The sequence below is a fragment of the Streptococcus mitis genome (genome assembly GCA_001560895.1).
GTDB classification, from domain to species: domain Bacteria; phylum Bacillota; class Bacilli; order Lactobacillales; family Streptococcaceae; genus Streptococcus; species Streptococcus mitis_Q.
The window spans coordinates 663,701-721,371 of the sequence record CP014326.1; the positions used below are offsets into that span (position 1 = coordinate 663,701).

Below are 57,671 nucleotides of genomic sequence, written 5' to 3' on the forward strand. Positions count from 1 at the left end.
TCAACCAACAGTTGAAGTTCCTGATGTAACAACACCAGGTAAAGTCACACCGTCAACACCAACAGATACAAATCCAGTTGCACCAGTGACACCTGATATGCCAGTCAAACCTGATACTAATGGAGATTCTGGTCAAGATAAACCAGCACCAGCTACTCCAACTCCAAATGCAGTTACTCCGAATGCAGATCAGGTAGATACTAAGACTACTGTTGATAATGGAGCTAAGTCAAATGATTCTCAAAATGTATTGCCAAATACAGGAACAGAATCAAATGCTGCTCTTGCATCTCTAGGACTTCTTGGACTATTGAGTGGATTTGGACTTGTAGCTCGCAAGAAAAAAGAAGACTAAACATTTAGTCAAAATATGAACTGTTCACTGTTAAGTAGACAATGAATAGAAAAGATTAAACAACGGCTTTGTTCCTCGTTTTAAGAGGTACAAGGCCGTTGTTGTGTTTTTGGAAAGTAGATGCTAATCTTTGTACTAAGAAGCTCTCAATTGGGTACGCTATTAATTGGGATATGGAGTGAGTCATTTGTTACCATTAAATTTTTTAGGTGATTATTTTTTACTATTAAAAATGACGATGAATTATCTGATACGATAAGTGGTTACAGATTTATTTTAAAGCTAGAGAGTTTGTCTATTCAAAACATAACATAATAACATTTTATGTATAGTTAAACAATTTATCCTTTATTCTATGGAATAAAACAGTTTTGTCTTGTGTAAATATATTAAAAATGGTATAATCGAGCTGTGATAGCTGTGATGTGTAAACATGCTCATCATAGTAGGCTTCATGGGTGCGTTACTATAAGAAGTGTAGCCATGAAGAATACTTTTAATTTGATTTTGTGTTTTAACATAAGGAGGAACAATGGAAAATAAATCAAATTCGCTCAATAGAATCAAGCGCCAGCAACGTGAAAAAGTTTTGCGCTTTTCTATTCGTAAGTATAGTTTCGGTGCCGCTTCAGTAGCTGTTGCAGCGCTGATGTTTTTGGGTGCCCGCGCTGCGAGTGCGGATAGTCTAGTTGACAAGACTTCACAACTTAATACAGGTGTAGTGAACCCTAAAGATAAGGTCGATTCGCCTGTGGATGTTGCAGCATCTACTGACAATAAAGTAGACGCAGAAAATCAAGCGCTTACAACTGCTGCACCTAGCGCGTCTACAGTTGATAAAGCCAAGTTGAAAAAAGTAGTTGAAGAATTAAATGCTCTTCTTTCAACTAAATTAAATCTTGACGAGTCAGTAGTATCGCCTGTTAAAGACAGACTTCAAAAAGGGAAAGAAGCCCTAGAAAGTTCTGAGCTAGCTCAAAAGGATATCGATGAACTTGTAGAACTCTTGTCTAAAGATGTGACAGTTGTATCAGCTGCTAAGGAAGTAACTGAGGTTCAAGTTGATAAACAAGCAGATAAAACTGAGAAGCCAGCCGACAATCTAGCAAGTCAAACTTCTCCTGAAGTAAGCGCAAGCGAAGAGAACCAAACTGTATCAACTAAAAAAGATTCTTTGAAAGTATCTGTAGATCAATTGCAGGCAGCTGTTTTGGAATTGCCTGAGCAGGAGACCAGCAAAGAAGTTCTTGAAAAAGCCAATGAACTATTGGGCTTGGCACAAGGTGTTCTTGAAAATACAACAGTTTCTTTGACCGATGTTGAAGATATGACAAAACGTGTGAAGAGAATGTTTAACTCTGTTAAAAACGCTACAACACGTTTGACTTCAGGTGCTCGTGACTCACGTAATGGCAAGAGCATGGCTCAAGGTACAAACTTTAGAGCAAATGGTGAAATTAATCAAGGTGCTTTAACTAATGTTAAATATTTTGCTTCTGTCGATCCGAGAGAGAACGGTGGACGAAGAACAATAAATGATAATCCTGAGTTTACTAGAAATAAGACTGATATTAAGGCAACTTATGTACAAGATAGTGAAGGTAAATGGATCGTCTATGATGTCTTTTTCAATAACGATGGGAAAAAGATGACGGAAAGTTCATACCAACAACAGTATTATTTCCAAGCACCATTTAATATCATGGATCCTTCTAATACAGTAAGAGATTTAAGGTTCACACGTTATAGTCCTAAGAATCCAAATGCTGGTAAAAAACTTTCTGATGGATTTGAAGCGTTTAATCAATATGGGAACACAGCTTATATCTCAAATCCATGGGGACAACAATACAAAATTTTTAATAATGATGGATACTCATTTTACGATCCAAGTTCAGGGGTAACTCGTAATGATCAAAGAAAGGATGTATTTAAGAACAACGAAAATGATCCTACATTAAACACACTTACGAAAGATAAAAATGGAAAATATCCTAAATTATCATATTATTTAGGTGTCAAATTAGGAAGAGAGAGTACAAACTATGCTATGCATATGCATGCTAAGATTAAAATAAGAGATAATGTGACTCCTCAAGAAGCAGCTCAATACGGTCGTGTCTATGCAGCCTCAACAACATCAGGATGGACTACTAATCAGTCTTATATTATGGGGGCAACAGGTTCTCGTTTACAAAATGATCCAGATGCACCAAAAGATCCAATTAAAGGTTTAACCGTTACAAAAACAGTTGGAGATGACGCAGGAGACCCAATAAACCCTGTATCTTCAGGTTATGTTAAACATGGAAAAAACGGAACTTTCCCTCCAGGTATGAACTGGACTTGGAAAGATAATAAGTCACCAAGTACAGCAGAAGCCGGAGTATTCAAGTATAAATCTATTGCAACTTATAAAGATGGTTCAAGTTCAGAAGATAAAAATTCTGGTTCAGATGGAACAGTTACATTAAACGTTAAACCAAAACAACCGACGATTACATCAAGTGTTGCCAATAAAAAAGGCTTACCAGGTCAACAAATTACTGTAAATGTCGGAACCGGCGTGCCAAACGGTTCGACAGTGAAACTTTATGATGGTAATAGAGTTATTGGAACTGGAACAACTAATGGACAGACTGCTACAGTTACAGTTACAGAAGCTTTACCAGGAAATCCTATTAAGGCTGAAACAGTAGTTACTAATGCTAATGGAACAGTAACTTCTGATAAAAGTAACCCTGTTACTCCAACAGAAGCACCAGATAACCAACCACCTACATTAACAATCTCACCAGCTAGCCAAAACGTAGTAGAAGGTAAAACAGTAACCTTCACAGTAACAGCAAGAGACGATAAACATGTTAATTTTGATCCTAGTGATTTAACAACGAAATATGGTAAGAGACTTATTACAGGGAATGTATCTGCAACTCCATTAACAAACACGGATACTGAACAATCAAGACGAATTACAATTACAACAACTGCAGAAGATGTTGGTAAAACGAATACGATTACATTTAAGGCTACTGATAATGCAGGTCACGCAGCTAAACCAGTAACATTTACTTTCACTGTAACATCTCGTGACAAGATAGCTCCAACAATTACAGCAGGTGATGCTACAGTAACTAAAAACGAACCAATCACGCCAATCCCTGTAACAGCTGTAGATAATCCAGGTGGAGTTGGAATGCGTGATAATAATCCAATTGAGGTAAGCAATTTACCACAAGGATTAAAATATGAAAATGGCAAAATTACAGGAACTACGAATGCCAAAACAGGATTCTATACTGTAAAAATTAAAGCATATGATAAAAATAATAATTCTTCAGAAAAAACAATAAGAATTACTGTTCAAGAGCAAGCTAGCAAATATAATCCGACAGGAGACACGTTAACTGTAAACCAAGGTCAGCCAATCACAGATGATGCAGTAAAAGCAAAAGTGAAGAACTATGCACCAGGAACATTAACGGTACAAAGTAAACCAACTTCAACTGCAACAGCAGGAAATGCAGGAAATGCGGTAGTAAAAGTAACCTATTCAGATGGATCAAGTGATACTGTAAATGTACCAGTTACAGTAAAAGACGTAACAGGACCAACAATCACAGCCAATGATACAACTGTAACTAAAAACGAGCCAATTACACCAATCCCTGTAACAGCTGTAGATAATACAGGTGGTGTTGGAATGCGTGATAATAATCCAATTCAGGTAAGCAATTTACCACAAGGATTAAAATACGAAAATGGTCAAATTACAGGAACTACGAATGCTAAAACAGGATTCTATACAGTACGAATCACAGCATACGATAAAAACAATACGCCATCAACCAAAGCAATCAGAATCACTGTTCAAGAGCAAGCTAGCAAATATAATCCGACAGGAGACACGTTAACAGTTAACCAAGGTCAGCCAATCACAGATGAAGCAGTAAAAGCAAAAGTAACAAATTATGGCCCTGGAACATTGACAGTAGAAAGCAAACCAACTTCAACTGCAACAGCAGGAAATGCAGGAAATGCGGTAGTTAAAGTTACATATCCAGATGGATCAAGTGATACTGTAGATGTACCAGTTACAGTAAAAGACGTAACAGGCCCAACAATTACAGCAGAAAGCGCAATAGTAACTAAAAACACACCAATCACACCAATTCCTGTAACAGCTGTAGATAATACAGGTGGAGTTGGAATGCGTGATAATAATCCAATTCAGGTAAGCAATTTACCACAAGGATTAAAATACGAAAATGGTCAAATTACAGGAACTACGAACGCTAAGACAGGTTACTATACTGTAAAAATCACAGCGTATGATAAGAACAATACGCCATCAACCAAATCAATCAGAATCACTGTTCAAGATCAGTTAGCAGGAACAGTAACAGGAAAAACTGTCCCAGAAAAAACACCAGTACCAGCAAATACTAAGGTAGTAACACCAAATAGACCAGGTACAACGATTACAACAGATAAACCAGTAAATGGTTTAACAGTTGATAACGGCGGAAATCTAGTAGGAACACCAACAGTAGACAATTGGGAACCAAAAGAAGAAGAACGCACAGTCGAAATTCCAGTTAAAGTTAAAAATGGTGACGAAGAAGTTGTAGTGGATGTTCCTATAACAATCCAACGCGATACAGATGGAGACGGCATTCCAGATGTGACTGATCCAGACGATGACAACGATGGAATTCCAGATACAGAAGATGCAAATCCAAAAGTAGCTGATAAATTAACAGGAACAGTAACAGGAAAAACTGTACCAGAGAAAACACCTGTCCCAGCGAATACTAAGGTAGTAACACCAAACAAACCAGGTACAACGATTACAACAGATAAACCAGTAAATGGTTTAACAGTTGATAACGGCGGAAATCTAGTTGGAACACCAACAGTAGACAATTGGGAACCAAAAGAAGAAGAACGTACAGTTGAAATTCCAGTTAAACTGAAAAAAGGTACAGAAGAAGTTGTAGTTAAAGTTCCAGTTAAAATTCAACGCGATACAGATGGAGACGGTATTCCAGATGTGACTGATCCAGACGATGACAACGATGGAATTCCAGATACAGAAGATGCAAATCCAAAAGTAGCTGATAAATTAACAGGAACAGTAACAGGAAAAACTGTACCAGAGAAAACACCTGTCCCAGCGAATACTAAGGTAGTAACACCAAACAAACCAGGTACAACGATTACAACAGATAAACCAGTAAATGGTTTAACAGTTGATAACGGCGGAAATCTAGTTGGAACACCAACAGTAGACAATTGGGAACCAAAAGAAGAAGAACGTACAGTAGAGATTCCAGTTAAACTGAAAAAAGGCACAGAAGAAGTTGTAGTTAAAGTTCCAGTTAAAATTCAACGCGATACAGATGGAGACGGTATTCCAGATGTGACTGATCCAGACGATGACAACGATGGAATTCCAGATACAGAAGATGCAAATCCAAAAGTAGCGGATAAATTAACAGGAACAGTAACAGAAAAAACTGTCCCAGAAAAAACACCGGTACCAGCAAATACTAAGGTAATCACACCAAACAAACCAGGTACAACGATTACAACAGATAAACCAGTAAATGGTTTAACAGTGGATAATGACGGAAATCTAGTAGGAACACCAACAGTAGATAATTGGGAACCAAAAGAAGAAGAACGCACAGTCGAAATTCCAGTTAAACTGAAAAAAGGCACAGAAGAAGTTGTAGTCAAAGTTCCAGTTAAAATTCAACGTGATACAGATGGAGACGGTATTCCAGATGTGACTGATCCAGACGATGACAACGATGGAATTCCAGATGAGGAAGAAATCACAAATGGAACAGATCCTAAGACACCAACAACTCAAACTCCTACAATCGAAATTACTCAACAACCAAATGGAAATGCGATTGTAACACCTAAGAAACCAGATGGAAAACCATATCCACCAGGAACTAAGGTAGAAATCCCAGGTAAAGATAAGGATCACCCAATCACAGTAACAATCGGTGACAATGGATCAGGTGAAGTACCAAATGACAAACTTCCTAAGAAAGCTGTTCCAGGAAAAGGAACAGTAACAGAACCTAATAAGAACCCATCAAAACCAGTAGATGTAACAACACCAGCTCATAAGACACCAAAACTAGAGTTGGATCAAGATCCTGAGACAGGTGACGTAACAGTAACACCTAAGAAACCAGATGGTTCAACATTCCCACCAGGAACTAAGGTAGAAATCCCAGGTGAAAATGGTCCAATCACAGTAACAATCGGTGAAGACGGAAAAGGTAAAGTACCAAACAGTGAATTACCAGAAGGAAAAGTCCCAGGAACAGGTAAGATTACAGAGCCAGGTAAACCAACGGAAGAAGTTCCAGTTGAAACACCAGGTAAGATAACGCCAGGTGCTCCAACAACAGAACAACCAGTTGCGATTGAAATTAATCAAAAACCAAATGGTGATGCAGTAGTAACGCCTAAGAAAGAAGATGGAAAACCATACCCACCAGGAACTAAGGTAGAAATCCCAGGTGAAGATAAAGATGGTAACCCAATTACAATCACCGTTACGATTGGCGATAATGGTTCAGGTGAAGTACCAAATGACAATCTTCCTAAGAAAGCTATCCCAGGAAAAGGAAAAGTAACAGAACCTAATAAGAACCCATCACAACCAGTTCCAGTTGAAACACCGGCTCATAAGACACCAACACTAGATGTTGAACAAGATCCTAAGACAGGTGATGTAACAGTAACACCTAAGAAACCAGATGGCTCACCATTCCCATCAGGAACTAAGGTAGAAATTCCAGGTAAAGATAAAGACCACCCAATCACAGTCACAATCGGTGAAGACGGTAAAGGTAAAGTACCAAACAGTGAATTACCAGAAGGAAAAGTACCAGGAACAGGTAAGGTTACAGAACCAGGTAAACCAACGGAAGAAGTTCCAGTTGAAACACCAGCTCGTAAGATACCAACACTAGATGTTGAACAAGATCCTAAGACAGGTGACGTTACAGTAACACCGAAGAGACCAGATGGGTCAACATACCCACCAGGAACTACGGTAGAAATTCCAGGTAAAGATAAAGACCACCCAATCACTGTTACAATCGATGAAGAAGGTAAAGGTAAAGTACCAAATGCTGAATTACCAGAAGGAAAAGTACCAGGAACAGGTAAGATTACAGAACCAGGTAGACCAACAGAAGAAGTTCCTAATGTAACAACACCGGCTCATAAGACGCCAACACTAGATGTTGAACAAGATCCTAAGACAGGTGATGTAACAGTAACACCGAAGAGACCAGATGGTTCAACATTCCCACCAGGAACTAAGGTAGAAATTCCAGGTAAAGATAAGGATCACCCAATCACAGTAACAATCGGTGAAGACGGTAAAGGTAAAGTACCAAACAGTGAATTACCAGAAGGTAAAGTTCCAGGAACAGGTAAGATTACAGAACCAGGTAGACCAGCGGAAGAAGTTCCAAATGTAACAACACCGGCTCATAAGACACCAACACTAGATGTTGAACAAGATCCTAAGACAGGTGATGTAACAGTAACACCGAAGAGACCAGATGGTTCAACATACCCACCAGGAACTAAGGTAGAAATCCCAGGTAAAGATGGTAACCCAATCACAGTAACAATCGGTGAAGACGGTAAAGGTAAAGTACCAAACAGTGAATTACCAGAAGGTAAAGTTCCAGGAACAGGTAAGATTACAGAACCAGGTAGACCAACGGAAGAAGTTCCTAATGTAACCACACCGGCTCATAAGACACCAACACTAGATGTTGAACAAGATCCTAAGACAGGTGATGTAACAGTAACACCGAAGAGACCAGATGGTTCAACATTCCCACCAGGAACTAAGGTAGAAATTCCAGGTAAAGATAAGGATCACCCAATCACAGTAACAATCGGTGAAGACGGTAAAGGTAAAGTACCAAACAGTGAATTACCAGAAGGTAGAGTTCCAGGAACAGGTAAGATTACAGAACCAGGTAGACCAACGGAAGAAGTTCCAAATGTAACAACACCGGCTCATAAGACACCAACACTAGATGTTGAACAAGATCCTAAGACAGGTGATGTAACAGTAACACCGAAGAGACCAGATGGTTCAACATTCCCACCAGGAACTAAGGTAGAAATCCCAGGTAAAGATGGTAACCCAATCACAGTAACAATCGGTGAAGACGGTAAAGGTAAAGTACCAAACAGTGAACTACCAGAAGGTAAAGTTCCAGGAACAGGTAAGATTACAGAACCAGGAAAACCAACAGTGGAAGTTCCAGTAGAAACTCCAGCTAAGGTAACACCAGAAACACCAGTAACTGAAAAACCAGGTAAGATTGAAATTACTCAACAACCAAATGGAAATGCGATTGTAACGCCTAAGAAACCAGACGGTTCAACATACCCACCAGGAACTACGGTAGAAATTCCAGGTGAAAATGGCACACCAATCACAGTTACAATTGGCGACAATGGTTCAGGTGAAGTACCAAATGACAACCTTCCTAAGAAAGATGTCCCAGGTACAGGAACAGTAACCGAACCTAACAAGAAACCATCACAACCAGTAGATGTAACAACACCAGCTCGTAAGACACCAACACTAGATGTTGAACAAGATCCTAAGACAGGTGACGTTACAGTAACACCGAAGAGACCAGATGGGTCAACATACCCACCAGGAACTAAGGTAGAAATCCCAGGTAAAGATGGTAACCCAATCACAGTAACAATCGGTGAAGACGGTAAAGGTAAAGTACCAAACAGTGAACTACCAGAAGGTAAAGTTCCAGGAACAGGTAAGATTACAGAACCAGGAAAACCAACAGTGGAAGTTCCAGTAGAAACTCCAGCTAAGGTAACACCAGAAACACCAGTAACTGAAAAACCAGGTAAGATTGAAATTACTCAACAACCAAATGGAAATGCGATTGTAACGCCTAAGAAACCAGACGGTTCAACATACCCACCAGGAACTACGGTAGAAATTCCAGGTGAAAATGGCACACCAATCACAGTTACAATTGGCGACAATGGTTCAGGTGAAGTACCAAATGACAACCTTCCTAAGAAAGATGTCCCAGGTACAGGAACAGTAACCGAACCTAACAAGAAACCATCACAACCAGTAGATGTAACAACACCAGCTCGTAAGACACCAACACTAGATGTTGAACAAGATCCTAAGACAGGTGACGTTACAGTAACACCTAAGAAACCAGATGGCTCAACATTCCCACCAGGAACTAAGGTAGAAATCCCAGGTAAAGATGGTAACCCAATCACAGTAACAATCGGTGAAGACGGTAAAGGTAAAGTACCAAACAGTGAATTACCAGAAGGTAAAGTTCCAGGAACAGGTAAGATTACAGAACCAGGAAAACCAACAGTGGAAGTTCCAGTAGAAACTCCAGCTAAGGTAACACCAGAAACACCAGTAACTGAAAAACCAGGTAAGATTGAAATTACTCAACAACCAAATGGAAATGCGATTGTAACGCCTAAGAAACCAGACGGTTCAACATACCCACCAGGAACTACGGTAGAAATTCCAGGTGAAAATGGCACACCAATCACAGTTACAATTGGCGACAATGGTTCAGGTGAAGTACCAAATGACAACCTTCCTAAGAAAGATGTCCCAGGTACAGGAACAGTAACCGAACCTAACAAGAAACCATCACAACCAGTAGATGTAACAACACCAGCTCGTAAGACACCAACACTAGATGTTGAACAAGATCCTAAGACAGGTGACGTTACAGTAACACCTAAGAAACCAGATGGCTCAACATACCCACCAGGAACTAAGGTAGAAATCCCAGGTAAAGATGGTAACCCAATCACAGTCACAATCGGTGAAGACGGTAAAGGTAAAGTACCAAACAGTGAACTACCAGAAGGTAAAGTTCCAGGAACAGGTAAGATTACAGAACCAGGTCAACCAGCAGTTGAAGTTCCAGTAGAAACTCCAGCTAAGGTAACACCAGAAACACCAGTAACTGAAAAACCAGGTAAGATTGAAATTACTCAACAACCAAATGGAAATGCGATTGTAACGCCTAAGAAACCAGACGGTTCAACATACCCACCAGGAACTACGGTAGAAATTCCAGGTGAAAATGGCACACCAATCACAGTTACAATTGGCGACAATGGTTCAGGTGAAGTACCAAATGACAACCTTCCTAAGAAAGATGTCCCAGGTACAGGAACAGTAACCGAACCTAACAAGAAACCATCACAACCAGTAGATGTAACAACACCAGCTCGTAAGACACCAACACTAGATGTTGAACAAGATCCTAAGACAGGTGACGTTACAGTAACACCTAAGAAACCAGATGGCTCAACATTCCCACCAGGAACTAAGGTAGAAATCCCAGGTAAAGATGGTAACCCAATCACAGTAACAATCGGTGAAGACGGTAAAGGTAAAGTACCAAACAGTGAATTACCAGAAGGTAAAGTTCCAGGAACAGGTAAGATTACAGAACCAGGAAAACCAACAGTGGAAGTTCCAGTAGAAACTCCAGCTAAGGTAACACCAGAAACACCAGTAACTGAAAAACCAGGTAAGATTGAAATTACTCAACAACCAAATGGAAATGCGATTGTAACGCCTAAGAAACCAGACGGTTCAACATACCCACCAGGAACTACGGTAGAAATTCCAGGTGAAAATGGCACACCAATCACAGTTACAATTGGCGACAATGGTTCAGGTGAAGTACCAAATGACAACCTTCCTAAGAAAGATGTCCCAGGTACAGGAACAGTAACCGAACCTAACAAGAAACCATCACAACCAGTAGATGTAACAACACCAGCTCGTAAGACACCAACACTAGATGTTGAACAAGATCCTAAGACAGGTGACGTTACAGTAACACCTAAGAAACCAGATGGCTCAACATACCCACCAGGAACTAAGGTAGAAATCCCAGGTAAAGATGGTAACCCAATCACAGTCACAATCGGTGAAGACGGTAAAGGTAAAGTACCAAACAGTGAATTACCAGAAGGTAAAGTTCCAGGAACAGGTAAGATTACAGAACCAGGAAAACCAACAGTGGAAGTTCCAGTAGAAACTCCAGCTAAGGTAACACCAGAAACACCAGTAACTGAAAAACCAGGTAAGATTGAAATTACTCAACAACCAAATGGAAATGCGATTGTAACGCCTAAGAAACCAGACGGTTCAACATACCCACCAGGAACTACGGTAGAAATTCCAGGTGAAAATGGCACACCAATCACAGTTACAATTGGCGACAATGGTTCAGGTGAAGTACCAAATGACAACCTTCCTAAGAAAGATGTCCCAGGTACAGGAACAGTAACCGAACCTAACAAGAAACCATCACAACCAGTAGATGTAACAACACCAGCTCGTAAGACACCAACACTAGATGTTGAACAAGATCCTAAGACAGGTGACGTTACAGTAACACCTAAGAAACCAGATGGCTCAACATACCCACCAGGAACTAAGGTAGAAATCCCAGGTAAAGATGGTAACCCAATCACAGTCACAATCGGTGAAGACGGTAAAGGTAAAGTACCAAACAGTGAACTACCAGAAGGTAAAGTTCCAGGAACAGGTAAGATTACAGAACCAGGTCAACCAGCAGTTGAAGTTCCAGTAGAAACTCCAGCTAAGGTAACACCAGAAACACCAGTAACTGAAAAACCAGGTAAGATTGAAATTACTCAACAACCAAATGGAAATGCGATTGTAACGCCTAAGAAACCAGACGGTTCAACATACCCACCAGGAACTACGGTAGAAATTCCAGGTGAAAATGGCACACCAATCACAGTTACAATTGGCGACAATGGTTCAGGTGAAGTACCAAATGACAACCTTCCTAAGAAAGATGTCCCAGGTACAGGAACAGTAACCGAACCTAACAAGAAACCATCACAACCAGTAGATGTAACAACACCAGCTCGTAAGACACCAACACTAGATGTTGAACAAGATCCTAAGACAGGTGACGTTACAGTAACACCTAAGAAACCAGATGGCTCAACATACCCACCAGGAACTAAGGTAGAAATCCCAGGTAAAGATGGTAACCCAATCACAGTCACAATCGGTGAAGACGGTAAAGGTAAAGTACCAAACAGTGAATTACCAGAAGGTAAAGTTCCAGGAACAGCTAAGATTACTGAACCAGGTCAACCAGCAGTTGAAGTTCCAGTAGAAACTCCAGCTAAGGTAACACCAGAAACACCAGTAACTGAAAAACCAGTTGCACCAGTGACACCTGATACGCCAGTCAAACCTGACACTAATGGAGGTTCTGGTCAAGATACACCTGCACCAGCTACTCCAACTCCAAATGCAGTTACTCCGAATGCAGATCAGGTAGATACTAAGACTACTGTTGATAATGGAGCTAAGTCAAATGATTCTCAAAATGTATTGCCAAATACAGGAACAGAATCAAATGCTGCTCTTGCATCTCTAGGACTTCTTGGACTATTGAGTGGATTTGGACTTGTAGCTCGCAAGAAAAAAGAAGACTAAAAATTTAGTCAATTAAACATTCATTCTTTTGTATTGTAAAGACAAACTAGATTGGTTCTGGGAATCGTGTTAGTCATAAAATAAAAAGAATGTTTAGATAAAAAAAGCGAACAATACTAGGATTTTGTTAAACGGAATTCTAAGTATTGTTCGCTTTTTGTGGTATAATAATTACTATGCAGAAAAAACCAACGTCAGCCTATGTGCACATCCCATTTTGTACCCAGATTTGTTATTATTGCGACTTTTCAAAGGTCTTCATCAAGAATCAGCCAGTTGATAGCTATTTGGAGCATCTGCTGGAAGAGTTTCGTTCTTATGATATTCAAAAGTTGCGAACTCTTTATATCGGTGGTGGTACACCGACAGCCCTGTCGGCTCCGCAACTGGAGGTATTGCTGGATGGCTTGACTAAAAACTTGGACTTGTCAGTCTTGGAAGAGTTGACCATTGAAGCCAATCCTGGAGACTTGGATGCGGATAAGATTGCTGTTTTGAAAAATTCGGCTGTCAATCGTGTTTCACTAGGTGTCCAGACCTTTGATGACAAGATGCTGAAAAAGATTGGGCGCAGTCATTTGGAGAAGGATATTTATGAAAATATCGACCGTCTGAAACTGGCTGGCTTTGACAACATCTCTATTGACTTGATTTATGCGCTACCTGGCCAGACTATGGACCAGGTCAAGGAAAACGTGGCTAAAGCCATTGGACTGGATATTCCCCACATGAGTCTCTATAGCTTGATTTTGGAAAACCATACGGTCTTTATGAATCGGATGCGACGTGGGAAATTGCCTCTGCCTAAAGAGGAACTGGAAGCGGAGATGTTTGAGTACATCATTGCAGAGCTAGAGCGAGCAGGTTTTGAGCATTATGAGATTTCCAATTTTTCCAAACCTGGTTTTGAAAGTCGCCACAATCTCATGTACTGGGACAATGCCGAATACTATGGCATCGGTGCTGGGGCATCTGGTTATGTCAATGGTGTTCGTTATAAAAATCATGGTCCCATTCGTCATTATCTCAGTGCGGTTGAGGAAGGGAATGCTCGTATCACAGAAGAGCACCTGAGTCAAAAAGAGCAAATGGAAGAAGAAATGTTCCTGGGGCTTCGCAAGAAATCAGGGGTTTCTATGGCGCGATTTGAGGAGAAATTTGGTCGGCCGTTTGAGGGACTTTATGGAGAAATTGTCAGAGACTTGGTGCAACAAGGTCTCATGCAAATAGAGGGTGACCGCGTGCGCATGACAAAGAGAGGTCTCTTTTTGGGAGACACCGTAGCAGAACGATTTATTTTGGAGTAGGATCATGGGCTTAACTTATCAGATGAAAATGAAAATTCCTTTTGATATGGCTGATATGAACGGTCATATTAAACTTCCAGATGTGATTTTACTATCCCTACAAGTTTCAGGGATGCAGTCGATTGAGTTAGGAGTTAGTGATAAGGCCATTTTAGAAGACTATAATCTGGTCTGGATTATCACAGACTATGATATTGAGGTAGTTCGTTTGCCTCGTTTTGCGGAAGAAATTACCATCGAAACGGAAGCTTTGAGCTACAATCGACTCTTTTGCTACCGTCGCTTTACCATTTATGATGAAACGGGGCAGGAGCTTATCCACATGATGGCGACCTTTGTTCTCATGGACCGAGACAGTCGAAAAGTCCATGCTGTCGAACCTGAGATTGTGGCTCCTTACCAGTCTGATTTTGATAAAAAGCTTATCCGCGGACCAAAGTATGAGCTTTTGGAAGAGCCAGTCAGCAAGGATTACCATGTTCGTTTTTACGACTTGGATATGAATGGTCATGTCAATAACAGTAAATACTTGGACTGGATTTTTGAGGTCATGGGAGCGGATTTTTTGACCCAGTATATTCCCAAGAAAATCAACCTCAAGTATGTCAAGGAAGTGCGACCAGGTGGAGTGATTACATCGGCTGTTGAAGGGACTGGATTGGAAAGCAAGCATGAAATTACAAGCGATGGAGCTACTAATGCCCAAGCCATCATCACATGGCAAGAAATAAAAAAGGATTAAAGAGAAAGTATGAAATATAAAGGCTATTTAATTGATTTAGACGGTACTATTTATAAGGGGAAAGATCGAATCCCGGCAGGAGAGGCTTTTGTCCATGAATTGCAACAGCGGGACATCCCCTATCTCTTTGTAACCAACAATACAACCCGCACTCCAGAGAGCGTTCAGGAGATGTTGGCTCAGAATTTTAATATCGATACGGCCCTATCGACTGTCTACACAGCGACCTTGGCAACGATCGACTATATGAATGACTTGGGACTGGAAAAGACCGTCTATGTCATTGGTGAAGTAGGGCTCAAGGAAGCCATCAAGGCGGCTGGTTATGTGGAAGACAAGGAAAATCCTGCCTATGTGGTAGTAGGTCTGGACTGGCAGGTCGACTATGAAAAATTTGCGACAGCAACTCTGGCTATCCAAAAGGGTGCTCACTTTATCGGAACCAATCCTGACCTTAACATTCCAACAGAACGAGGACTTTTGCCAGGTGCTGGTTCACTGATTACGCTACTTGAAGTAGCAACACGAGTGAAGCCTGTTTATATCGGGAAACCAAATGCTATCATTATGAACAAGGCGGTTGAGCACTTAGGTTTGGAACGTGAAGAATTAATCATGGTTGGGGACAATTATTTGACTGATATTCGAGCAGGGATTGACAATGGCATTCCAACGCTCTTGGTAACAACAGGTTTTACCAAGGCAGAAGAAGTGGCAGACCTGCCAATCGCACCGACTCATGTGGTTTCTAGCCTTGCGGAGTGGAACTTTGATGAAAACTAAACTGACTTTTTGGGGCTCTATGCTCTTTCTCTTCTCTCTTTCAATCCTTCTGACCATTTATCTAGCTTGGATTTTCTATCCGTTTGAAATTCAGTGGCTGAACTTAACGAATCGGGTCTATTTAAAACCAGAAACTATTCAGTACAACTTTCATATCTTGATGAATTACCTGACCAATCCTTTTAGTCAGATCTTACAGATGCCTGATTTTCGTTCGTCAGCTGCTGGGCTACACCATTTTGCAGTGGTCAAGAACCTCTTTCACCTAGTTCAGCTAGTAGCCTTAGTGACACTGCCAAGTTTCTATGTCTTTGTCAAAGGGATTGTGAAAAAGGGCTTCTTGTCTCTATTTAGTAAAGGGCTTTTGGCTCTAGTAGTCTTGCCTGTGCTGATTGGTCTTGGGGGAGTTTTGATTGGTTTTGACCAATTCTTTACTCTTTTCCATCAAATTCTCTTTGTGGGAGATGATACCTGGCTTTTTGATCCAGCCAAGGATCCTGTCATTCTGATTTTGCCAGAGACCTTCTTCCTTCATGCTTTTCTCCTCTTTTTTGCCCTCTATGAAAGCTTCTTTGGCTATCTTTATCTGAAAAGTCGTAGGAAGTGAACCGAAAGATGTTCTTATTTCGCATGTATAAATTAGGTATATGATTCGAAACTATCGTTAATACTCAATGAAAATCAAAGAGCAAACTAGGAAACTAGCCGCAGGCTGTACTTGAGTACGGCAAGGCGACGTTGACGCAGTTTGAAGAGATTTTCGAAGAGTATAAGAGTGAATTAACTAATTCTGAATAGTATCAATCGTTCGCAAACAGTCTATTTTTCTTGAAAAATAGGCTTTTTTTCTAAAAATCCCTAGTCAAGCGCTTTATTTTTTTGTATAATAGAAGTAGCAAAGTATAGATAAGAAGAGAAAAGCATGATTACACTATTTCTATCACCGAGCTGTACTTCATGTCGTAAGGCAAAGGCCTGGTTAGAAAAACATAAGGTGCCCTTTGAGGAGCACAATATTATGACCAGTCCCTTAACAAGAAAGGAATTGCAACACATTCTTTCCTTGACCGAAAATGGTACTGATGACATCATTTCAACTCGTTCAAAAATTTTTCAAAAATTAGATATTGATGTAGAAAGTATTTCGGTATCGGAATTGCTTCATTTGATTGAGCAGTACCCTAGTCTTTTGCGTCGCCCAATTATTATCGATGCCAAACGCATGCAGATCGGTTTTAATGAAGATGAGATTCGTGCTTTTCTCCCTCGTAGTTATCGTAAGCAAGAACTAAAAGAAGCAAGAATGAGAGCTGGTATTAGTTAATGAACAAACAGTATAGTTACCCACTAGATTTGTCGTGGAGCACTGAAGAACTTGCTTCAGTGCTTTCTTTTTTTAATGATGTTGAAGCTGCCTATGAAGGCAAGGTAGAGGCTAAAAAGTTACTAAACTCCTATAAGGGATTCAAATTGGTTGTGCCAAGCAAGAGTGAAGAGAAGCGTTTGGGACGAGAATTTGAAACGGTTAGTGGCTATTCGCTTTACCGAGCAGTTCAGGCTGCCAAGGAAAAAGGGGAAGGAAAGATTTCTCTTGGAAAGTAAGTTTGAATTTGCTAAAGAGCTAATTAGGAAAGCGGGCCAGTACATCCTTGATCATATGCAGGAAGACTTGCAGGTTGAGACCAAGTCCTCTCCGACAGACTTGGTGACCAGACTGGACAAGGAAGTTCAGGAACTCTTGGTTGGTGAGATTTTATCCCGTTATCCTGAGGATAAGATTTGTGCTGAAGAGGGCTGTTTGCGTGCTTCAGTTCAAGAGGGCAAGGTTTGGGTCATTGATCCTATTGATGGTACCAATAACTTTGTAGCCCAGCAGGAAGATTTCGCTGTCATGATGGCTTATTTTGAAAATGGTCAAGGGCAGTTTGGCTTGATTTATGATGTGGTCAAAGGGGATTGTTATCACGGTGGTGGGGAATTTCCAGTTTGCCGAAATGATAAGCCCCTAGCTCCCTTTAAAGCAAAACCACTTGGAGATTTTCTCATTGCAGGGAATAGTGGCATGCTGGAAACCAATGAATGGGGATTGGCTGATTTGAGTCGAGCGGTCCTCGGTGTACGTGTCTATGGGAGTGCGGCCATTAGTTTTGCCAAGATTTTGTCAGGGCGTTTGTTGACCTATGTCACTTATCTGCAACCATGGGATTATGCTGCCGCTAGTATTTTAGGGGAAAGTCTGGGCTATCGGGTTGTGACTCTTTCTGGTGAAACTCCTGATTTTCAAACCAGACAGCCTGTCATGATGGTGCCTCTTGAGATGCAGGAGGAAATTCAGTCCTATATTTATGAAAGGAAAAGAACTTAAATGCAATTTCCAGAAGGATTTGTTGAAAAATATGAAGAGATACTAGGAGATGAGGCAAGAGATTTTCTTGCCTCTTTTGAGGAGGAAGCGGTTTCGGCCTTTCGGATCAATCCTTTAAAAGAAGCCCAAGCTTCATTTTCTGATCCTATTCCTCAAACACCTTGGGGCCAATATGGGAAGGTTTCAGGAAAATCGCCTGAGCATGCTACTGGTTTGGTTTATTCGCAAGAACCCGCTGCTCAAATGGTGGCTCAGGTAGCCCAGCCTAGTCCTGGGATGAAGGTTTTAGATTTGGCTGCTGCACCGGGTGGAAAATCAACTCAGCTAGCAGCCTATTTAGCAGGTGAAGGACTTCTCGTCTCCAACGAAATTTCAAGCAAACGGGCTAAGATTTTAGTAGAAAATATGGAGCGCTTTGGTGCGACAAATGTTGTGGTGACCAATGAATCTGCTGACCGCTTGGCCAAGGTTTTTAAGGGCTATTTTGACCTCATTGTCCTTGATGCCCCTTGCTCTGGTGAAGGGATGTTTCGTAAGCAGCCAGATGCTATGGACTATTGGAGCTTAGATTATCCGAGCCAATGTGCTAGTTTGCAAAGAGAAATTCTGGAGGATGCAGTGACCATGTTAGCTGAAGGTGGCCGTCTGGTTTATTCGACCTGCACTTGGGCACCTGAGGAAAACGAAGAGGTTGTCAATTGGTTGTTGGAAGAGTATGATTTTGATTTGTTGCCAGTTGAACATATCAATGGAATGGTAGCTGGTATTGACCTGCCAGAAACGGCTCGGATGTATCCTAATTATTTTAAGGGAGAGGGACAGTTTGTAGCCCATCTACAGTTTAAGGGTGAAAATCCAACCCCTAAATTTAAGGCAAGTAAGAGCAATCTCAGCCGAGAACAAGTTGCCTTGTGGCAGGAATTTGCCCAAGACCACTTGAAAGTTAATCTATCGGGAATCTTGCAGACTTTTGGAGACCAGCTTTATCTCTTACCAGAACTTTTACCAGATTTAGGGAAACTCAAGATAGCTCGCAATGGCCTGCATTTGGGTACCTTTAAGAAGAAACGTTTTGAACCTAGTTTTGCTCTTGGCTTAGCCTTGAAACCGAGTCAGATCAAGCAGTCGGTTGAAATTGACCAAGAAGGGTTTGTAAAGTATGTGGCTGGAGAGACTGTTCAGCTTGAGGAAAGTCTGCCAAATGGTTGGTACCAAGTTTTGGTTCAGGGCAATGGTTTGGGTTTTGCTAAGGTGACTGGAAATGTTTTGAAAAATTATTTTCCAAAAGGCCTCAGATTCAAGTGAAAATGCTAGTCAAAGTAGCTTGTCTATGTTATAGTGGAAGTATGGATTTTTTTCAAATTGTCTTTCATTTTAAGTCAAAATTGGTGGAGAAGGTAACTAAGCAAATTTCTAGTTAAACCAAGCTAATACTCTTCGAAAATCAAATTCAAACCGCGTCAACGTCGCCTTGCCGTACTCAAGTACAGCCTGCGGCTAGTTTCCTAGTTTGCTCTTTGATTTTCATTGAGTATAAGAACTTCAGTTGGCTCCCAATTTTCAAAAGAAAAACATAAATAAATAGTTGAAAAAATTCACAGCATTCACCATTATTTTCAAGGAGAAAAACAGTGAAAAAAAGGAAAAAACTCGCTCTATCCCTTGCGGCTCTTTTGCTGGCAGGTTCTTTGGCGGGATGTGCTAGCTGGATTGATCGTGGGGAATCCATGACAGCTGTTGGTTCAACGGCTCTTCAGCCCTTGGTCGAAGCAGCAGCAGATGAATTCGGCTCTTTGCACGTTGGAAAAACAGTCAACGTCCAAGGTGGAGGATCTGGTACAGGTCTGTCTCAGGTTCAATCTGGAGCCGTTGATGTAGGAAATTCAGACGTATTTGCCGAGGAAAAAGACGGTATCAACGCCTCTGCTCTAGTGGACCACAAGGTTGCTGTAGCAGGTTTGGCGGTGATTGTGAACAAGGAAGTTGACGTTGAGAATCTGACAACTGAACAACTCCGTAGCATCTTTACAGGTCAAGTAACCAACTGGAAAGAGGTCGGTGGCAAAGACCTAGCCATTTCTATTATCAATCGTGCGGCAAGTTCTGGTTCGCGTGCAACCTTTGATAGTGTTGTCATGGATGGCCAATCTGCCATTCAGAGTCAAGAACAGGATTCAAATGGGATGGTCAAAAACATTGTTTCCCAGACACCAGGAGCCATTTCTTACCTAGCTTTTGCTTATGTGGATGACTCAGTTAAACGCATGAAGTTGAACGGCTATGAGCCGATTGCAGAAAATGTTACAACCAATAACTGGCCCTTGTGGTCTTATGAACACATGTACACCCTAGGTCAACCAAATAAATTGGTGGCAGAATTCCTCAACTTTGTTCTCTCTGATGAAGCGCAAAGCGGAATCGTTAAGGGGATGGGTTATATTTCTGTTAAGGAAATGAAGGTTGAAAAAGATGCTGTAGGAACAGTGACAGCACTAGAAGGGAGTCACTAATGAATCAAGAAGAATTAGCTAAAAAATTACTTTCTCCCTCAAAGAACTCTCGTCTAGAGAAACTAGGAAAAGGCTTGACCTTTGCCTGTCTGTCTTTGATTGTTATCATTGTGGCCATGATTTTGATTTTCGTAGCCCAAAAAGGCTTGTCGACCTTCTTTGTCAATGGGGTCAATATCTTTGATTTCCTTTTTGGACAAACTTGGAATCCTTCAGGTAAACAATTTGGTGCCCTTCCCATGATTTTGGGTTCCTTTATTGTCACAATCCTATCAGCCCTTATCGCAACTCCTTTTGCCATCGGTGCGGCAGTCTTTATGACAGAAGTCTCACCAAAGGGTGCAAAAATCTTGCAACCAGCCATTGAATTGCTAGTTGGGATTCCTTCAGTCGTGTATGGATTTATCGGTTTGCAGGTCGTAGTTCCTTTTGTCCGTAGTGTCTTTGGTGGAACTGGTTTTGGAATTTTGTCAGGGATTTTCGTTCTCTTTGTCATGATTTTACCGACGGTAACCTTTATGACAACCGATAGCTTGCGTGCTGTACCTCGTCACTACCGCGAAGCTAGTTTGGCTATGGGGGCCACTCGTTGGCAAACCATCTGGCGCGTGACCTTGAAGGCAGCGCGTTCAGGGATTTTCACCGCAGTGGTCTTTGGGATGGCGCGTGCCTTTGGTGAGGCCTTGGCCATTCAGATGGTGGTCGGAAACTCAGCCGTTGTCCCGACTTCACTAACAACACCTGCTGCGACCTTAACCTCTGTCTTGACCATGGGTATCGGAAATACCGTTATGGGAACCGTTGACAATAACGTTCTCTGGTCACTGGCCTTAGTCTTGCTTTTGATGAGTTTGGCCTTCAACAGTGTGATTAAATTGATTACGAAAGAAAGAGGAAAGAAAAACTATGCACGCTAAGAAATTAGATAAAATTGCAACAGCTGTCCTCTACTCGATTGCAGGAATTATCGTTGCCATCTTGGCATCCTTGATTCTCTATATCTTGGTTCGTGGTTTGCCCCACATCTCTTGGTCTTTCTTGACTGGCAAATCATCTTCTTACCAAGCAGGTGGGGGGATTGGAATTCAGCTCTATAATTCCTTCTTCCTTCTAGTCATCACCTTGATTATCTCTGTACCCTTGTCTATGGGAGCTGGGATTTTTCTAGCTGAATATGCCAAAAAAGGTCCTGTGACAAATTTTGTCAGAACCTGTATTGAGATTTTGTCTTCATTGCCATCTGTGGTTGTTGGTCTCTTTGGTTACTTAATTTTTGTAGTTCAGTTTGAGTATGGATTTTCAATCATTTCAGGTGCCTTGGCCTTGACAGTCTTTAACTTGCCTCAAATGACTCGAAATGTTGAGGACAGTTTGAAACACGTTCACCATACGCAACGTGAGGCTGGCTTGGCTCTAGGAATTTCTCGTTGGGAGACTGTGGTCCATGTGGTCATTCCAGAAGCCCTTCCAGGTATTGTGACTGGGGTCGTCTTAGCTTCTGGTCGTATCTTTGGTGAGGCAGCAGCTCTTATTTATACAGCAGGACAATCTGCTCCAGCCCTTGACTGGTCTAACTGGAATATTCTCAGTGTGACGAGCCCAATCTCTATCTTCCGTCAAGCAGAAACCTTGGCTGTCCACATCTGGAAAGTCAATAGCGAAGGAACTATTCCTGATGGGACCATTGTGTCAGCAGGTTCTGCTGCCGTGCTCCTCATCTTTATCCTCATCTTTAACTTTGGAGCCCGTAAACTCGGAAGCTACCTACATAAGAAATTAACCGCTGCCTAAAGGAGAAGCCATGTCAAAATATAATTGGGATGAAAAGCATATCATCACCTTTCCTGAAGAGAAAGTGGCCCTCTCTACTAAGGATTTACATGTTTACTACGGTAAAAAAGAATCCATCAAGGGCATCGATATGCAATTTGAAAAAAATAAAATCACAGCCTTAATTGGCCCATCTGGATCAGGAAAATCAACCTACCTCCGCAGCCTCAATCGGATGAATGATACGATTGATATTGCCAAGGTAACAGGTCAAATCCTCTATCAAGGAATTGACGTTAACCGTCCAGAAATCAATGTTTATGAGATGCGTAAGCACATCGGGATGGTCTTCCAACGACCAAATCCCTTTGCCAAGTCTATTTACCGCAATATCACTTTTGCTCATGAACGTGCAGGAGTTAAGGACAAGCAAGTCTTGGATGAAATTGTGGAAACTTCTCTTCGTCAGACTGCCCTTTGGGACCAGGTCAAAGACGATTTGCATAAGTCAGCCTTGACGCTATCAGGTGGTCAGCAGCAACGTCTCTGTATCGCTCGTGCCATTTCTGTTAAACCAGATATCCTTTTGATGGATGAGCCTGCGTCAGCTTTGGATCCCATTGCGACAGCCCAGCTGGAAGAAACTATGCTGGAATTGAAGAAGGACTTCACCATCATCATTGTGACCCACAGTATGCAACAGGCTGCACGTGCTAGTGATTATACAGGATTTTTCTACTTGGGTGACTTGATTGAGTATGATAAGACGTCTAATATTTTCCAAAATGCCAAACTACAGTCAACCAATGACTACGTAACAGGACACTTTGGATAGAAAGGAAACAGTATGACAGAAGCGATTTTACAGGTGTCAGACCTGTCCGTTTACTACAATCAAAAGAAGGCCTTGAATAGTGTTTCCCTATCTTTCCAACCTAAGGAAATTACAGCCTTGATTGGTCCATCTGGATCAGGGAAGTCAACCCTCCTCAAGGCTATCAACCGCATGGGTGATCTCAATCCAGAGGTGACAACAACGGGATCAGTAGTCTATAATGGTCACAATATCTACAGCCCCCGCACCGATACGGTTGAATTGCGTAAGGAAATCGGTATGGTTTTCCAACAACCAAACCCTTTCCCAATGTCTATCTACGAAAATGTTGTCTACGGGCTTCGTATCAATGGAGTGAAGGACAAGCAAGTTCTGGATGAAGCTGTGGAAAAAGCCTTGCAACGAGCTTCTATCTGGGATGAAGTTAAGGACCGCCTTCATGATTCAGCTATTGGCCTTTCAGGTGGACAACAGCAACGTGTCTGTGTTGCCCGCGTCTTGGCAACCAGTCCTAAAATCATTCTCTTGGATGAACCTACTTCAGCCTTGGATCCTATCTCTGCTGGGAAGATTGAGGAAACCTTGTATGGGCTAAAAGATAAATACACCATGCTCTTGGTTACGCGTTCCATGCAACAAGCTTCTCGTATCTCTGACAAGACAGGATTTTTCCTAGATGGAGATTTGATTGAGTTTAATGATACCAAGAAGATGTTCCTCAACCCACAACACAAGGAAACAGAAGATTATATTTCAGGAAAATTTGGATAAGGAGATAAATGATGTTACGTTCTCAATTTGAAGAAGATTTGGAGAAATTGCACAACCAGTTCTATGCTATGGGACAGGAAGTGCTATCCCAAATCAATCGTACAGTGCGTGCCTTTGTTACGCATGACCGTGATTTGGCCAAGGAAGTCATCGAAGACGATGCAGAAGTAAACGAATACGAAGTGAAGTTGGAGAAGAAATCATTTGAAATGATTGCCCTTCAACAACCCGTTTCTCAAGACTTGCGTACCGTTCTAACCGTCTTGAAAGCTGTATCTGACTTGGAACGTATGGGTGACCATGCTGTTTCTATTGCTAAAGCAGCAATTCGCATGAAGGGGGAACAACGTATCCCTGCTGTTGAAGAAGAAATCAAGAGAATGGGTCGCGATGTCAAGAACTTCGTCGAAGCAGTCCTGGAACTCTATCTCAATGGTTCAGTTGATCAGGCCTATGAAGTAGCAGCTATGGACGAAAAAATCAACCATTACTTTGATAGCATTCGTGAGTTGGCTACAGAAGAAATCAAGAAAAATCCAGATGCCATCGTTACAGGTCGTGATTATTTCCAAGTGATTGCTTTCTTGGAACGCATTGGAGACTATGCCAAGAATATCTGTGAATGGGTTGTTTACTTTGAAACAGGTAAGATTGTCGAACTATAAAATAGGTTCATTCTGTATAAAAAGGAGCTTGAAATCAACTGATAGCTCCTTTTATTGAATGAAAAAAATATTTTTAAGATAAAAATTCAAAAAATGCTTGACAAGTATCTTGGATAGCGTTATAATTATACAAAATTAACAGAGAGGTTGTTTATTTATGAAATCAAAAAAATGGATATTTGTTTTATGTAGTTTTATTGCAAGTTTTTTCTTAGTAGCTTGCCAGTCGGGTTCTAATGGTTCTCAGTCAGCTGTTGAGGCCATTAAGCAAAAGGGGAAATTGGTTGTAGCGACTAGTCCTGACTATGCACCTTTTGAATTCCAAGCCTTGGTTGACGGAAAAAATCAGGTTGTTGGTGCGGATATTGACATGGCCCAAGCTATCGCTGATGAACTTGGGGTTAAGTTGGAAATCTCAAGCATGAGTTTTGACAATGTTTTGACCAGTCTTCAAACTGGTAAGGCTGACCTAGCAGTTGCGGGAATTAGCGCTACTGACGAGAGAAAAGAAGTCTTTGACTTTTCAATTCCTTACTATGAAAACAAGATTAGTTTCTTGGTTCGTAAGGCTGATGTAGAAAAATACAAGGATTTAACTAGCCTAGAAAGTGCCAATATTGCAGCGCAAAAAGGGACTGTTCCAGAGTCTATGGTCAAGGAACAATTGCCAAAAGCTCAATTGACTTCCCTAACCAATATGGGTGAAGCTGTCAATGAATTGCAGGCTGGAAAAGTAGATGCTGTTCATATGGATGAGCCTGTTGCTCTTAGCTATGCTGCTAAAAACGCCGACCTAGCTGTCGCAACTGTCAGCTTGAAGATGAAGGATGGCGAAGCCAATGCCGTTGCCCTTAGAAAAAATAGTGCTGATTTGAAAGAAGTGGTGGACAAGATCATCCAAAAACTCAAGGATGATGGTACTTACCAAAAATATCTTGAAAAAGCGGCAACTCTAACAGAAGTTGAGCAATAAGAAAAAAGCAGAGTTGGAAGTCATTCCAATTCTGCTTTTAAATAGTTTAAAACATTTTCCAGATTGTCTAAGGACACCTTGGTAAATTGATAAGGGCAGGTATCCAAGTAAGCCTCCTCAAAGAAGTCCAAGCCCAGTTGGCTGTGTTTGAGACTGGCAATTTTAGGGTACGGTCTCAGGTCTAGCAATAAACCATCGTGTAGAGGGAAATGAGGAAGGGGGCAAGTCAATTTAGCTAACCTTTCCTCGATTTGCTTCTGGTAAGCTTCCTGATTGGCCAAGCGAGCTAGACGATTTTTTTCAAACAATTGACTGTCAATATAGAGTGACAGGGCCTTTTGCATGATGAGGTTGCTGTCGTAGTCTAGGATATTTTTGTAGGCTACAAAGGCTTCCTTGATAGCATTTGGCAGAATGAGTGCCGTTATCCGCAGGGCTGGAAAGAGGCTGGTTGAGAAGGACTTGATGTAAATGACCCGCTCCTCTGTATCCAGATAGTGGAAGGTCTGGCCCTTCTTGGAGTCCAAATCTCCCAAATAATCGTCCTCTACGATATAAACACCATACTTGGCTGCTAAGTCAAGAATGGCTCGTTTGTCCTGCTCAGAATAGGAATGCCCCAGAGGATAGTGAAAACGAGGAATGGTGTAGAAAAGTTTAATTTTTCCTGTTTTGAAGTGACCTTCCAGCTCCTCCAAGTCAATCCCTTCAATGCCTCGTTCAATCGTTTGATAGTCCAAGCCTTGAGCAATCAAGAGGCGATTCATCCGATGGTAGGTCGGTTGTTCTACCAAGATTTCCTTGGCTTGGCTAGGAAAGGATATTTGAGAGAGGATAAACAAGGCTTGTTGGGTTCCAGAAGTCAGTACTAGTTGGTCAGTCTTGCAGTAGAGGGCTTGGTCAAAGAGGAGTTTATGAATGGACTGTCTCAGGTCTTCTAAACCTTCTTGGTTATCATAGTAGTTAAAGAGGTAGTTTTCTCGGCCAATCAAGGTTTCATTGACACAGAGTCGGAAATCATCATAGGCGCTGGCATGTTCGTCCGTAACCTCGATTTCTAGGTCCTGGTGTTGCCCTTGTTCTAGGACATAGTAGCCACTTTGGGGCTTGGCATAAAGGTATTGTTCGTGCCGTAATTCCAACAAGGCTCGCTGAATGGTGTCCTTGCTACAGTGGAAGTCAAGGCTTAGTTGACGGATAGAAGGCAGGCGGCTTCCCGTCGGAAAGCGTCCAGACTCGATACTATTTTTCAGATAGGAAACGACCTCTTGGTACTTACTTTGTTTCTTCATTCCAGACCTCCCTTGATTTTGTTACATTGTACCTTTTTTTTTCCTTCTTGGCAATGTTTAGAGTGTTTCTCTCGTTCACATCTAGGGGCAAATGTGGTATACTTAGGAGTAAGATTTATAGAATAACAGACAAGAAAGTGAATGGATAAGAACGTGCAGGAACCAGTGAAATTATTTCAATACAATACCCTTGGAGCCTTGATGGCCGGCCTTTATGGTGGTACCATGACAGTGGGAGAATTGCTAGAGCATGGTGATCTTGGCTTGGGAACCTTGGATTCTATTGATGGAGAATTGATTGTCTTGGATGGAAAGGCTTATCAGGCCAAGGGGTCAGGAGAGCAACCAGAAATTGTGGAAGTGTCACCAGATGCCCTTATTCCTTACGCTGCAGTGGTACCGCATCAGGCAGAGGTCATTTTCCGCCAGCGCTTTGAGATGACAGACAAGGAATTGGAAGAGCGAATCGAGTCTTATTATGATGGGGAAAATCTTTTCCGCTCTATCAAGATTCGGGGGGAATTTTCACATATGCATGTGCGCATGATTCCTAAGTCGACACCAGATACCAAGTTTGCTGATGTCGCAACCCATCAACCGGAATATAGTCGTGACAATGTGGTGGGAACCATCGTTGGTTTCTGGACGCCAGAGATTTTCCATGGAGTCAGTGTGGCAGGCTACCATCTGCACTTCATCTCAGATGATTTGACTTTCGGTGGACATGTCATGGACTTTGTTATCAAGGAAGGCATTATCGAGGTGGGAGCAGTTGATCAGTTGGATCAACGTTTCCCAGTCCAAGATCGTCAATACTTGTTTGCTAAGTTCAATGTTGACGAGATGAGAAAAGATATTGAAAAGGCAGAATAGGAGAAGAAAATGACCACTCATATTATCATTACCATGGTGCTATTACTAGCTTTCTTGCTAGGAAGTATTTGGTATGCAAAAAAGAAATACCAGATTAATCTAGCTGTCTTGGGCTTGGGGGCTGTTGCCTTCTTTGTCTCTTCACAGATTTTAGAAAAACTGGTGCATATCTTGGTTTTGCATCCTCAAAAAGACGGCAGTATTGCCCTCTTGCAAGACCATCCGCTTGTCTATATCCTCTATGGACTAGCCATGGCAGCATTTTTTGAGGAAACTGCTCGCCTTATTTTCTTTAAATGGTTGGAGAAAAAGAGAAGTTTGGAAAAGGCAGATGCCTTGGCTTATGGATTGGGGCATGGTGGCTTGGAATTGATTTTCCTGGGTCTTACTAGTTTGATTAATCTTTACATCGTGCTTTCGGCAGTTCAAACGCAAAATCCACAGGTCATGCAATTGCTGTCTGAAAATATGTTGAAAACTATTCAGTCGCTATCAGTCTGGCAGATTTATTTGCTTGGATTTGAACGGATTTTGGCTCTAGGATTCCAATTGCTGTTGACTGTTTGGGTTTACCAAGCTGTTCGCCAGAAGAAATGGATTTATCTTCTAGCAGCCTATGGGCTACATGCCTTCTTTGACCTGGCTCCATCTCTAGCCCAAATTGGCTGGTTGACAAATCCAGTCTTGGTTGAAGTGATCCTAGCACTTGAGCTCGTTCTGGTTGCCTATGGAACCAAGGCAATCTTTTGTAAAAAATCATAAGAAAAGAGGGAAACCTCTTTTTTTGTGCAAAATCCAAACAAGGTATTTTTATGGTCGTCAAATGTCTCTAAAAATGGTATAATGGGATGAATTTTGTAAAAGGAAGAGTGACATGTCTGTAAGAGAAAAAATGCTTGAAATCTTAGAAGGAATTGATATCCGTTTTAAGGAACCCTTGCATAGCTATAGTTATACAAAAGTAGGTGGAGAGGCTGATTATCTGGTCTTTCCACGAAATCGTTTTGAGTTGGCGCGCGTTGTTAAATTTGCCAATCAAGAAAATATCCCTTGGATGGTTCTTGGAAATGCCAGCAACATCATCGTTCGCGATGGTGGAATTCGTGGATTTGTCATCTTGTGTGACAAGCTCAATAATGTTTCGGTTGATGGCTATACCATCGAAGCAGAAGCTGGTGCCAACTTGATTGAAACAACTCGCATTGCCCTGCGCCATAGTTTGACTGGTTTTGAGTTTGCTTGTGGCATTCCTGGGAGTGTTGGTGGAGCTGTCTTTATGAATGCGGGTGCCTATGGTGGCGAGATTGCCCACATCTTGCAGTCTTGTAAGGTTTTGACCAAGGATGGAGAAATCGAGACTCTGTCTGCCAAGGACTTGGCTTTTGGTTACCGCCATTCAGCTATTCAGGAGTCTGGTGCAGTTGTCTTGTCAGCTAAATTTGCCCTAGCTCCAGGAAACCATCAGGTCATCAAGCAAGAAATGGAACGCTTGACGCATCTACGTGAACTTAAACAACCTTTAGAATACCCATCTTGTGGTTCGGTCTTTAAACGTCCAGTAGGGCATTTTGCAGGTCAATTAATTTCAGAAGCCGGCTTGAAAGGCTATCGTATCGGTGGTGTAGAAGTGTCTGAAAAGCACGCAGGATTTATGATCAATGTCGCAGACGGAACGGCCAAAGACTACGAGGACTTGATTGAGTCTGTGATTGAAAAAGTCAAGGAGCACTCAGGTGTTACACTTGAGAGAGAAGTTCGTATCTTGGGTGAAAGCAAGTAGGAAGCTGTAGTTGAAAAGCTGCTGCTATGTCATGGAAAGGGGGTGAAAGCCTATCGGTAGCGAAGATGTATGCAGGTGGTTTTACTCCCTGCAAGAGGTAGTGGCAGCCTGACAGAGCCCTGATCTGTTAATCTATGAAAAAGAAGGAATTTATGCCAATTGAAAAAACCAATTATCGAATTCAAAAACGTCTCTAAAGTTTTTGAAGACAGCAACACCAAGGTTCTCAAAGACATCAACTTTGAGTTGGAAGAAGGGAAGTTTTACACCCTTTTAGGAGCATCTGGTTCAGGGAAATCAACTATCCTAAATATTATTGCAGGTTTACTGGATGCGACGACAGGAGATATCATGCTAGACGGTGTCCGTATCAATGATATCCCAACCAACAAGCGAGACGTCCATACGGTCTTCCAATCTTATGCCTTGTTCCCACATATGAATGTGTTTGAAAATGTTGCCTTTCCGCTCCGCTTGCGTAAAATTGATAAGAAAGAAATCGAGCAGCGTGTAGCAGAAGTTCTCAAGATGGTTCAGTTGGAAGGTTATGAAAAACGTTCCATCCGTAAACTCTCTGGAGGACAACGTCAGCGTGTGGCTATTGCCCGTGCCATCATCAACCAACCCCGTGTGGTTTTGTTGGATGAGCCCTTATCAGCGCTGGACTTGAAATTAAGAACAGACATGCAGTACGAACTCCGTGAACTGCAACAACGATTGGGCATTACCTTCGTCTTTGTCACCCACGATCAGGAAGAAGCTCTTGCCATGAGTGACTGGATTTTCGTTATGAATGATGGCGAGATTGTCCAGTCTGGAACACCTGTGGATATCTATGATGAGCCAATCAACCACTTTGTTGCCACCTTTATTGGTGAGTCAAACATCTTGCCAGGTACCATGATTGAGGACTACTTGGTTGAGTTTAACGGCAAACGCTTTGAAGCGGTCGATGGTGGGATGAAGCCAAATGAACCAGTCGAAGTCGTCATTCGTCCAGAAGACTTGCGCATTACTCTTCCTGAAGAAGGCAAGCTCCAAGTTAAGGTTGATACTCAGCTCTTCCGTGGGGTTCACTATGAGATTATCGCCTATGACGAACTAGGAAATGAATGGATGATTCACTCGACTCGTAAGGCCATCGTGGGTGAGGAAATCGGTCTGGACTTTGAACCAGAAGACATCCACATCATGCGTCTCAACGAAACCGAAGAAGAGTTTGATGCCCGTATCGAAGAGTACGTGGAAATCGAAGAGCAAGAAGCAGGTCTGATCAATGCAATCGAGGAGGAAAGAGATGAAGAAAACAAGCTCTAAACTCTTTGTAGTGCCCTACATGCTCTGGATTGCCCTCTTTGTGTTGGCACCCTTGGTCTTGATTTTTGGTCAATCCTTTTTCAACATCGAAGGACAGTTCAGTTTAGAAAATTATAAATCTTACTTTGCGTCACAAAACTTGACCTATCTCAAAATGAGTTTCAACTCTGTGCTTTATGCAGGAATTGTGACCTTTGTAACCCTCCTTATCAGCTATCCAACAGCCCTCTTTTTGACCCGCCTCAAGCACCGTCAACTCTGGCTCATGCTGATTATTCTGCCAACTTGGATCAATTTGCTCCTCAAGGCCTACGCCTTTATCGGGATTTTTGGTCAGAATGGCTCTATTAACCAATTCTTGGAATTTATCGGAATCGGTTCGCAGCAGTTGCTCTTTACTGATTTCTCCTTTATCTTTGTCGCAAGCTATATCGAGCTTCCCTTTATGATTTTGCCGATTTTTAATGTCTTGGACGATATGGATAACAACCTCATCAATGCCAGCTATGACCTCGGTGCGACCAAGTGGGAAACCTTCCGCCATGTCATCTTTCCTCTATCGATGAATGGTGTGCGAAGTGGGGTTCAGTCGGTCTTTATCCCTAGTTTGAGCCTCTTCATGCTGACACGTTTGATTGGTGGTAACCGCGTTATCACGCTGGGAACGGCTATTGAGCAAAACTTCCTGACCAATGACAACTATGGAATGGGTTCTACCATCGGTGTGATTCTTATCCTGACCATGTTCATCACCATGTGGGTGACTAAGGAAAGGAGAGAACGATGAAAAAATTTGCCAACCTTTATCTGGGACTGGTCTTTCTTGTCCTCTACCTGCCGATTTTTTACCTGATTGGCTATGCCTTTAATGCAGGCAACGACATGAATAGCTTTACAGGCTTTAGCTTGAGCCATTTTAAAACCATGTTTGGCGATGGTCGCCTCATGTTGATTGTGACTCAGACCTTTTTCTTGGCCTTTCTGTCAGCCTTGATAGCGACCATTATCGGGACTTTTGGTGCCATTTACATCTACCAGTCTCGTAAGAAATACCAGGAAGCCTTTCTATCACTCAATAATATCCTCATGGTTGCGCCTGACGTTATGATTGGTGCCAGCTTCTTGATTCTCTTTACCCAACTCAAGTTTTCACTTGGCTTTTTGACCGTTCTATCTAGTCACGTGGCCTTCTCTATTCCTATCGTGGTCTTGATGGTTTTGCCTCGTCTCAAGGAAATGAACGGCGACATGATTCATGCGGCCTATGACCTGGGAGCCAGTCAATTTCAGATGTTCAAGGAAATCATGCTTCCTTACCTGACTCCGTCTATCATTGCAGGTTATTTCATGGCTTTCACCTATTCGCTAGATGACTTTGCTGTGACCTTCTTTGTAACGGGAAATGGCTTTTCAACCCTGTCCGTCGAGATTTATTCTCGTGCTCGTAAGGGGATTTCGCTAGAAATCAATGCCCTTTCTGCCCTTGTCTTTCTCTTTAGTATTATCCTAGTGGTTGGATATTACTTTATCTCACGTGAGAAGGAGGAGCAAGCATGAAAAAACTCTATTCATTTTTAGCAGGAATTGCAGCGATTATCCTGGTCTTGTGGGGAATTGCGACGCATCTAGATAGTAAAATCAATAGCCGAGATAGTCAAAAACTGGTTATCTACAACTGGGGGGACTATATCGATCCAGAACTCTTGGAGCAATTCACAGAAGAAACAGGTATCCAAGTCCAGTACGAGACCTTTGACTCCAACGAAGCCATGTATACCAAGATCAAGCAGGGTGGAACGACCTACGACATTGCCATTCCTAGTGAATACATGATTAACAAGATGAAGGACGAAGACCTCTTGGTACCGCTTGACTATTCAAAACTTGAAGGTCTTGAAAATATCGGATCAGAGTTTCTCAACCAGTCCTTTGACCCAGGTAATAAATTCTCCATCCCTTACTTCTGGGGAACCTTAGGAATTGTCTACAATGAAACCATGGTAGATGAAGCGCCTGAGCATTGGGATGACCTTTGGAAGCCAGAGTATAAGAACTCTATCATGCTCTTTGATGGGGCGCGTGAGGTATTGGGACTCGGGCTTAACTCGCTTGGTTACAGCCTCAACTCCAAGGATCCCCAGCAGTTGGAAGAGACAGTGGATAAGCTCTACAAGTTGACTCCAAATATCAAGGCCATCGTTGCCGACGAGATGAAGGGCTACATGATTCAGAACAACGCTGCTATCGGCGTGACCTTCTCTGGTGAAGCCAGCCAAATGCTAGAAAAAAATGAAAATCTACGCTATGTGGTACCGACAGAGGCCAGCAACCTTTGGTTTGACAATATGGTCATTCCCAAAACAGTCAAAAACCAAGACGCAGCCTATGCATTTATCAACTTTATGTTGAAACCCGAAAATGCTCTTAAAAATGCAGAGTATGTTGGCTATTCAACACCAAACCTACCAGCTAAGGAATTGCTCCCAGAGGAGAAAAAAGAAGACAAGGCCTTCTATCCAGATGCTGAAACCATGAAACACCTAGAAGTTTATGAGAAATTTGACCATAAATGGACAGGAAAATATAGCGACCTCTTCCTACAATTTAAAATGTATCGGAAGTAGGAGTTAGCAGTCACGAAACGAATCAGTCAAGCTGGTTCGTTTTTTTGAATCAGATGGAAGTGTCAGTATGAAATTGAAAAATTCAATTCTTAATAAACTTTTGAAAAAATATTTAAGCTCTTGACCGTTATTAACACCTTCTGTATAATGATATAGGAGAGAGATTATGCAAAATTCTCCATATAAATAAAAGCGGAATACAATATAGAAAAGATATATTTGAAGGATATTTTTAGATTTAATGAGTTATTGTCACAATCGGAGTATAAAGGGTATCGTATTAAGTTACGATTTAACAAGAATTGGGATGATTATAGTTTTGTTGATGATTATATCAGTGGCTCTGAAGATTTTTTGCCATGGATTTTAAGTAATGGTTCAGATAAAAAAAGTCGAAATCGTAGAAACGAAATTCAGTTTCAATTTATAGAAGTGGAGTATCATAAATGGCTCTTTGTTGGTGCCTATCTTATAAAAGAAACGAATAGTCAGATAAAGCAAGTGACCTATGGGAAACATCATGTTAAGTTCGCTTTAGCTGAACGATTAAAAGAGTATGATAAGTTTATAGAAAAGGTTTTGGTTAATCATACTAATACAGGTCAATCATGGTTTTATGTTAATCCTAAAATAATTGAATCAGTTGTAGTAGAATCTGTAAGCAGTATTTCCTATTTTAATCAAACGTCTCATTTTCCAGGTTATGAAAATATCTCATTTTCTTATCAAGAATTAAAGAAAAATTGGGCAAATAGTTCTTGGAGACAATATCTATCAGCTGTTTATGGTGTTTATGTTATTACTGATGCTAAGACAGGAAAGCTCTATGTAGGTTCTGCTTATGGAGATAATGGGGTTTACGGAAGATGGTCTACGTACTTAAGTGAAGGCTATGATAAATCCGAAATGGAAGAAAATCGTTATCCGAATAAAAGATTATGTGAAATAGTCGAAAAATATGGAATCAGTTATATTAAAAAGTATTTTCAATATAGTTTATTAGAGATTTTTCCAAAGAATGAAGTTGGAAAGCAAAAGGCACTTCAACGTGAACGATATTGGAAGAAAGTATTAAAATCTAAAGAACATGGCTATAATGCCAATTAGGAGGAGGTATAAATAGTTTGAATAATTGGGAAAGAGATTTTCGAGATGCAGAACGAAATCAAGAATTAAGAAGACAAAATAATTTGCTAGAACAACAAAGATGGGAGCAACAAGAACAAAATCGTCTTGTTTGGAAGCAGAATAAGACATTACAAGAGAGAAATGAGTTAGAACGTCAGAGGCAATGGAATGAGGAATCTCGACATCAAAGAGAGTTAGAATTACGTAAGGAGCAACAATTTAAAGATAATATATTTGATTTAAAAAAACTGTGGGCCCAAGCTGAAACTGAAGATGAGAGAGGGAGAATTCAGATACTCTTAGCAGAAGCAGAAACGGAGTATAATCAATATCTTCTTGAAAAAGAAAGACAAAAAGAACAGGAAGAATTAGCAAAGCGTCATCGAGAAAAAATCAATAGAATAAAGTGGTTTCTAGGTATAGCTATAAGCTTACTTTTATTAGTTATAATTGGAACTTTTTTTATAGTTATGAGCAAATCTAAATCATCTCATAACAGTACTAATCAATCAACTCAATCATCTAATTCAGAAACCTCCACAAGTTCTATAAAGCAAGCTTCTCTTGGTGGAAATAAATCTAAAGATAAACAAACTTCATCAACAAGTTCTGTCTCTTCTAGACCACAGGCTACAAAAGTATATATTGGAAACCTTATTGGTTTAAGTAAATCTGATGCTATATCAGAATTGAAGAGTAGAAAAATTGCCGAGAATCATATAAAAGTTGAGGAAGAAGAAAGTGATGAATATTCTCCTGGTACAATTTTACGTCAGAGTTTGTCGGAGGGAACTTTATATGATTTGAATGATTCATCAGATATTATTTTGACTGTTGCAAAAGAACGAACTAGAGCTACAATGCCAAATTATGCAGGTTCAAGTTTAGAGTTTACAAAAAATAATTTAAAACAGATTGTTGGTGTTAAAGAAGCTAATATTGAAATAGTAGAAGTTTCTAGTGCGCCTGAGGGGACTTCTGAAGGAAGCGTAGTTGATCAAATTCCCAAACCAGACGAGAAGTTTGATTTGAAACGTACACGAGTTAAAATTTCAATTTATAAGCCTAAAACTCATCAAACATCACAAAGTAGATCTAGATAAATTGAGAGGTTAATTTATAAAGCTAACTTATGGCTAACACATGCTGATTGTTAGAATGATTTCCAGTTGACGCAAACTTAAAAAAACGATATAATAAGAAAGTTGAGAATTGATTTTCAGTTGTCTTAGTCCAGAGAAATGGCGGTGCTGCGAGCCATCTAAGCTAGGAAGTCATGCTACTCAATCATACAATTGCATAAGAATAAGAGAATGACAAGTTCATTGAATGAAGGTGGTACCGCGGTTTTTCGCCCTTCGTGATATGAGCTTGTCTTTTGATTTTTGGAGGTGTTGATGAAAACATTTCTTGTCAAACAAAAGTTTCGTCTTGGAGGCGAACGTTTCGCTATCAAGGATGACAGGGGAGAAATTGCCTATCAGGTAGAGGGATCATTTTTTAAGATTCCCAAAACTTTTACCATCTATGATGCTAATGGTAAACAGGTCAGTCAGATTAGTAAAGAAATCTTGACCCTACTTCCTCGTTTTGAGATTCAGCTTCAGGATGGATCGAGTTTTGTCATTCGTAAGAAGTTGACCTTCTGGCGAGATAAGTATGAGTTTGATAATCTAGGTCTTCGTATCGAGGGCAATATCTGGGATTTGAATTTCAAATTGCTGGATGATCGCGATCAGTTGATTGCGGAAATCAAGAAAGAACTCTTCCATCTGACCTCTACCTATACCGTAACGGTTCTTGAGGATGCTTATGCAGACCTAGTCATTTCCCTCTGTGTCGCGATTGACTATGTGGAAATGCTGGAAAGCCAATCACATTAAATAAGTAATAAGGAGACAATATGAAACAACTATCTAGTGCACAAGTACGCCAAATGTGGCTTGATTTCTGGGCGACCAAAGGTCACTCTGTAGAACCATCAGTGAGTTTGGTTCCTGTAAATGACCCAACTCTTTTGTGGATCAACTCTGGGGTAGCAACCCTTAAGAAATACTTTGACGGGACCATTATCCCTGAAAATCCACGTATTACCAATGCCCAAAAAGCCATCCGTACCAACGACATCGAAAACGTAGGGAAGACTGCACGTCACCATACCATGTTTGAAATGTTGGGGAACTTCTCTATCGGTGATTACTTCCGTGATGAAGCTATCACTTGGGCTTATGAGCTTTTGACAAGCCCTGAATGGTTTGACTTCCCAGCTGAAAAACTTTACATGACCTACTATCCAGCTGATAAAGATTCATACAACCGCTGGATTGAAGTGGGAGTGGATCCAAGTCATTTGATTCCAATCGAGGATAACTTCTGGGAAATCGGTGCGGGACCTTCTGGACCTGATACAGAGATTTTCTTTGACCGTGGAGAAACTTTTGACCCGGAAAATATCGGTATTCGTTTACTTGCAGAAGATATTGAAAACGACCGCTATATCGAAATCTGGAACATCGTTTTGTCACAATTTAACGCAGACCCTGCTGTTCCTCGTAGCGAATACAAGGAATTACCACACAAGAACATTGATACGGGCGCTGGTTTGGAGCGTTTGGTAGCGGTTATCCAAGGTGCTAAGACTAACTTTGAAACAGACCTCTTCATGCCGATCATTCGTGAAGTGGAGAAATTGTCTGCTAAGGTTTATGACCAAGATGGCGACAACATGAGCTTCAAGGTCATCGCTGACCACATCCGTTCACTTTCATTTGCCATCGGTGATGGTGCCCTTCCTGGAAATGAAGGTCGTGGTTACGTCCTTCGTCGTCTTCTCCGTCGTGCTTCTATGCATGGTCAAAAACTAGGAATCAACGAGCCTTTCCTTTACAAACTCGTTCCAACTGTTGGAAAAATCATGGAAAGCTACTACCCAGAAGTGCTTGAAAAACGTGACTTTATTGAGAAAATCGTTAAGAGCGAAGAAGAATCATTTGCTCGTACCCTTCACTCAGGTCAACACTTTGCCCAAGGTATCGTAGCAGACTTGAAAGAAAAAGGTCAATCTGTTATCGCTGGTTCAGATGTCTTTAAACTTTATGATACTTATGGATTCCCAGTTGAACTGACTGAAGAAATCGCTGAAGAAGCTGGTATGACTGTAGACCGTGAAGGTTTTGAAGCAGCCATGAAAGAACAGCAAGAACGCGCGCGTGCGTCAGCTGTCAAGGGCGGCTCAATGGGTATGCAAAATGAAACCCTTCAAAACATCACAGTGGAAAGCCGCTTTAACTATGAAGAATCTCAATTGTCTTCTAAATTAGTAGCTATTGTGGCTGACAATGCAGAAGTAGAAGCTGTATCTGAAGGAACTGCCTCTCTTATCTTTGCGGAAACGCCATTCTACGCTGAAATGGGTGGACAGGTAGCTGACCACGGACAAATCTTGGATGAGTCAGGTAAGGTCGTGGCTACTGTGACTAATGTTCAAAAAGCTCCAAACGGACAAGCTCTTCACACTGTTGACGTCCTTGCACCGCTTGCCTTGAACCAAGAATATACCTTGGCAATCGATACAAATCGTCGTCACCGTGTCATGAAAAACCACACTGCGACTCACTTGCTTCACGCTGCCCTTCACAATATCCTTGGAAACCATGCAACACAAGCAGGATCTCTTAACGAAGTTGAATTCCTTCGCTTTGACTTTACGCATTTCCAAGCAGTAACTGCTGAAGAATTGCGTGCGATTGAACAGCAAGTCAACGAGAAAATTTGGGAAGCTCTTGAAGTTAAGACAGTTGAAACGGATATTGACACTGCCAAGGAAATGGGAGCGATGGCCCTCTTTGGTGAGAAATACGGAAAAGAAGTCCGTGTTGTTACTATTGGTGACTACTCTATCGAGCTTTGTGGTGGTACCCACGTTGGCAACACTTCTGAGATTGGACTCTTCAAGATTGTCAAAGAAGAAGGGATTGGATCAGGAACTCGCCGTATCTTGGCGGTAACTGGTAAGGAAGCCTTTGAAGCCTACCGTGAACAAGAAGACGCTCTTAAAGCTGTTGCAGCAACTCTTAAAGCACCTCAACTTAAAGAAGTTCCTTACAAGGTAGAAGGACTTCAAGAACAACTTCGTCAATTGCAAAAAGAAAATGCTGAGTTGAAAGAAAAAGCCGCAGCTGCAGCCGCAGGCGACATCTTCAAGGATGTTAAGGAAGTCAACGGTCACCGTTACATTGCTAGTCAAGTGTCTGTATCAGATGCCGGTGCCCTTCGTACCTTTGCAGACAATTGGAAACAAAAAGATTACTCTGACTTGCTTGTTCTAGTTGCAGCAATTGGGGACAAAGTCAATGTTCTTGTCGCAAGCAAGACAAAAGACCTTCATGCAGGAAATCTTGTCAAAGAATTGGCACCAATCGTCGATGGACGTGGTGGTGGTAAACCAGACATGGCCATGGCAGGAGGAAGTAACCAAGCTAAAATTCAAGAATTGTTGGATGCGGTAGCAAGTAAATTGTAAGAAAACAAAGATCTATCCATTTGGGTAGGTCTTTTTCATACTTAAAAAGCCAAATCCGCTTGGATTTGGCTTGGTTATCATTAGCTATTAGATTGTATTGGCTGACCAAACACTTACGGATTTAGCTGAGACTGGAAATTGTCCATAACCTTCCTCATCAATTGTAATTTGCTCTTGGTGGTTGCCAAGTAAATCTACAAAGGTTTGGTTAGCCCATTCTTGGCCAATAAACATTGACTTGCTGTTTTCTTGGTCATTTGAGATAAGGACTGCGATTGGGGATTGATTTTCAGCACCTGAACGTACCCAACCGATACAGTTATCATCATCAAAGTAGTCTGTTTGTTCTCCATAGGCCAAGTCTTTTCGGATGGCTAGGAGGCGGTCAAGAACTTCTTTGAAATCTTCTTGAGCGTATTTTCCTGAAATCCCATAGTAGTCTCCGTAAAAGACACATGGCAGTCCATTTTGACGTAATAGAATGAGGGCATAGGCTGCTGGCTTGAACCATTCTTCAACAGTAGACTCAAGAGCCTGACCACGTTGAGTATCATGGTTGTCGACAAAGGTTACAGCCTTGTCAGGTTTGAGCTCAACCAAGCTATCTGTGAAAATACCACGAAGGTCATAGTTTGCGCCAGCTTGGCTAGCATCAAAGAGATTCTGGTGGAGACGAACATCGACAAGGTCAAAACGTTCTTCCGTTTTTTCAAGATAGTCTAGGTTGGCTTCCTTGTCTGGGTTCCAAAATTCACCAAAAACGTAGAAATCGTCACCGTATTTTTCCTTCATATCGCGGATAAAATTGCGCATAAAGAAAGAGTCAATGTGTTTGACGGCATCCAAGCGGAAACCAGCAATACCAGTCGTTTCCATGAACCAGTCAGCCCAGTCATAGATGTTTTTGATAACTTCAGGATGCTTAAAGTCTAGGTCGGCATACATGAGGTAGTCGTAGTTACCGTTTTCGTTATCGACCAATTCCTCGTTGGCCCAGCCCTTGTTGTCTCCTTGAATCAGGTAAATCCCAGACTTACGGCGTTTTGCATCGTAGTCTGTACCTGTGAAGTGGTACCAGTGCCAGTGGAAGTCATTGTAGGTATCTTGGCGACCATCGAAGGTAAAACTAGTCCAACCATTGATGGTGAAGGGTTCTCCAAGTTCCACTGTACGGTCTACAGGATCCACTTCAATAACCTGAAAGGCTTCCATGTGATCAGCAGCAGCTTTGTGATTGAGCACCACATCGGCCATAGGTTGAATTCCCTGTGCTTTTAGGGCTTGAATGGCTTGAAGATAGTCTTCTTTAAAACCATACTTGGTGCGGACAGTCCCTTTTTGGTTGAACTCACCAAGGTCAAATAGGTCATAGACCCCATAACCGACATCTTTTTCATTGGTTGCCTTAAAAGCTGGTGGCATCCAGACGTGGCTAATCCCCAGATGAGCTAGGTGTGGAGCATCTTCAGCCAGACGCGTCCAGTGCTGACCGTCGTGGGGCAGATACCATTCAAAGTATTGCATGAGTGTTTGATTTTGCATGATGTTTCCTCTTACTTGTCAATCTTGTTCTTTATTCTATCATAAAGTATCTCTGAGCGCAAACGTTTGCGTAAGATAGAAAAAATATATTTTGACTACTTAAAATAAAGTGTTGATTTTTTTGTATCAAAGTGCTAGTATAATAGTATGTAATATAGATAAAGATAGGAGTCATCCCATGATTGAATTTCAAAATGTTAGTAAGTTGTATGGTGATAAAGAGGCTTTGAGCAACCTCAATCTGCAGATTGAAAATGGGAAGATTATGGGCTTGATTGGCCATAATGGGGCTGGAAAATCGACCACTATAAAATCTTTAGTCAGTATCATTTCTCCCAGCAGTGGTCGTATTTTAGTAGATGGTCAGGATTTATCGGAAAATCGCTTGGCTATTAAACGAAAGATTGGCTACGTAGCAGACTCGCCTGACTTATTTTTACGCTTAACGGCCAATGAATTTTGGGAATTGATTGCTTCATCCTATGATCTGAGCAGTTCTGACTTGGAAGCTAGTTTAGCTAGGCTATTGAACGTTTTTGATTTTGCTGAAAACCGCTATCAGGTTATTGAAACCCTTTCTCACGGAATGCGTCAGAAAGTCTTTGTCATCGGAGCACTCTTGTCTGATCCTGATATTTGGGTCTTGGACGAACCCTTGACTGGTTTGGATCCCCAGGCTGCCTTTGATTTGAAGCAGATGATGAAGGAACATGCACAAAAAGGGAAGACGGTCTTGTTTTCAACTCATGTCCTAGAGGTAGCCGAGCAAGTCTGTGATCGGATTGCCATTTTGAAAAAGGGGCATTTGATTTATTGTGGTAGCGTAGAGGACTTGAGAAAAGACCATCCAGACCAGTCTTTGGAAAGTATCTACCTTAGTCTTGCTGGTAGAAAAGAGGAGGTTTCAGATGCGTCTCAAGGTCATTAAAAAATTAGTGGATATCAATATCCTCTATTCATCTCAAGAAGCTAATCTGGCTAACCTACGAAAGAAGCAAGCTAAAAATCCTGGAAAAAAAGTAAATGTTTCCGCTAGAGTCCTAAGTTCTTACATTTTTTCCAGTCTCTTGATGCTTTTCATGTTTATAAATATAGCCTTTCGTTTTCCTTTTGAGGAAATACCAAGTTTTTTTAGTACCATGGTTGCTATTTTACTGGTGCTTGCCTTTTCAACTTCTTTCACTGCATTTTACAATGTCTTTTATGAGAGTAAGGACTTGGCATCGTATAGGCCCTATGCCTTTAAAGAATCAGAGATTATAATTGCTAAAGGACTGTCTGTTCTCTTGCCAGCTCTAGCTGGAATTGTACCAATCCTAGCTTATTTTCTAGTCCTCTATATTAGGCTAGCTCCTTCTCTTTGGCTGGGCTTGCCTTTGATGCTGCTGTCCTTGGCCTTGTTATTTGTATCTGTTACTTTAGTGATGGTAGTGGCAGTACATTTCTTGGCTCAGACTAGGGTCTTCAGAAAGTATCAGTCTATTTTTGCCAATGTGATGATTGGAATAGGAGTTCTCATACCTTTAATATTTGTCCTCTTTCTACAGTCAACTTTTGGAAGTATTGTTGACAAAGTTAGAGACATTCCATTTCTCCTTTATCCTCTTCATATCTTTTACAAAATAGCAGTGGAGCCTTTTTCGACAGAAGCCATCCTGGGTCTACTCGCTTGGATAGGACTAACTCTCTTCTTACTTTACCTGACCAAAAAGAAGGTTCTTCCTCATTTTTATGACGTGATTCTGCTTAACAGTGAGGAGAAGGTCAAGAAAGAACGTCGCAGCAAGGAGAGGATTTCAACTACTAAAAAGGGATTTTTCCGTATGGTTTTACGCTACCACCTCACCCTCTTGGGACAGGGGACTGGCGTGATTACAGTGCTTTTTACAAGTGCTTTCCTTCCTTATCTCATGATGATTGGTCTGATTTCCAAAATCCGAGATTCTCAGATAGTTCCAGATATTTATCCTCCATACTGGTTACCCTTATTTTTTATAGCTCTCTTTATAGCAGTTGTCAATAACAATATCACCAGCCTGCCTTCAATTGCCTTGTCCTTGGAGAGGGAAAATGTTGATTTTCTTAAGAGTTTACCCTTTGACTTTGCTCGTTATGTGAAAGTGAAATTTTGGATTATATTTGCTGTCCAGTCCTTTTTACCAGTTCTGACTTTACTTGGTCTTTCTCTATATCTAGGCTTGCCCACCCTTTCGATGATTTACCTTCTTGTAGTTTGGATCCTTGCCAGTGTCATCCTTTCTTGCCACCATTACCTTAAGGACGTGAAAAATTTGTCAACCAATTGGAGTAACATTACGGACCTGGTGAACCGTTCAAATCGTATAGTAGCAATAGTTTTACTCTTAATTTATAGTGTTATCTTAATGATTTTAGTCATAGCAAGTTTGTTCTTGGTTCAATCTCTCACCCCTGTCCTTGCCATTAGCTTGGGAGTAGGAGTTCTTATATTCTTGCTTGCTCTTGCTATCTTTGGCTATCATTACTATCTATCACGCATATTGGCAGAGATAGAAAAAAGATGAGGTAGTTGGTCGCTTGCTTGATAAATTTTATAAAAAGAAATGAAGCTGAGTAAACCCCACTTCTAACTAGCAAAAAACGAGCATTTCCGTAGTTGGATATACTCGTTTTTCTATGCCATTTTTCTTATCATAAGAACAAAACGACTAGAAATTTATAACAATGTATAAATCCTAAAGCATCAATTGCTTAAATTTTGGACTAGATTTTATCTATGATGTTTTGAAGATTAATGGAGCTTGAGATGTTTGCTATTTATGGATAGTGTACAAAGTAAATTGTTACTGGCGAGCTCTCTTATGCTTCTGGGTTTGCCTTTCATCTAGTTATTTTTATAAAAATCCGTTTTATACTCAATGCAAAACAAAGAGCAAACTAGGAAGCTAGCCTCAGGTTGCTCAAAGCACTGCTTTGAGGTTGCAGATAAAGCTGACGTGGTTTGAAGAGTATTAGACTAATTCCCACTTTGGTAAGTCAAGTGGAAGTCACTTTGAGAAATTAGCCTGAAATAATTCCTATTTGTAAAACTCTGATAAGTCTTGGCTGATTTGCTAGAAATATGGTATAATTTTTCTTATGGAAAAGATTATCATTACAGCAACTGCTGAAAGTATTGAACAAGTTAAACAACTGCTCGAAGCTGGCGTAGACCGTATCTATGTCGGTGAGAAAGATTTTGGCCTTCGTCTGCCAACAACCTTTAGTCATGACCAATTGCGTGAAATCGCTAATCTGGTTCATGATGCTGGTAAGGAATTGATCGTTGCAGTCAATGCCCTCATGCACCAAGATATGATGGACCGTATCAAGCCTTTCTTAGACTTTTTGGAAGAAATCAAGACAGACTACATTACGATTGGGGATGCAGGTGTCTTTTATGTGGTCAATCGCGATGGTTATTCCTTTAAGACCATCTATGATGCTTCGACTATGGTAACTAGCAGTCGCCAGATTAACTTCTGGGGACAAAAGGCTGGCGCATCTGAGGCTGTTTTGGCGCGTGAAATTCCATCAGCTGAACTTTTCAAAATGCCAGAGATTTTGGAAATTCCTGCTGAAGTTTTGGTTTACGGTGCTAGTGTCATCCATCATTCTAAGCGTCCGCTCTTGCAAAACTACTATAACTTTACGCACATCGATGATGAAAAAACGCGCAAGCGTGACCTCTTCTTGGCTGAGCCAAGTGACCCAGAGAGCCACTATTCCATTTTTGAAGATAATCATGGTACCCACATCTTTGCCAACAATGACCTTGATTTGATGACCAAATTGACAGAATTGGTGGAGCATGGTTTTACCCATTGGAAATTAGAAGGACTTTATACTCCAGGTCAAAACTTTGTTGAGATTGCCAAACTCTTTATCCAAGCGCGTAGCTTGATCCAAGAGGGCAACTTTAGCCATGACCAAGCTTTCTTGCTGGATGAAGAAGTGCGTAAGTTACACCCTAAAAACCGTTTCCTTGATACAGGATTTTATGACTACGATCCTGACATGGTTAAATAAAGTAAATGATTCGTTGAGAGAAGGAAGATGCAAACATTTCTTCTCTCAATTTTTCTTATTCTCCAATATTTTTAAAAAATCAGTAGGCTAGGATGCTCTGTTTACTGGGAATTTTTAAGACAAGTAGTGTTCTTGAGTTTGAAAATTATCCCATGTTTGCAGGTGCCAAATGGCCCTTTTTTTGGTATAATTTTTTATAATGAAAACGATTGGTAATCGCTATGTTGTGGTGGATTTAGAGGCAACTAGCACAGGTAGTAAGGCTAAAATTATCCAAGTGGGAATTGTCGTGATTGAGGACGGAGAAATCGTCGATCACTATACGACGGATGTCAATCCACATGAACCCTTGGATGCTCATATCAAAGAACTGACAGGATTGACAGACCAACGTCTGGCGCAAGCACCTGATTTTTCGCAAGTTGCTAGAAAAATCTTTGACTTGGTGAAGGATGGGATTTTTGTAGCCCACAATGTTCAGTTTGATGCCAATCTCTTGGCGGAAAATTTATTTTTTGAAGGCTATGAACTAAGAAATCCTCGTGTTGACACGGTCGAATTGGCACAGGTCTTTTTCCCTGAACTGGAAAAATATAGTTTGCCGATTTTGTGCCAGGAATTAGGAATTCCTTTAAAACACGCTCATACAGCCCTTTCAGATGCCCAAGCTACTGCGGAATTACTCTTATTTCTACGGGAAAAGATGGCCCAGCTTCCTAAAGGTCTCTTGGAACGCTTGCTGGAAATGGCTGATGCCCTCCTATATGAGTCCTACCTGGTTATTGAGGAAATTTATAGAAATCAATCTATCCTGACTTCTCCAGACTTGGTCGAAGTTCAAGGACTGTATTTCAAGAAAACTGCATCTCCTCTGGAGACACGAAAACTATCTCAAGATTTTTCTAAAAATATTTCTCTATTGAACCTTGAAATGAGGGAGGAACAAGAAAGTTTTGCTAAAGAGGTTGGCTTGCTATTGAAAGATGAGCCTGTATCATTAATTCAAGCGCCAACTGGAATTGGGAAAACTTATGGCTATCTCTTACCCGCTTTGTCCCAAGTAAAAGAGCGTCAAATTGTTCTTAGTGTTCCGACAAAGATTCTTCAAAATCAAATCATGGAAGAAGAAGGTAAAGGTCTCAAGGAAGTATTCCATACAGATATCCATAGTTTAAAGGGGCCACAGAATTACCTGAAGTTGGATGCCTTTTATCGTTCCTTACAGGAAAATGATGAAAATCGCTTATTTAGACGCTTTAAAATGCAACTCTTGGTTTGGCTGACAGAGACAGAAACCGGGGATTTGGATGAGATTGGTCAACTCTACCGTTACCAACATTTTCTAAGAGACCTTCGTCATGATGGGAATTTATCAATCCAGAGCTTATTTGTGACGGAAGATTTTTGGAAACGTAGTCAAGAAAGAGCAGAGACTTGCAAGCTCTTAGTGACCAATCATGCCTATCTTGTAACCAGACTGGAAGATAATCCTGAATTTGTCAGTGACCGTTTATTGATTATTGATGAAGTCCAAAAAGTTTTGTTGGCCCTAGAAAATCTGCTTCAAGAGACCTACGATATCCAGTCTATTATTGATTTAGTTGATAAGGCTTTAGTAGGAGAAGAAAATAGGATTCAACAACGAATACTAGAAAGTATTCGCTTTGAGTGTCTCTACTTGATAGAACAATTTCAGTCTGGTAAATATCGAAAAAATATCTTAGATTCTCTTGCCAATCTCCACCAGTATTTTTCAGAATTAGAGGTAGAGGGATTTGAGGAACTGGTTCGCTATTTTACGGCTGAAGGTGATTACTGGCTTGAAGCAACTGAAACGAGTCAGAAGAAAATTCAAATTTCTTCTACAAAATCAGGCCGTATTCTTCTATCTTCCTTAGTGCCTGATTCATGTCAAGTCTTGGGAGTGTCGGCCACTCTTGAGATTAGTCAGAGGGTTTCTTTGGCAGACCTTTTAGGCTATCCTGAAGCCAAATTTGTCAAGATTGAAGCTGGTAAAAAACAGGATCAAGAAGTGGTCTTGGTCAAAGATTTCCCTCTAGTAACAGAAACTTCCATAGAAGTCTATGCCAAAGAGGTAGCTGATTTGCTGATGGATGTTCAAGCTTTCCAACAACCGATTTTGGTTCTCTTTACTGCCAAAGACATGCTTCTAGCAGTATCGGATTTACTTCCAGTTAGCCATCTGGCCCAGTATAAAAATGGGGATGTTCATCAACTGAAGAAACGCTTTGAAAAAGGAGAACAACAAATCCTGCTTGGTGCAGCAAGTTTCTGGGAAGGAGTTGATTTTTCAAGCCATCCTTTTGTGATTCAAGTTGTACCAAGACTTCCTTTCCAAAATCCCCAAGAGCCCTTGACGAAAAAGATCAATCAGGAACTAATTCAAGAAGGGAAAAATGCCTTTTATGATTATCAATTGCCTATGGCTATTATTCGTTTAAAACAGGCTTTGGGAAGAAGTATGAGACGTGAACACCAACGTTCCTTAACCCTCATTCTGGATAGAAGAATTGTTGGAAAACAATACGGCAAGCAAATTGTGACTTCTCTAGCAAAAGAAGCGACTGTTAAAACCGTCTCTCGATCCGAAGTTGATGAGGCTGTTGATAAATTTTTAAATGAACTTTGATAAATAGTATTGTATGAAAGTATAAGGTTAGTATATATGAAACGTTCTCTCGACTCTAGAGTCGATTATAGTTTGCTATTGCCAGTGTTTTTCCTACTGGTTATCGGCGTGGTGGCTATTTATATAGCCGTTAGTCATGATTATCCCAATAATATTTTGCCCATTTTAGGACAGCAGGTCGCCTGGATTGCCTTGGGGCTTGTGATTGGTTTTGTGGTCATGCTCTTTAATACAGAATTTCTTTGGAAAGTGACCCCTTTTCTATATATTTTAGGCTTGGGACTCATGGTTCTGCCGATCGTCTTTTATAATCCAAGTCTAGTTGCATCAACGGGTGCCAAAAACTGGGTATCAATAAATGGAATTACCCTATTCCAACCGTCAGAATTTATGAAGATATCCTATATCCTCATGTTGGCTCGTGTCATTGTCCAATTTACAAAGAAACATAAGGAATGGCAACGTACAGTTCCGCTGGACTTTTTATTAATTTTTTGGATGATTGTCTTTACTATTCCAGTCCTAGTTCTTTTGGCACTTCAAAGTGACTTAGGGACGGCTTTGGTTTTTGTAGCTATTTTCTCAGGAATCGTCTTGTTATCAGGAGTTTCTTGGAAAATTATTATTCCAGTATTTGTGACTGCTGTAACAGGAGTTGCTGGATTCTTAGTCATTTTTATCAGTAAGGGTGGTCGGGCTTTTCTCCATCAATTGGGGATGCCGACCTACCAAATCAATCGTATCTTGGCTTGGCTTAATCCATTTGACTTTGCCCAAACAACCACTTACCAGCAGGCTCAAGGACAGATTGCCATTGGAAGTGGTGGCTTATTTGGTCAAGGGTTTAATGCTTCGAATCTGCTTATTCCAGTTCGTGAGTCGGATATGATTTTCACGGTGATCGCAGAAGATTTTGGCTTTATTGGCTCTGTCCTTGTTATTGCCCTTTACCTCATGCTGATTTACCGTATGTTGAAGATTACTCTTAAATCAAATAACCAGTTCTACACTTATATTTCCACAGGTTTGATTATGATGTTGCTCTTCCACATCTTTGAAAATATCGGCGCTGTGACGGGCTTGCTTCCTCTGACTGGGATTCCACTGCCTTTTATTTCGCAAGGAGGATCGGCTATTATTAGTAATTTGATCGGTGTTGGTTTGCTTTTATCGATGAGTTATCAAACCAATCTAGCTGAAGAAAAGAGTGGAAAAGTCCGATTCAAGCGGAAAAAGGTTGTATTAAAACGAATCAAATAAGGAGAAAATCATGGTTAAAGTAGCAGTTATGTTAGCTCAGGGCTTTGAAGAAATTGAAGCTTTGACAGTTGTGGATGTTTTGCGTCGTGCCAATATCGCTTGTGATATGGTTGGTTTTGAAGAGCAAGTGACAGGTTCGCACGCAATCCAAGTAAGAGCGGATCGTGTCTTTGATGGTGATTTATCAGACTATGACATGATTGTCCTTCCTGGAGGGATGCCTGGTTCTGCACATTTGCGTGACAATCAGGCCTTGATTCAAGAATTGCAAAGCTTCGAGCAAAAAGGAAAGAAACTGGCAGCCATTTGTGCGGCACCAATTGCCCTCAATCAAGCAGGGGTATTGAAAAACAAGCAGTACACTTGTTATGATGGCGTTCAAGAGCAAATCCTTGATGGTCAATATGTCAAGGAAACAGTAGTGGTAGATGGTCATTTGACAACCAGTCGAGGTCCCTCTACAGCCCTTGCCTTTGCCTACGAGTTGGTGGAGCAGTTAGGAGGGGACGCAGAGAGTTTACGAACAGGAATGCTCTATCGAGATGTCTTTGGTAAAAATCAGTAAAACGGGAGTCAACCTCTCGTTTTTTTATGTGGAAAACTCAGGGAAATCATCGCTTTTTTAACGAAAAAATGGTATAATGAAAGCTATGAAAAATCACGATTATATCTGGGATTTAGGTGGAACTTTACTGGATAATTATGAAACTTCAACAGCTGCATTTGTTGAAACATTAGCGCTGTATGGTATCACACAAGATCATGACAGTGTCTATCAGGCTTTAAAGGTTTCTACTGATTTTGCGATTGAGACATTCGCTCCCAACTTAGAACATTTTTTAGAAAAGTACAAGGAAAATGAAGCCAGAGAGCTTGAACATCCGATTTTATTTGATGGAGTTTCTGACTTATTGGAGGACATTTCAAATCAAGGTGGGCGTCATTTCTTGGTTTCTCACAGAAATGATCAGGTCTTAGAAATTTTAGAAAAAACCTCTATAGCAGCTTATTTTACAGAAGTAGTCACTTCTAGCTCAGGCTTTAAGAGAAAACCAAATCCTGAGTCTATGATTTATTTAAGAGAAAAGTATCAGATTAGCTCTGGTCTTGTTATTGGTGATCGGTCGATTGATATCGAAGCAGGTCAAGCAGCAGGATTGGATACCCACTTGTTTACCAGTATCGTGAATTTAAGACAAGTATTAGACATGTAAGAAAAAGGAATAAGATGACAGAAGAAATCAAAAATCTGCAGGCACAGGATTATGATGCCAGTCAAATTCAAGTTTTAGAGGGCTTAGAGGCTGTTCGTATGCGTCCAGGGATGTATATAGGGTCAACCTCAAAAGAAGGTCTTCACCATCTAGTCTGGGAAATTGTTGATAACTCAATCGACGAGGCCTTGGCAGGATTTGCCAGCCATATTCAAGTCTTTATTGAGCCAGATAATTCGATTACTGTTGTTGATGATGGACGTGGTATCCCAGTCGATATTCAGCAAAAAACAGGTCGACCTGCCGTTGAGACTGTCTTTACTGTCCTTCACGCTGGAGGAAAGTTTGGCGGTGGCGGATACAAGGTTTCAGGTGGTCTTCATGGAGTGGGGTCATCAGTAGTTAATGCCCTTTCCACTCAATTAGACGTTCATGTCCACAAAAACGGTAAAATTCATTATCAAGAATACCGTCGTGGTCATGTTGTCGCAGACCTTGAGGTGGTTGGGGACACAGATAGAACTGGAACAACGGTTCACTTCACCCCAGACCCAGAAATCTTTACGGAAACAACAACCTTTGATTTCGATAAATTAAATAAACGGATTCAAGAGTTGGCCTTTCTAAATCGCGGTCTTCAAATTTCAATTACAGATAAGCGTGAAGGTTTGGAACAAACCAAGCATTACCATTATGAAGGTGGGATTGCTAGTTATGTTGAGTATATCAACGAGAACAAGGATGTAATCTTTGATACACCAATCTATACAGACGGTGAGATGGATGATATCACAGTTGAAGTAGCCATGCAGTACACAACTGGTTACCATGAAAATGTCATGAGTTTCGCCAATAATATTCATACACATGAAGGTGGAACGCATGAGCAAGGTTTCCGTACAGCACTGACTCGTGTTATCAACGATTATGCTCGTAAAAATAAGTTACTGAAAGACAATGAAGACAACCTGACAGGAGAAGATGTCCGTGAAGGATTAACTGCGGTGATTTCAGTTAAGCACCCAAATCCACAGTTTGAAGGGCAAACCAAGACCAAACTGGGAAACAGTGAAGTGGTCAAGATTACCAATCGCCTCTTCAGTGATGCCTTCTCTGATTTCCTTATGGAAAATCCACAGATCGCCAAGCGTATCGTGGAAAAAGGGATTTTAGCTGCTAAGGCTCGTGTGGCTGCCAAGCGTGCGCGTGAAGTTACTCGTAAAAAATCTGGTTTGGAGATTTCCAACCTTCCAGGGAAACTAGCAGACTGTTCTTCTAACAATCCTGCTGAAACAGAACTCTTCATCGTCGAGGGAGACTCAGCGGGTGGATCGGCCAAATCTGGTCGTAACCGTGAATTCCAAGCTATCTTGCCAATTCGCGGTAAAATCTTGAACGTTGAAAAAGCTAGCATGGATAAGATTCTAGCCAACGAAGAAATTCGTAGTCTTTTCACAGCCATGGGAACAGGATTTGGAGCAGAATTTGATGTTTCAAAAGCTCGTTACCAAAAGCTCGTTTTGATGACCGATGCCGATGTCGATGGAGCCCACATTCGTACCCTTCTTTTAACCTTGATTTATCGTTATATGAAACCAATCCTAGAAGCTGGTTATGTTTATATTGCCCAACCACCAATCTATGGTGTCAAGGTTGGAAGCGAGATTAAAGAATACATTCAGCCAGGTGCAGATCAAGAAATTAAACTCCAAGAAGCTTTAGCCCGTTATAGTGAAGGTCGTACCAAACCAACTATTCAGCGTTATAAGGGTCTAGGTGAAATGGACGACCATCAGTTATGGGAAACAACCATGGATCCCGAACATCGCTTGATGGCCAGAGTTTCTGTGGATGATGCTGCAGAAGCAGATAAAATCTTTGATATGTTGATGGGGGATCGAGTAGAGCCTCGTCGTGAGTTTATCGAAGAAAATGCTGTCTATAGTACACTTGATGTCTAAAAAATCGGGAGAAGTAGTTCCCTTGGTCTAAAAAATATGATATAATCATTACGATTGTTTCAAGTTAAAAAGGAGTTTAATATGTCTGGTAGTCTAGTAGTATATCTTATAATTGCAATTGCAATTATATTGCTGATTTCATATGCTATAGCAATTTATGTACGGAAACGCAATGAAAGTAAATTAGCAATTTTAGAAGAGAAAAAAGAAGAGCTTTACAATCTTCCAGTTAATGATGAAGTTGAAGCTGTAAAAAATATGCACTTGATTGGACAAAGTCAGGTGACTTTCCGTGAATGGAATCAAAAATGGGTTGACCTATCTCTTAATTCTTTTGCCGATATCGAAAATAATCTTTTCGAGGCAGAAGGCTACAATAACTCATTCCGTTTTTTCAAGGCCAGTCATCAAATTGATCAAATCGAGAGTCAAATTACCTTGATTGAAGAAGATATTGCGGCAATTCGCAATGCCTTGGCAGATTTGGAGAAACAAGAGTCTAAAAATAGTGGACGTGTTCTTCATACCTTGGACTTGTTTGAAGAGTTGCAACACCGAGTTGCTGATCATTCTGAAGAATATGGACAAGGTTTGTCTGAAATCGAAAAACAATTGGAAAATATCCAATCAGAGTTTTCTCAGTTTGTAACTTTAAATTCATCTGGTGACCCAGTAGAAGCTGCTGTGATTTTGGATAATGCTGAAAATCATATCTTGGCTTTGACACATATTGTTGATCGTATACCAGCAATTGTAACAACATTATCTAAAGAGCTACCAGATCAACTAGAAGATTTAGAAGATGGTTACCGTAAGCTCTTAGATGCCAACTATTATTTTGCTGAGACAGATATCGAAGCGCGTTTCCAACTGCTTTATGAGGCTCTCAAGAAAAATCATGAGAATATTGCTAAACTAGAATTGGATAATGCCGAGTACGAAAATACTCAAATCCAAGAAGAGATTAATGCACTTTACGATATCTTTACAAGAGAAATTGCAGCACAGAAAGTGGTAGAAGGTTTAGTAGCAACACTTCCTACTTATCTGCAACATATGAAGGAAAATAATGCTTTATTGATAGAAGATATTGAGCGTTTGAGCAAGAACTATTTACTTTCTGAGTCAGATGCAAGTCATGTTCATAGATTGCAAGCTGAGTTAGAGTCTTTGGAAGAATCTGTATTAGAATTAACTTCAGAACAAGAGGAACATTCTGAGCCATATTCATTACTTGAAGAACGTTTGGAAAACTTACAAGCGACTTTGAAAGAAATTGAGGATGAACAAGTTGAACTTAGTCAACGTCTTGCTCAGATTGAAAAAGATGATATCAATGCACGTCAAAAGGCAAATGTATATGTTAATCGTCTCCATACCATCAAGAGATATATGGAAAAACGGAACCTACCTGGTATTCCACAAACTTTCTTGAAGTTATTCTTTACAGCAAGTAATAATACGGAAGATTTAATGGCTGAATTAGAACAAAACTTAGTTAATATAGAGTCAGTTAACCGTATTCTTGAAATTGCAACGAATGATATGGAAGAGCTTGAGGCGGAAACTTATAATATTGTACAATATGCAACCTTGACAGAACAACTCTTGCAATATTCTAACCGCTACCGCTCATTTGATGAACGCATTCAAGAAGCCTTCAATGAAGCTTTAGATATTTTTGAGAAAGAATTTGATTATCATGCTTCGTTTGACAAGATTTCTCAAGCATTGGAAGTGGCAGAGCCTGGTGTAACCAACCGCTTTGTTACCTCATATGAGAAAACACGTGAAACAATTCGTTTCTAAAATAATAAAAAAGATGGCTCTTTGTCAACTGTAGTGGGTTGAAGAAAAGCTAAGCTCGAGAAAGGACAAATTTCGTCCTTTCTTTTTTGATATTCAGAGCGATAAAAATCCGTTTTTTGAAGTTTTCAAAGTTCCGAAAACCAAAGGCATTGCGTTTGATAAGTTTGATGAGATTATTGGTTGCTTCTAATTTGGCATTAGAATAGGGTAACTGAAGGGCATTGACGATTTTCTCTTTGTCCTTTAGAAAGGTTTTAAAGACAGTCTTAAAAAGAGGATGAACTTTCTTTAGATTTTCCTCAATGAGTCCGAAAAATTTCTCCGGTTCCTTATTCTGAAAGTGAAAAAGCAAGAGTTGATAGAGATGATAGTGGTGTTTCAAGTCTTCTGAATAGCTCAAAAGCTTGTCAATAATCTCTTTATTGGTTAAGTGCATGCGAAAAGTAGGGCGATAAAATCGCTTATCACTCAGTTTACGGCTATCCTGTTGAATGAGTTTCCAGTAGCGCTTGATAGCCTTATATTCATGAGATTTTCGCTCAAATTGCTTCATGATTTGGACACGAACACGACTCATAGCACGGCTAAGATGTTGTACAATGTGGAAGCGATCTAGAACGATTTTGGCATACGGAAAAAGATGTTTAGCCAAGTCATAGTAAGGACTAAACATATCCATAGTAATGATTTTCACCTGACAACGAACAGAGCGATTGTAGCGCAGAAAATGATTTCTTATGATAGTTTGTGTTCTACCCTCAAGAACAGTGATAATATTGAGCTTATCAAAATCTTGAGCAATGAAACTCATCTTTCCCTTAGTGAAGGCATATTCGTCCCAGGACATAATCTCAGGGAGGTAAGAAAAATCAGACTTAAAACAGAAGTCATTGAGCTTGCGAATAACAGTTGAAGTTGAAATAGACAGCTGACGGGCAATATCGGTCATAGAAGTCTTCTCAATTAGCTTCTGGGCAATCTTTTGGTTGATGATACGAGGGATTTGGTGATTCTTCTTGACGAGAGAAGTCTCAGCTACCATCATTTTCGAGCAATGATAGCACTTGAATCGACGTTTTCTAAGGAGAATTCTAGTAGGCATACCAGTCGTTTCAAGGTAAGGAACCTTAGACGGTTTTTGGAAGTCATATTTCTTCATTTGACTTCCACACTCAGGACAAGATGGAGCGTCGTAGTCCAGTTTAGCGATGATTTCCTTGTGGGTATTCCTATTAATGACATCCATAATTTGGATATTTGGGTCTTTAATGTCTAGTAATTTTGTGATAAAATGTAATTGTTCCATAGGATTCTTTCTAATGATGGTTTGGTTGCTTTTCATTATAGATCTTATGGGACTTTTTTTCTACAACAAAATAGGCTCCATAATATCCATAGGGGATTTACCCACTACAAATATTATAGAGCCAAAAAGATTTGATTGTGTGAGAAGCAGAATCAAATCTTTTTTATTATTTGTCTATAAAATCTTGTATGATAAGATCTCAAGATAAAAAATTGGAGACGATTTAAAAAGCAAGTCAGAACCTATGTCTGGTCTATAAGGTTCAATAGCTTTCTAATCTCTCCAAAATTTTATTTGATTGGAATCGAAATCCCAATTAATTTTTCTGAGTAGAGGGTTTTGATATTGGTCTCATCAATAGAGTCCTTATCAATTTTACGTTTCAAGAAAAACTCTTGGATGGCTTCGATTTCGGTTTCGCGAATAGCACGGTGTTTATTTGAAATGAGGACTTCATAGTGAAGCGGAGCTTGGGTAAAAATAACATCAGTATTTCCAGCAGAATAGACCTCAACAAGGGTTGCATCTGTACTTTCTAGCTGGCTTTTTACAAGTTGCGAGTGTGAGTTTGTCGTATTGATAAGCTTCATAACATTCCCTCCGATTTTCTAATTCTATTATAGCACTTTTTAAATAAAGTAGCTTGATTTATACTCAATGAAAATCAAAGAGCAAACTAGGAAGCTAGCCGCAGGTTGCTCAAAACACAGTTTTGAGGTTGTAGATAAGACTGACGAAGTCAGTGACTATATCTACGGCAAGGCGAAGCTGACGTGGTTTGAATTTGATTTTCTAAAAGTATTAGTCAATCTTATGCTGTTTTTTCCAAGATTGGATGGCCCATTTATGACTACCACGTTTGAGATTTTCCATAGCCTCATCAATAGGGAACCAGGCAATATGATTAAAGTCTTCTAGTGGTTTTTGAACTTCTTTGAAAGAAGTAGCTTCATAGAGGTAAGCAGGATTGTAGTAGTAGGTGTCGCGGTGACGAGAGTAGAAATATTCGTCAGCTTGTCCGTAATAGGTACCAATTTCAGCTGTGAAGCCAAGCTCTTCAATCAACTCACGTTTTAGGGCCTCCTGATGATTTTCACCTGCTTCAATTTCGCCACCTGGTAAGAACCAAGCGCCATTAGGTGCTTGAACAAGAACTATTTGTTTCTGTTCAGCGTCAGGGATAACTGCATATACACCGTAACGTGAAATATAGTCTGTATTCGCTTTTTTTTCTCCGAAAGTTGGGTTCACCATTGCATTTTCCTCATTATCTAGTATCGTTATTATTATCATAATGGAGAAAGTCCGAGCTGTCAAGAAATTACAGTTATTTTAGTAAAAAAGAAGCAGAAACATTTCATTTTCTACTCCTTTTATATAGTATTTATTTTTCTGTTTCAGAAGTTTTTACTTCAGCTTTTTTGGCAGACTTAATTTGAATGTTTCCCTTGCTAGTCATCACTGCCTTGAGGTCTTTTTCGCTTGGATTTTCAAGGTAGTAGTCAGTGATTGCGTCCTCAATATAGTCTTGAATAGTACGACGAAGTGGGCGAGCTCCCATTTTTGGATCATAACCGAGGTCAACCAATTTTTCCTTGACCTTGTCTGTCACATCGAGATGGATATTGTTGCTAGAGAGGCGCTTATTAACATCAGCTAGCATGAGCTCGACGATTTGAAGGAGATTATCCTTGCTGAGAGCTTTGAACTCGATGATGCCGTCAAAACGGTTCATAAATTCTGGGCTAAAGAAGTTGCCGAGTTCACCGAGAACAGAGTTGGTACGTCCTTCGCGAGCTGCCCCAAATCCAACGCTGGCTTCAGCCTTACCTGTACCTGCATTTGAAGTCATGATAATAATGGCATCCTTGAAGCTGACGGTACGTCCTTGCCCATCTGTCAAACGTCCATCGTCCAAGACTTGCAGGAACATATGCATGACATCTGGATGGGCTTTTTCTACTTCATCTAAGAGAATAAGAGAATAGGGATTACGGCGGACTTTTTCAGTTAATTGTCCAGCTTCATCGTAGCCGACATAACCTGGAGGGGCACCGACTAACTTAGCAACGCTGTGTTTTTCCATGTATTCACTCATGTCAAAGCGAATCATGCTATCAGCAGAACCAAAGAGTTCGATAGCTAGTTGTTTGGAAAGTTCTGTCTTACCGACACCGGTTGGGCCGACAAATAAGAAGCTTCCAATTGGGCGGTTAGGCGTACCGAGACCGACACGATTACGGCGAATAGCTTTTGCAATCTTATCGACAGCATCGTCTTGCCCAATAACATGAGACTTGAGGTCTTCAGCTAGATGGATGAGTTGAGATTGTTCTTTCTCTTTCAAATCCCCAACAGGGATGTTGGTTTTCTGCTCGATAATGTGTTCAATTGTTTTCTCACTGATGATAGGAGTATCTTGGTCAGTAACCTTTTTCTTTTGCATTTCCTTATACTTGGCAATCTGGTCGCGGAAGTAGGCGGCCTTCTCAAAATCTTCCTCCCGTGTAGCTTGAGATTTGAGATTTTCAGCCTCAATCAAGCGCTGATCAATGACTTTAGGATCGACAAAATTCAAGGTCAAGTTCATCTTAGAACCCGCTTCATCTAAGAGGTCAATGGCCTTGTCAGGTAAGAAGCGGTCTTGAATGTAACGATTGGAAAGAGTTGCAGCTGCTTCAATTGCAGCA

The 57,671-nt window shown here is 40.8% G+C and carries 43 protein-coding genes and 1 pseudogene (2 of these 44 running past the window's edge); 38 read left to right on the plus strand and 6 right to left on the minus strand.

Annotated features, from left to right (window positions below; genetic code table 11):
• From AXK38_03380 to AXK38_03460, 17 genes are all read left to right on the plus strand, one after another.
• Positions 1-355, plus strand: partial view of a hypothetical protein gene (locus AXK38_03380; GenBank protein ID AMH88349.1) — the 3' portion only. The gene continues 11,078 nt to the left of window position 1, outside the view; the window shows 355 of its 11,433 coding nt (coding positions 11,079-11,433); the start codon falls outside the window, past its left edge; the stop codon is at positions 353-355.
• A 532-nt stretch (positions 356-887) separates the two neighbouring features.
• A complete protein-coding gene (locus AXK38_03385) occupies positions 888-12,935 on the plus strand; it encodes a hypothetical protein (protein ID AMH88350.1) in 12,048 nt (4,015 codons plus the stop codon).
• A 176-nt stretch (positions 12,936-13,111) separates the two neighbouring features.
• On the plus strand, positions 13,112-14,242 hold the full coding sequence (locus AXK38_03390) for a coproporphyrinogen III oxidase (GenBank protein ID AMH88351.1): 1,131 nt from the start codon (positions 13,112-13,114) through the stop codon (positions 14,240-14,242).
• 4 nt (positions 14,243-14,246) lie between these two features.
• Positions 14,247-14,984: an acyl-ACP thioesterase gene (locus AXK38_03395; protein ID AMH88352.1), complete on the plus strand. Its 738-nt coding sequence runs from the start codon at positions 14,247-14,249 to the stop codon at positions 14,982-14,984.
• Positions 14,985-14,993: 9 nt separating this feature from the next.
• Positions 14,994-15,767 carry an HAD family hydrolase gene (locus tag AXK38_03400; protein ID AMH88353.1) on the plus strand — a complete coding sequence of 258 codons (774 nt, stop codon included), beginning with the start codon at positions 14,994-14,996 and terminating at the stop codon, positions 15,765-15,767.
• On the plus strand, positions 15,757-16,374 hold the full coding sequence (locus AXK38_03405; GenBank protein AMH88354.1) for a hypothetical protein: 618 nt from the start codon (positions 15,757-15,759) through the stop codon (positions 16,372-16,374). The genes AXK38_03400 and AXK38_03405 overlap by 11 nt, the downstream gene beginning before the upstream one ends.
• A gap of 315 nt (positions 16,375-16,689) precedes the next feature.
• Positions 16,690-17,091 (plus strand): arsenate reductase, encoded by a 402-nt coding sequence (locus tag AXK38_03410; GenBank protein ID AMH88355.1) that lies wholly within the window; start codon positions 16,690-16,692, stop codon positions 17,089-17,091.
• The gene (locus AXK38_03415) at positions 17,091-17,369 is read left to right on the plus strand and encodes a hypothetical protein (GenBank protein ID AMH88356.1); all 279 of its coding nucleotides are present in this window, start codon (positions 17,091-17,093) and stop codon (positions 17,367-17,369) included. The genes AXK38_03410 and AXK38_03415 overlap by 1 nt, the downstream gene beginning before the upstream one ends.
• Positions 17,359-18,132, plus strand: a complete 774-nt coding sequence (locus AXK38_03420; protein AMH88357.1) for an inositol monophosphatase — start codon at positions 17,359-17,361, stop codon at positions 18,130-18,132. The genes AXK38_03415 and AXK38_03420 overlap by 11 nt, the downstream gene beginning before the upstream one ends.
• Entirely contained in the window at positions 18,133-19,437 is a 1,305-nt protein-coding gene (locus AXK38_03425; protein AMH88358.1) for a 23S rRNA methyltransferase, read from the plus strand. It abuts the gene before it with no gap.
• Positions 19,438-19,763: 326 nt separating this feature from the next.
• Positions 19,764-20,642: a phosphate-binding protein gene (locus AXK38_03430; GenBank protein AMH88359.1), complete on the plus strand. Its 879-nt coding sequence runs from the start codon at positions 19,764-19,766 to the stop codon at positions 20,640-20,642.
• Entirely contained in the window at positions 20,642-21,559 is a 918-nt protein-coding gene (locus AXK38_03435; GenBank protein ID AMH88360.1) for a phosphate ABC transporter permease, read from the plus strand. Before AXK38_03430 ends, AXK38_03435 begins: the two co-directional genes overlap by 1 nt.
• A complete protein-coding gene (locus tag AXK38_03440) occupies positions 21,549-22,433 on the plus strand; it encodes a phosphate ABC transporter permease (GenBank protein AMH88361.1) in 885 nt (294 codons plus the stop codon). Before AXK38_03435 ends, AXK38_03440 begins: the two co-directional genes overlap by 11 nt.
• 10 nt (positions 22,434-22,443) lie before the next feature.
• Positions 22,444-23,247, plus strand: a complete 804-nt coding sequence (locus tag AXK38_03445; GenBank protein ID AMH88362.1) for a phosphate ABC transporter ATP-binding protein — start codon at positions 22,444-22,446, stop codon at positions 23,245-23,247.
• 12 nt (positions 23,248-23,259) lie between these two features.
• Positions 23,260-24,018, plus strand: a complete 759-nt coding sequence (locus AXK38_03450) for a phosphate ABC transporter ATP-binding protein (GenBank protein AMH88363.1) — start codon at positions 23,260-23,262, stop codon at positions 24,016-24,018.
• Between the two features lie 11 nt (positions 24,019-24,029).
• Positions 24,030-24,683, plus strand: a complete 654-nt coding sequence (locus AXK38_03455) for a PhoU family transcriptional regulator (GenBank protein ID AMH88364.1) — start codon at positions 24,030-24,032, stop codon at positions 24,681-24,683.
• 157 nt (positions 24,684-24,840) lie between these two features.
• Complete coding sequence (locus tag AXK38_03460; GenBank protein AMH88365.1) at positions 24,841-25,656, plus strand: amino acid ABC transporter substrate-binding protein; 816 nt, start codon at positions 24,841-24,843, stop codon at positions 25,654-25,656.
• Positions 25,657-25,676: 20 nt separating this feature from the next.
• On the opposite strand, the gene AXK38_03465 is transcribed toward AXK38_03460, so the two are convergent.
• On the minus strand, positions 25,677-26,948 hold the full coding sequence (locus tag AXK38_03465; GenBank protein AMH88366.1) for a GntR family transcriptional regulator: 1,272 nt from the start codon (positions 26,946-26,948) through the stop codon (positions 25,677-25,679).
• Positions 26,949-27,089: 141 nt separating this feature from the next.
• Here AXK38_03465 and AXK38_03470 point away from each other — a divergent pair, with 141 nt between their 5' ends.
• From AXK38_03470 to alaS, 11 genes are all read left to right on the plus strand, one after another.
• Positions 27,090-27,821: an alpha-acetolactate decarboxylase gene (locus AXK38_03470; GenBank protein ID AMH88367.1), complete on the plus strand. Its 732-nt coding sequence runs from the start codon at positions 27,090-27,092 to the stop codon at positions 27,819-27,821.
• 9 nt (positions 27,822-27,830) lie between these two features.
• Positions 27,831-28,583: a hypothetical protein gene (locus AXK38_03475; GenBank protein AMH88368.1), complete on the plus strand. Its 753-nt coding sequence runs from the start codon at positions 27,831-27,833 to the stop codon at positions 28,581-28,583.
• A 112-nt stretch (positions 28,584-28,695) separates the two neighbouring features.
• The gene (murB, locus tag AXK38_03480; GenBank protein ID AMH88369.1) at positions 28,696-29,601 is read left to right on the plus strand and encodes a UDP-N-acetylenolpyruvoylglucosamine reductase; all 906 of its coding nucleotides are present in this window, start codon (positions 28,696-28,698) and stop codon (positions 29,599-29,601) included.
• 159 nt (positions 29,602-29,760) lie between these two features.
• Positions 29,761-30,918, plus strand: a complete 1,158-nt coding sequence (locus tag AXK38_03485; GenBank protein AMH88370.1) for a spermidine/putrescine ABC transporter ATP-binding protein — start codon at positions 29,761-29,763, stop codon at positions 30,916-30,918.
• Entirely contained in the window at positions 30,899-31,705 is an 807-nt protein-coding gene (locus tag AXK38_03490) for a spermidine/putrescine ABC transporter permease (GenBank protein ID AMH88371.1), read from the plus strand. Before AXK38_03485 ends, AXK38_03490 begins: the two co-directional genes overlap by 20 nt.
• The gene (locus AXK38_03495; GenBank protein AMH88372.1) at positions 31,702-32,475 is read left to right on the plus strand and encodes a spermidine/putrescine ABC transporter permease; all 774 of its coding nucleotides are present in this window, start codon (positions 31,702-31,704) and stop codon (positions 32,473-32,475) included. Before AXK38_03490 ends, AXK38_03495 begins: the two co-directional genes overlap by 4 nt.
• Positions 32,472-33,542 (plus strand): spermidine/putrescine ABC transporter substrate-binding protein, encoded by a 1,071-nt coding sequence (locus tag AXK38_03500; protein ID AMH88373.1) that lies wholly within the window; start codon positions 32,472-32,474, stop codon positions 33,540-33,542. The genes AXK38_03495 and AXK38_03500 overlap by 4 nt, the downstream gene beginning before the upstream one ends.
• 204 nt (positions 33,543-33,746) lie before the next feature.
• Positions 33,747-34,649: a hypothetical protein gene (locus AXK38_03505; protein ID AMH88374.1), complete on the plus strand. Its 903-nt coding sequence runs from the start codon at positions 33,747-33,749 to the stop codon at positions 34,647-34,649.
• 8 nt (positions 34,650-34,657) lie between these two features.
• Positions 34,658-35,773 (plus strand): serine/threonine protein kinase, encoded by a 1,116-nt coding sequence (locus tag AXK38_03510; GenBank protein AMH88375.1) that lies wholly within the window; start codon positions 34,658-34,660, stop codon positions 35,771-35,773.
• Between the two features lie 294 nt (positions 35,774-36,067).
• The gene (locus AXK38_03515; GenBank protein AMH88376.1) at positions 36,068-36,553 is read left to right on the plus strand and encodes a UDP-N-acetylenolpyruvoylglucosamine reductase; all 486 of its coding nucleotides are present in this window, start codon (positions 36,068-36,070) and stop codon (positions 36,551-36,553) included.
• A gap of 20 nt (positions 36,554-36,573) precedes the next feature.
• The gene (gene alaS, locus AXK38_03520) at positions 36,574-39,192 is read left to right on the plus strand and encodes an alanine--tRNA ligase (GenBank protein ID AMH88377.1); all 2,619 of its coding nucleotides are present in this window, start codon (positions 36,574-36,576) and stop codon (positions 39,190-39,192) included.
• An 87-nt stretch (positions 39,193-39,279) separates the two neighbouring features.
• Here the strand turns inward: alaS and AXK38_03525 are convergent, their stop codons facing one another.
• Positions 39,280-40,734 carry an alpha-amylase gene (locus AXK38_03525; GenBank protein ID AMH88378.1) on the minus strand — a complete coding sequence of 485 codons (1,455 nt, stop codon included), beginning with the start codon at positions 40,732-40,734 and terminating at the stop codon, positions 39,280-39,282.
• Positions 40,735-40,912: 178 nt separating this feature from the next.
• Here AXK38_03525 and AXK38_03530 point away from each other — a divergent pair, with 178 nt between their 5' ends.
• The 9 genes from AXK38_03530 (at position 40,913) to AXK38_03570 (ending at position 53,675) form a co-directional block, all read left to right on the plus strand.
• Positions 40,913-41,662 (plus strand): 3-dehydroquinate dehydratase, encoded by a 750-nt coding sequence (locus AXK38_03530; GenBank protein AMH88379.1) that lies wholly within the window; start codon positions 40,913-40,915, stop codon positions 41,660-41,662.
• The gene (locus AXK38_03535) at positions 41,643-43,277 is read left to right on the plus strand and encodes a hypothetical protein (GenBank protein ID AMH88380.1); all 1,635 of its coding nucleotides are present in this window, start codon (positions 41,643-41,645) and stop codon (positions 43,275-43,277) included. The genes AXK38_03530 and AXK38_03535 overlap by 20 nt, the downstream gene beginning before the upstream one ends.
• 574 nt (positions 43,278-43,851) lie before the next feature.
• Entirely contained in the window at positions 43,852-44,781 is a 930-nt protein-coding gene (locus AXK38_03540) for a peptidase U32 (GenBank protein ID AMH88381.1), read from the plus strand.
• Positions 44,782-44,980: 199 nt separating this feature from the next.
• Entirely contained in the window at positions 44,981-47,431 is a 2,451-nt protein-coding gene (locus AXK38_03545; protein AMH88382.1) for an ATP-dependent DNA helicase, read from the plus strand.
• A gap of 36 nt (positions 47,432-47,467) precedes the next feature.
• Positions 47,468-48,691, plus strand: coding sequence for a rod shape-determining protein RodA (locus AXK38_03550; GenBank protein AMH88383.1), 1,224 nt, complete (start codon positions 47,468-47,470; stop codon positions 48,689-48,691).
• A gap of 10 nt (positions 48,692-48,701) precedes the next feature.
• Positions 48,702-49,256 carry a 4-methyl-5(B-hydroxyethyl)-thiazole monophosphate biosynthesis protein gene (locus AXK38_03555; protein ID AMH88384.1) on the plus strand — a complete coding sequence of 185 codons (555 nt, stop codon included), beginning with the start codon at positions 48,702-48,704 and terminating at the stop codon, positions 49,254-49,256.
• A gap of 85 nt (positions 49,257-49,341) precedes the next feature.
• Positions 49,342-49,905: a DNA gyrase subunit B gene (locus AXK38_03560; protein AMH89619.1), complete on the plus strand. Its 564-nt coding sequence runs from the start codon at positions 49,342-49,344 to the stop codon at positions 49,903-49,905.
• A gap of 14 nt (positions 49,906-49,919) precedes the next feature.
• Complete coding sequence (gene gyrB, locus AXK38_03565) at positions 49,920-51,866, plus strand: DNA topoisomerase IV subunit B (protein AMH88385.1); 1,947 nt, start codon at positions 49,920-49,922, stop codon at positions 51,864-51,866.
• 81 nt (positions 51,867-51,947) lie between these two features.
• Positions 51,948-53,675: a septation ring formation regulator EzrA gene (locus AXK38_03570; protein ID AMH88386.1), complete on the plus strand. Its 1,728-nt coding sequence runs from the start codon at positions 51,948-51,950 to the stop codon at positions 53,673-53,675.
• A 49-nt stretch (positions 53,676-53,724) separates the two neighbouring features.
• On the opposite strand, the gene AXK38_03575 is transcribed toward AXK38_03570, so the two are convergent.
• Positions 53,725-54,981 (minus strand): transposase, encoded by a 1,257-nt coding sequence (locus AXK38_03575; protein ID AMH89620.1) that lies wholly within the window; start codon positions 54,979-54,981, stop codon positions 53,725-53,727.
• Between the two features lie 290 nt (positions 54,982-55,271).
• Positions 55,272-55,571: a ribose-5-phosphate isomerase gene (locus tag AXK38_03580; GenBank protein AMH88387.1), complete on the minus strand. Its 300-nt coding sequence runs from the start codon at positions 55,569-55,571 to the stop codon at positions 55,272-55,274.
• A gap of 67 nt (positions 55,572-55,638) precedes the next feature.
• On the opposite strand from AXK38_03580, the pseudogene AXK38_03585 reads away from it, so the two are divergent.
• A pseudogene (locus AXK38_03585) lies at positions 55,639-55,773 on the plus strand (hypothetical protein).
• Positions 55,774-55,782: 9 nt separating this feature from the next.
• Here the strand turns inward: AXK38_03585 and AXK38_03590 are convergent.
• Together AXK38_03590 and AXK38_03595 are read right to left on the minus strand one after the other, a co-directional pair.
• On the minus strand, positions 55,783-56,235 hold the full coding sequence (locus AXK38_03590) for an NUDIX hydrolase (protein AMH88388.1): 453 nt from the start codon (positions 56,233-56,235) through the stop codon (positions 55,783-55,785).
• Between the two features lie 130 nt (positions 56,236-56,365).
• Positions 56,366-57,671, minus strand: the 3' portion of a protein-coding gene (locus AXK38_03595) for an ATP-dependent Clp protease ATP-binding subunit (GenBank protein AMH88389.1). 953 nt of this gene lie beyond the right edge of the window; the window shows 1,306 of its 2,259 coding nt (coding positions 954-2,259); its start codon lies off the right edge, out of view; its stop codon occupies positions 56,366-56,368.

Bases quoted from the DNA above. Each gene is read 5' to 3' on its own strand.
- AXK38_03500 (AMH88373.1), top strand. From the start codon at position 32,472: ATGAAAAAACTCTATTCATTTTTAGCAGGAATTGCAGCGATTATCCTG.
- AXK38_03425 (AMH88358.1), top strand. From the start codon at position 18,133: ATGCAATTTCCAGAAGGATTTGTTGAAAAATATGAAGAGATACTAGGA.
- AXK38_03525 (AMH88378.1), bottom strand. From the start codon at position 40,734: ATGCAAAATCAAACACTCATGCAATACTTTGAATGGTATCTGCCCCAC.
- AXK38_03470 (AMH88367.1), top strand. From the start codon at position 27,090: ATGGATAAGAACGTGCAGGAACCAGTGAAATTATTTCAATACAATACC.
- AXK38_03560 (AMH89619.1), top strand. From the start codon at position 49,342: ATGAAAAATCACGATTATATCTGGGATTTAGGTGGAACTTTACTGGAT.
- AXK38_03435 (AMH88360.1), top strand. From the start codon at position 20,642: ATGAATCAAGAAGAATTAGCTAAAAAATTACTTTCTCCCTCAAAGAAC.
- AXK38_03385 (AMH88350.1), top strand. From the start codon at position 888: ATGGAAAATAAATCAAATTCGCTCAATAGAATCAAGCGCCAGCAACGT.
- AXK38_03390 (AMH88351.1), top strand. From the start codon at position 13,112: ATGCAGAAAAAACCAACGTCAGCCTATGTGCACATCCCATTTTGTACC.
- AXK38_03540 (AMH88381.1), top strand. From the start codon at position 43,852: ATGGAAAAGATTATCATTACAGCAACTGCTGAAAGTATTGAACAAGTT.
- AXK38_03490 (AMH88371.1), top strand. From the start codon at position 30,899: ATGAAGAAAACAAGCTCTAAACTCTTTGTAGTGCCCTACATGCTCTGG.
- AXK38_03590 (AMH88388.1), bottom strand. From the start codon at position 56,235: ATGGTGAACCCAACTTTCGGAGAAAAAAAAGCGAATACAGACTATATT.
- AXK38_03460 (AMH88365.1), top strand. From the start codon at position 24,841: ATGAAATCAAAAAAATGGATATTTGTTTTATGTAGTTTTATTGCAAGT.
- AXK38_03545 (AMH88382.1), top strand. From the start codon at position 44,981: ATGAAAACGATTGGTAATCGCTATGTTGTGGTGGATTTAGAGGCAACT.
- AXK38_03550 (AMH88383.1), top strand. From the start codon at position 47,468: ATGAAACGTTCTCTCGACTCTAGAGTCGATTATAGTTTGCTATTGCCA.
- AXK38_03495 (AMH88372.1), top strand. From the start codon at position 31,702: ATGAAAAAATTTGCCAACCTTTATCTGGGACTGGTCTTTCTTGTCCTC.
- gyrB (AMH88385.1), top strand. From the start codon at position 49,920: ATGACAGAAGAAATCAAAAATCTGCAGGCACAGGATTATGATGCCAGT.
- AXK38_03575 (AMH89620.1), bottom strand. From the start codon at position 54,981: ATGGAACAATTACATTTTATCACAAAATTACTAGACATTAAAGACCCA.
- alaS (AMH88377.1), top strand. From the start codon at position 36,574: ATGAAACAACTATCTAGTGCACAAGTACGCCAAATGTGGCTTGATTTC.
- AXK38_03465 (AMH88366.1), bottom strand. From the start codon at position 26,948: ATGAAGAAACAAAGTAAGTACCAAGAGGTCGTTTCCTATCTGAAAAAT.
- AXK38_03580 (AMH88387.1), bottom strand. From the start codon at position 55,571: ATGAAGCTTATCAATACGACAAACTCACACTCGCAACTTGTAAAAAGC.
- AXK38_03400 (AMH88353.1), top strand. From the start codon at position 14,994: ATGAAATATAAAGGCTATTTAATTGATTTAGACGGTACTATTTATAAG.
- AXK38_03555 (AMH88384.1), top strand. From the start codon at position 48,702: ATGGTTAAAGTAGCAGTTATGTTAGCTCAGGGCTTTGAAGAAATTGAA.
- AXK38_03515 (AMH88376.1), top strand. From the start codon at position 36,068: ATGAAAACATTTCTTGTCAAACAAAAGTTTCGTCTTGGAGGCGAACGT.
- AXK38_03450 (AMH88363.1), top strand. From the start codon at position 23,260: ATGACAGAAGCGATTTTACAGGTGTCAGACCTGTCCGTTTACTACAAT.
- AXK38_03410 (AMH88355.1), top strand. From the start codon at position 16,690: ATGATTACACTATTTCTATCACCGAGCTGTACTTCATGTCGTAAGGCA.
- AXK38_03440 (AMH88361.1), top strand. From the start codon at position 21,549: ATGCACGCTAAGAAATTAGATAAAATTGCAACAGCTGTCCTCTACTCG.
- AXK38_03475 (AMH88368.1), top strand. From the start codon at position 27,831: ATGACCACTCATATTATCATTACCATGGTGCTATTACTAGCTTTCTTG.
- murB (AMH88369.1), top strand. From the start codon at position 28,696: ATGTCTGTAAGAGAAAAAATGCTTGAAATCTTAGAAGGAATTGATATC.
- AXK38_03570 (AMH88386.1), top strand. From the start codon at position 51,948: ATGTCTGGTAGTCTAGTAGTATATCTTATAATTGCAATTGCAATTATA.
- AXK38_03455 (AMH88364.1), top strand. From the start codon at position 24,030: ATGTTACGTTCTCAATTTGAAGAAGATTTGGAGAAATTGCACAACCAG.
- AXK38_03405 (AMH88354.1), top strand. From the start codon at position 15,757: ATGAAAACTAAACTGACTTTTTGGGGCTCTATGCTCTTTCTCTTCTCT.
- AXK38_03445 (AMH88362.1), top strand. From the start codon at position 22,444: ATGTCAAAATATAATTGGGATGAAAAGCATATCATCACCTTTCCTGAA.
- AXK38_03415 (AMH88356.1), top strand. From the start codon at position 17,091: ATGAACAAACAGTATAGTTACCCACTAGATTTGTCGTGGAGCACTGAA.
- AXK38_03535 (AMH88380.1), top strand. From the start codon at position 41,643: ATGCGTCTCAAGGTCATTAAAAAATTAGTGGATATCAATATCCTCTAT.
- AXK38_03530 (AMH88379.1), top strand. From the start codon at position 40,913: ATGATTGAATTTCAAAATGTTAGTAAGTTGTATGGTGATAAAGAGGCT.
- AXK38_03395 (AMH88352.1), top strand. From the start codon at position 14,247: ATGGGCTTAACTTATCAGATGAAAATGAAAATTCCTTTTGATATGGCT.